General features: G+C 46.5%; 36 protein-coding genes and 2 riboswitches. Of the genes, 19 read left to right on the plus strand and 17 right to left on the minus strand.

What is annotated here, in order from left to right:
* Window positions 1–93 precede the first annotated feature (93 nt).
* Complete coding sequence (locus B3V51_RS03415) at window positions 94–477, plus strand: hypothetical protein (protein ID WP_093068134.1); 384 nt, start codon at window positions 94–96, stop codon at window positions 475–477.
* 113 nt (window positions 478–590) lie between these two features.
* On the opposite strand, the gene gcvP is transcribed toward B3V51_RS03415, so the two are convergent.
* The 4 genes from gcvP to gcvT all read right to left on the minus strand — a co-directional run bounded on the left by gcvP (window position 591) and on the right by gcvT (window position 6323).
* Entirely contained in the window at window positions 591–3488 is a 2898-nt protein-coding gene (gcvP, locus tag B3V51_RS03420) for an aminomethyl-transferring glycine dehydrogenase (RefSeq protein ID WP_284719519.1), read from the minus strand.
* Between the two features lie 85 nt (window positions 3489–3573).
* A complete protein-coding gene (locus B3V51_RS03425) occupies window positions 3574–4332 on the minus strand; it encodes a nitroreductase family protein (protein ID WP_212564370.1) in 759 nt (252 codons plus the stop codon).
* A gap of 311 nt (window positions 4333–4643) precedes the next feature.
* Entirely contained in the window at window positions 4644–5024 is a 381-nt protein-coding gene (gcvH, locus tag B3V51_RS03430; protein WP_071001880.1) for a glycine cleavage system protein GcvH, read from the minus strand.
* Window positions 5025–5141: 117 nt separating this feature from the next.
* On the minus strand, window positions 5142–6323 hold the full coding sequence (gcvT, locus tag B3V51_RS03435) for a glycine cleavage system aminomethyltransferase GcvT (protein WP_071001879.1): 1182 nt from the start codon (window positions 6321–6323) through the stop codon (window positions 5142–5144).
* A gap of 165 nt (window positions 6324–6488) precedes the next feature.
* A riboswitch (glycine riboswitch) is annotated at window positions 6489–6633 on the minus strand.
* Window positions 6634–6699: 66 nt separating this feature from the next.
* A riboswitch (glycine riboswitch) is annotated at window positions 6700–6838 on the minus strand.
* A 260-nt stretch (window positions 6839–7098) separates the two neighbouring features.
* On the opposite strand from gcvT, the gene B3V51_RS03440 reads away from it, so the two are divergent.
* The 4 genes from B3V51_RS03440 (at window position 7099) to B3V51_RS03455 (ending at window position 10802) form a co-directional block, all read left to right on the plus strand.
* Window positions 7099–7419 carry a YcgL domain-containing protein gene (locus B3V51_RS03440; RefSeq protein ID WP_071001878.1) on the plus strand — a complete coding sequence of 107 codons (321 nt, stop codon included), beginning with the start codon at window positions 7099–7101 and terminating at the stop codon, window positions 7417–7419.
* Window positions 7420–7731: 312 nt separating this feature from the next.
* The gene (locus B3V51_RS03445; protein WP_286707999.1) at window positions 7732–8364 is read left to right on the plus strand and encodes a hypothetical protein; all 633 of its coding nucleotides are present in this window, start codon (window positions 7732–7734) and stop codon (window positions 8362–8364) included.
* Window positions 8365–8672: 308 nt separating this feature from the next.
* Window positions 8673–9521, plus strand: a complete 849-nt coding sequence (locus tag B3V51_RS03450; RefSeq protein WP_071001877.1) for an AAA family ATPase — start codon at window positions 8673–8675, stop codon at window positions 9519–9521.
* A 57-nt stretch (window positions 9522–9578) separates the two neighbouring features.
* On the plus strand, window positions 9579–10802 hold the full coding sequence (locus tag B3V51_RS03455; protein WP_071001876.1) for a vWA domain-containing protein: 1224 nt from the start codon (window positions 9579–9581) through the stop codon (window positions 10800–10802).
* 156 nt (window positions 10803–10958) lie between these two features.
* On the opposite strand, the gene B3V51_RS03460 is transcribed toward B3V51_RS03455, so the two are convergent.
* The 6 genes from B3V51_RS03460 to B3V51_RS03485 form a co-directional block, all read right to left on the minus strand.
* A complete protein-coding gene (locus tag B3V51_RS03460) occupies window positions 10959–11768 on the minus strand; it encodes a phosphodiester glycosidase family protein (protein ID WP_071001875.1) in 810 nt (269 codons plus the stop codon).
* A 74-nt stretch (window positions 11769–11842) separates the two neighbouring features.
* Entirely contained in the window at window positions 11843–13666 is a 1824-nt protein-coding gene (locus B3V51_RS03465; RefSeq protein ID WP_093068160.1) for an FMN-binding glutamate synthase family protein, read from the minus strand.
* 121 nt (window positions 13667–13787) lie between these two features.
* Window positions 13788–14891 (minus strand): RNA 3'-terminal phosphate cyclase, encoded by a 1104-nt coding sequence (gene rtcA, locus B3V51_RS03470; RefSeq protein WP_093068163.1) that lies wholly within the window; start codon window positions 14889–14891, stop codon window positions 13788–13790.
* Between the two features lie 343 nt (window positions 14892–15234).
* Window positions 15235–15693 carry a DIP1984 family protein gene (locus B3V51_RS03475; RefSeq protein ID WP_071001872.1) on the minus strand — a complete coding sequence of 153 codons (459 nt, stop codon included), beginning with the start codon at window positions 15691–15693 and terminating at the stop codon, window positions 15235–15237.
* A gap of 11 nt (window positions 15694–15704) precedes the next feature.
* The gene (locus B3V51_RS03480) at window positions 15705–16433 is read right to left on the minus strand and encodes a hypothetical protein (RefSeq protein ID WP_071001871.1); all 729 of its coding nucleotides are present in this window, start codon (window positions 16431–16433) and stop codon (window positions 15705–15707) included.
* Between the two features lie 75 nt (window positions 16434–16508).
* Window positions 16509–17741 carry an RtcB family protein gene (locus B3V51_RS03485; RefSeq protein WP_071001870.1) on the minus strand — a complete coding sequence of 411 codons (1233 nt, stop codon included), beginning with the start codon at window positions 17739–17741 and terminating at the stop codon, window positions 16509–16511.
* Window positions 17742–18027: 286 nt separating this feature from the next.
* Between B3V51_RS03485 and B3V51_RS03490 the strand changes: the two genes are divergently transcribed.
* Genes B3V51_RS03490 through B3V51_RS03515 form a run of 6 tightly spaced genes read left to right on the plus strand, consistent with a single transcriptional unit; the run spans window position 18028 to window position 24264 of the window.
* Window positions 18028–18915, plus strand: coding sequence for an alpha/beta hydrolase family protein (locus B3V51_RS03490; RefSeq protein WP_286708000.1), 888 nt, complete (start codon window positions 18028–18030; stop codon window positions 18913–18915).
* A gap of 45 nt (window positions 18916–18960) precedes the next feature.
* A complete protein-coding gene (gene rtcR, locus B3V51_RS03495; RefSeq protein ID WP_071001868.1) occupies window positions 18961–20622 on the plus strand; it encodes an RNA repair transcriptional activator RtcR in 1662 nt (553 codons plus the stop codon).
* An 18-nt stretch (window positions 20623–20640) separates the two neighbouring features.
* The gene (locus B3V51_RS03500) at window positions 20641–21630 is read left to right on the plus strand and encodes a hypothetical protein (protein WP_093068166.1); all 990 of its coding nucleotides are present in this window, start codon (window positions 20641–20643) and stop codon (window positions 21628–21630) included.
* 29 nt (window positions 21631–21659) lie between these two features.
* Window positions 21660–22502 (plus strand): hypothetical protein, encoded by an 843-nt coding sequence (locus B3V51_RS03505; protein ID WP_286708001.1) that lies wholly within the window; start codon window positions 21660–21662, stop codon window positions 22500–22502.
* 37 nt (window positions 22503–22539) lie between these two features.
* Window positions 22540–23511 carry a Hint domain-containing protein gene (locus tag B3V51_RS03510; RefSeq protein ID WP_286708002.1) on the plus strand — a complete coding sequence of 324 codons (972 nt, stop codon included), beginning with the start codon at window positions 22540–22542 and terminating at the stop codon, window positions 23509–23511.
* Window positions 23512–23568: 57 nt separating this feature from the next.
* A complete protein-coding gene (locus tag B3V51_RS03515; RefSeq protein ID WP_286708003.1) occupies window positions 23569–24264 on the plus strand; it encodes a haloacid dehalogenase type II in 696 nt (231 codons plus the stop codon).
* Between the two features lie 96 nt (window positions 24265–24360).
* On the opposite strand, the gene B3V51_RS03520 is transcribed toward B3V51_RS03515, so the two are convergent.
* A complete protein-coding gene (locus tag B3V51_RS03520; RefSeq protein ID WP_286708004.1) occupies window positions 24361–25266 on the minus strand; it encodes a LysR family transcriptional regulator in 906 nt (301 codons plus the stop codon).
* 242 nt (window positions 25267–25508) lie between these two features.
* Here B3V51_RS03520 and B3V51_RS03525 point away from each other — a divergent pair, with 242 nt between their 5' ends.
* Both B3V51_RS03525 and dld read left to right on the plus strand, forming a co-directional pair.
* Entirely contained in the window at window positions 25509–27212 is a 1704-nt protein-coding gene (locus B3V51_RS03525; protein WP_252962533.1) for an L-lactate permease, read from the plus strand.
* A 26-nt stretch (window positions 27213–27238) separates the two neighbouring features.
* Window positions 27239–28981: a D-lactate dehydrogenase gene (gene dld / locus B3V51_RS03530; RefSeq protein WP_286708005.1), complete on the plus strand. Its 1743-nt coding sequence runs from the start codon at window positions 27239–27241 to the stop codon at window positions 28979–28981.
* Between the two features lie 44 nt (window positions 28982–29025).
* Here dld and B3V51_RS03535 read toward each other — a convergent pair whose 3' ends face one another.
* Complete coding sequence (locus tag B3V51_RS03535; protein WP_093068178.1) at window positions 29026–29856, minus strand: IclR family transcriptional regulator; 831 nt, start codon at window positions 29854–29856, stop codon at window positions 29026–29028.
* A gap of 205 nt (window positions 29857–30061) precedes the next feature.
* Between B3V51_RS03535 and B3V51_RS03540 the strand changes: the two genes are divergently transcribed.
* From B3V51_RS03540 to B3V51_RS03550, 3 genes are all read left to right on the plus strand, one after another.
* Complete coding sequence (locus B3V51_RS03540) at window positions 30062–31246, plus strand: acyl-CoA dehydrogenase (RefSeq protein ID WP_093068181.1); 1185 nt, start codon at window positions 30062–30064, stop codon at window positions 31244–31246.
* Window positions 31247–31463: 217 nt separating this feature from the next.
* A complete protein-coding gene (locus tag B3V51_RS03545; RefSeq protein WP_093068186.1) occupies window positions 31464–32681 on the plus strand; it encodes a CaiB/BaiF CoA transferase family protein in 1218 nt (405 codons plus the stop codon).
* A 102-nt stretch (window positions 32682–32783) separates the two neighbouring features.
* A complete protein-coding gene (locus B3V51_RS03550; protein WP_071001858.1) occupies window positions 32784–32999 on the plus strand; it encodes a hypothetical protein in 216 nt (71 codons plus the stop codon).
* A gap of 8 nt (window positions 33000–33007) precedes the next feature.
* Here B3V51_RS03550 and B3V51_RS03555 read toward each other — a convergent pair whose 3' ends face one another.
* Window positions 33008–33772, minus strand: a complete 765-nt coding sequence (locus B3V51_RS03555; protein WP_071001857.1) for an IclR family transcriptional regulator — start codon at window positions 33770–33772, stop codon at window positions 33008–33010.
* Between the two features lie 224 nt (window positions 33773–33996).
* On the opposite strand from B3V51_RS03555, the gene B3V51_RS03560 reads away from it, so the two are divergent.
* The 3 genes from B3V51_RS03560 (at window position 33997) to B3V51_RS03570 (ending at window position 38638) form a co-directional block, all read left to right on the plus strand.
* On the plus strand, window positions 33997–35460 hold the full coding sequence (locus B3V51_RS03560) for an NAD-dependent succinate-semialdehyde dehydrogenase (protein ID WP_071001856.1): 1464 nt from the start codon (window positions 33997–33999) through the stop codon (window positions 35458–35460).
* A 177-nt stretch (window positions 35461–35637) separates the two neighbouring features.
* Window positions 35638–36897 carry a 4-aminobutyrate--2-oxoglutarate transaminase gene (gene gabT / locus B3V51_RS03565; RefSeq protein WP_071001855.1) on the plus strand — a complete coding sequence of 420 codons (1260 nt, stop codon included), beginning with the start codon at window positions 35638–35640 and terminating at the stop codon, window positions 36895–36897.
* 301 nt (window positions 36898–37198) lie between these two features.
* Complete coding sequence (locus tag B3V51_RS03570; protein ID WP_286708006.1) at window positions 37199–38638, plus strand: APC family permease; 1440 nt, start codon at window positions 37199–37201, stop codon at window positions 38636–38638.
* Between the two features lie 88 nt (window positions 38639–38726).
* Here B3V51_RS03570 and B3V51_RS03575 read toward each other — a convergent pair whose 3' ends face one another.
* The 4 genes from B3V51_RS03575 to B3V51_RS03590 all read right to left on the minus strand — a co-directional run bounded on the left by B3V51_RS03575 (window position 38727) and on the right by B3V51_RS03590 (window position 42880).
* Window positions 38727–40100 carry an NAD-dependent succinate-semialdehyde dehydrogenase gene (locus B3V51_RS03575; protein ID WP_093068195.1) on the minus strand — a complete coding sequence of 458 codons (1374 nt, stop codon included), beginning with the start codon at window positions 40098–40100 and terminating at the stop codon, window positions 38727–38729.
* Window positions 40033–40410, minus strand: a complete 378-nt coding sequence (locus B3V51_RS03580) for an agmatine deiminase family protein (RefSeq protein WP_227674257.1) — start codon at window positions 40408–40410, stop codon at window positions 40033–40035. Before B3V51_RS03580 ends, B3V51_RS03575 begins: the two co-directional genes overlap by 68 nt.
* 67 nt (window positions 40411–40477) lie before the next feature.
* Window positions 40478–41854: a glycosyltransferase gene (locus B3V51_RS03585; protein ID WP_093068198.1), complete on the minus strand. Its 1377-nt coding sequence runs from the start codon at window positions 41852–41854 to the stop codon at window positions 40478–40480.
* Window positions 41855–42007: 153 nt separating this feature from the next.
* On the minus strand, window positions 42008–42880 hold the full coding sequence (locus tag B3V51_RS03590; RefSeq protein WP_071001852.1) for a TIGR03915 family putative DNA repair protein: 873 nt from the start codon (window positions 42878–42880) through the stop codon (window positions 42008–42010).
* Window positions 42881–43022: the final 142 nt, after the last annotated feature.

A 43022-nucleotide genomic window follows, 5' to 3' on the forward strand; every position in this document is an offset into this window, starting at 1 on the left:
AATTTAGACCAGTTCCACCTTGATATATAATGTATCTGTTTTATTTAGGATTGACTATATAGAGTAGATAGAGCACTAATTGTTAAGGTGGAGATGCCAGAAATGATAGTAGTAAGCGAACCTATACCAGCTAAGACACCTCTACAAATTGCTACTTGGTCCCCAACTAAATATGATGGTCGATTTACAGCGATGACAGCGGGATATTTGACAGTTATTAATAACTATCTTGCTTTAACTAGAGATAATGAAGAAGTAATGACACAGGACAATACTCTTTTATTAGTATTAGCGAATACTTTCTTTTCGTGGGAGGCGGATAAAGAGATTATGTTATTTGAAGGTAAGTCCTATAAGGTCGGCGATGCGCTTTATCTTGGTGGTGCGGCGTTTACTTATCCCAATGCTAATATTACAGATCAGATAAAAGTGAACTGGATAGACTGTGGCTTGAATAAAGGATGGTTGGGCGGTTAAGTCTCATTGATAGTGTCAAAATTTAACAATGCATGCATAAAACAAAACCGCCAAATCAGCGACTGATTTGGCGGTTTTTTATAAAATAAACGAGCAGTTATCGAAAATGATCATTACATATAGTTTTCGATACTTGGGCAAGAACACATAAGGTTCTTGTCACCGTACGCATCATCGACGCGTGCCACACTTGGCCAGAACTTGTTTGCACGGATGTAAGGCAGTGGGAACGCAGCAGTCTCACGGCTGTATGGATGCGTCCATTCTTCATTAGTAATCTTAGCAGCCGTATGCGGTGCATTGACCAATGGGTTGTCTTCTAGCGTCCAGTTGTCTTCGCCCGCTTTTGCTTTCATCGCTTCAGCTTTGATAGATTTCAGCGCACTGATAAAACGATCCAACTCCTCGACAGACTCAGACTCTGTGGGCTCAATCATCAGTGTGCCTGCGACTGGGAAGCTCATCGTTGGTGAGTGAAAACCGTAATCCATCAAGCGCTTAGCAATATCGCTTTCAGTGATGCCAGTCTCTTCTTTTAACGGACGAATATCGATGATACATTCGTGAGCCACGCGGCCGTTTTTACCTGTATATAATACAGGGTAGTGGTCTTTTAGCTGGGCGGCTACATAGTTAGCGTTTAGCAGGGCAAGCTCGGTTGCTTTTAGTAGGCCATCGCGGCCCATCATAGTGATATACATCCATGAGATAGGTAAGATGCTCGCTGAACCATAAGGCGCAGCCGATACCGCTGAGCAGTCTTTTTGCGCGTTATGCACAGGGCTTAGCGTATGGTTTGCCATGAATGGTGCCAAATGCGCCTTCATACCGATAGGACCCATACCTGGACCGCCGCCGCCATGCGGGATACAGAAGGTTTTGTGCAGGTTCATATGTAGTACATCAGCACCAACGTCTGCAGGCTGCATCATGCCTACCTGAGCATTCATGTTGGCGCCATCCATATAGACCTGACCACCGTGCTTGTGAGTCAAATCACAGATATGACGGATGCCTTCTTCAAACACGCCATGAGTCGATGGGTACGTGATCATTAAAGCGCCCAAACGCTCGCTGTGCTCTTCACACTTGGCGGTTAAATCCTCAATATCAACGTTGCCGTTTTCATCGGTTTTGACCACGACGACTTTCATACCCATCATCATGGCAGTAGCAGGGTTGGTACCGTGCGCTGACATTGGAATGAGGCACACATCGCGATCGGTTTCGCCCAATGACTCATGATAACGGCGAATCGCGAGCAGACCAGCATATTCACCAGAAGCGCCAGAGTTTGGCTGCATAGAGACATCATCAAAACCAGTGATGGCTTTTAATTGATCTTGTAAGCTATCGATCATCGCAATATAGCCTGTGACTTGGTCACGCGGTGCGAATGGATGCACATTGGCAAACTCAGGCCAAGTAATCGGTAGCATCTCACTGGTGGCATTCAACTTCATGGTGCAGCTGCCTAGTGAAATCATGCTGCGGTTCATCGCTAGATCTTTGTCTTCAAGCGACTTTAGGTAGCGTAGCATTTCATGCTCGGTATGATGCGAGTTGAATACTGGATGAGTCAAGATGTCATCCGTACGCAGGTGTGCGCTGTCAAGTGAGATGCGAGCGGTTTCAGGTAGATCGTGTGACTTGTTGACGAATAACTGAGTCAATACGCCAAAATCTTGCTGATCACTGGTTTCACTAAAGGCAACGCTCAATTTGGTGTCGCTTAGACGCCATAAGTTGTAGCCAACGTTGTCTGCATTTTTAAAGATTTGCGTAGCTAGCTTCTCTGAGCCGCAATCAACCACGACTGTATCGAAGAATTGATCGTGTACCACGCTTAAGCTGCTGTCATTCGCTGCTGTGATGGCATCAGCAAAGGCGGTGGCAAACGCATGGATACGAGTCGCAATACGCTTCACGCCACTTGGGCCATGATAGACGGCATACATACCAGCGAGATTGGCGAGCAATACCTGCGAAGTACAGATGTTTGAGTTGGCTTTTTCGCGGCGGATATGCTGCTCACGCGTCTGTAGCGCCATACGTAATGCGGTATTGCCTTGTGCGTCTTTAGATACGCCAATGATACGACCAGGTGCTGAGCGTTTTGCTTTATCAGAGAATGCAAAGTAAGCAGCATGTGGGCCACCAAAGCCCATTGGAATACCGAAACGCTGTGTGCTACCTAGTGCTACGTCCGCACCCATATCGGCTGGTGATTTTAATAACACCAAGCTCATGATATCACTGACGACACTGACGTAAGTCTTGTTTTCTTTTACGGCCGCGATGACGTCTGTTAAGTCTTTAACGTCGCCTTCTACGCCAACATACTGGAATAGCGCACCGAAATAGTCGCCTGATTTGGCCGTTTCAAAATCACCCACGACCACGTCCCAACCAAAGTATTTCGCACGAGTATTGATGACATCTAGCGTTTGTGGATAGACGCGCTCATCGACGAAGTACTGCGTTGACTTGCTTTTGCTTACACGCTTTGACATCGCCATGGCTTCTGCTGCTGCCGTTGCTTCATCAAGCAGTGACGCACCAGCTAATTCAAGACCAGTCAAATCGATACAAACTTGTTGGAAGTTCAGCAATGCCTCCAAACGACCTTGAGCGATTTCTGCTTGGTAAGGGGTATAAGCGGTATACCAGCCTGGATTTTCAAGGACGTTACGCTGAATGACGGCAGGCATACGAACCGGAGAGTAGCCTTGACCGATATAGCTCTTATTGACGGTGATGTCATCTGCCATCGTGCGTAGTTTGGCAAGTGCCGCATGCTCACTCATTGCCACTGGCAAATCCAATTCTTTGTGCAAACGTACCGGCTCAGGCACAGTGTCATTGATAAAGCTTTGCATATCTTTATAACCAACAGCGCTGAGTAGGTCAGCTTGCTTGGTTTCGTTCGAACCTAAGTGGCGATAGACAAATTCAGCTTCGTTGAACAATCCTTGAAAGGTATCAAACGATGGGTTTTGAGAGATAGTCATGACAATCCTTGGTTAAGGGAGTAATAAACAAAATAGCAATTAAGAAAACATTGTGAGCAGTTAAGGAAACACTGTGAGCGGTACGTTATACGTAATGCACAAACTGTTTTTGGTCAAAGCGGAATTGGGTGTTGTAAACGCCATTGTCAGCACGCTCGCCTGCGCCAATCATCATAACGATATGATGGTCGTCGCTAAGATTGAGCAACGCTTTCATGGCAGGCTCATCAAAGCCGCCCATAGGACAGCTATCAAAACCATGAGCACGTAGTGCCAACATTAGGTTTTCGGCAGCAAGCGCGGTGTTATTGGTTGCCCAGTTTTTGGTATCCTCAAAGGTATAGTAAGGCGATTTGAGAGGGCCTTTGACGCGTCTGACCACTTGCGTGGCGCCCCATTTGGCAGCGGATATCACATTGGCAGGACCGCGCAAAAAGTCCAGCGTGACGACTTTGTTGTAGTAGTCTTTCACTTTCTTAGGGACTGGCTGATCAGGGTATTCGCGCAATATTTGCTGAGCATGCTCATGCCAGATGTCGGTGCGAGCAACGATAGCGATTAAGCGCGCCGATGTTTTTGCCGCGTTTTGGTTCATACAGTTTTTGATGGCGCGTTTGCGATTATCAGCATCATCGATAACATAAAACTCCCACGGCTGTAGGTTGCTAGAGTTTGGTGCTAGCATGGCCAAACGCAGACAGTCTGCCAGTACGTCGTCAGGGATGGGCGTGTCAGTAAAACGGCGCACGGAACGGCGTGATTCTACGATATCGCGAAAGGCTTGTAGCTGCGGTGTATGGTTTGGTGTGGCGATGGGGTCTTTATTATCGGTGTTGGTATTCATATTAGGATCCATGCTGAGAATTGGGTTATCAGTTTGCGTCGTTATTGATAGCACGTATTCATTGGAATTCGAAGAGGTGATCAATACGAGTCAATGAGATAACGCTTGAGAGCAATAACATCGGACGATAATGGTTTTTGGTGGTCTATATATAAAGCTGCTTTGTTATCAAAGGCGTCATCTATGAATCAACCTTGCTGATAAGAAAGGGGTATCAAATAGGAGATGTAGATACCCGCTTTTGCCAGTATCTACAAGTTTGGCTGCTATTTTGGTTTGGCTACTGTCTTTCTGCTATACAGAGGTGGTTATTATAATTCGCTTTCGTACTCGTCAGCGGTCATCAGTGCTTCATAGTCAGCGATGTTGTCAGGCTTCACTTTAAAGAACCAGCCTTCACCATATGGGTCAGAGTTGATGATTTCAGGATCATCTTCTAGTGCTTCGTTGATAGCGATGACTTCGCCTGAGATAGGCGCGTATACGTCAGAGGCGGCTTTTACTGATTCAACAACTGAGATTTCGTCGTCAACAGCGATAATATCGCCCACTTCTGGTAGCTCAACAAACACCACATCACCCAATAGGTCTTGAGCATGGTCAGTGATACCAACAGTGATCGTACCGTCGTCTTCTAGGCGCAGCCACTCGTGACTTGCAATATATTTTAGCTCTGCTGGGATGTTGCTCATGGTCTCTCTCCTAAATGATAGAGGTTAATTAACAAAAATAATGGAGGCTGGGCGTGTCGTCGTTTTTATCATTATGTCTAAAACGACAATGCGCTCTAATAATAAGATTTATAAGACCTACGAGTCAAACTGTTGCTTGCCGTTACGGACAAAAGGCAGCTTTAATACGCGTACATCGACGAATTTACCTTTGCCGCGTAGATCGACCTGTACGTGATCATCTTCTGATAAGCTGGCAGGCACGCGAGCAATCGCAATGGAGTTTTTTAGGCTAGGGGAGAATGTACCGCTGGTGATAAGGCCAGTTTGCTCATTGTTAGTGCCCTGATTGATAGTCACTGTCATGCCTTCACGCAATACGCCGCGCGTGGTCAATAGCAGACCTACTTGCTTCATAGCGGTGTTGTCTTCTTTTGCCTGCTTGCGTTTGCTGACCAAAGCGTCACGACCGACAAAGGCGCGATCGTCTTTTAGTGCAAGCGTCCAGCCCATATTGCACTCATAAGGGCTAACATTCTCATCCATGTCATGGCCATATAGGTTCATGCCCGCTTCCATACGCAAGGTATCACGTGCGCCAAGACCGGCAGGTTTGATGCCATTTGTTTTTAGCTGCTCAAAAAAAGCAGGGGCATCATCGGCATGCATAATGACTTCGACGCCATCTTCACCAGTATAGCCAGTACGAGCCACAAACCAATCGGTGCCTTCGATATCGGTCAAGTCAGCGCCAACGAAAGGTTTTAGCCCAGCTAAGGTATCTGCCCAGTTTGGTTTGGCTTGAGCCAGTTTCTCAATAGCATTTGGCCCTTGAACGGCGAGCATGGCAAGCTCAGGACGCTCGGTAATCGCAATATCAAAGCCTTCAGCGACTTTATTAAACTGTGCTAAGTCTTTGTCACGAGTGGCTGCATTGGAGACGATACGGTACTCAGTTTCCTCTGCATTCATCAGATAGACGATCAAATCATCGATGACGCCGCCTTGCTCATTGAGCATGCCAGAGTACAGCGCTTTACCAGCGGTAGTGAGTTTGTTGACATCATTTGCGAGTAGTTTTTGGAGCCATGCTTTAGTATCTGCGCCTTTGATATCTGTGACAACCATATGTGAGACATCAAACATACCGGCATCTGTCCGTACCGCGTCGTGCTCTTCGATTTGTGAACCGTAATGAATTGGCAATTCCCAACCAGAAAAATCGACCAATTTGCCCTCACTATCAAGATGAGACTGGTAAAAAGGGGTGCGCTTAGGGGTTTGGGTGTTGCTAGAGTCTTGAGAGTGGGTATCAGTCATAACAAATCCTTATGTGTACATCAGTCGTACTCGATAGAGTAGAGTGGTGTGCAACGTAAAAGTAGCGAGAAGCAATATTGCAAGGCGCAATATTACATCAAAGGGTGACACAGAAAGCAAAGATAAAGACGTAGGCCAAACAGACGCTGAACGTCGGTTTAAGCTAAAGCCCTATCTGTCCTGTGACCTGAGATTTTCAACACGCCTCATTTGTGAGCAATTATATAAAGCTCCAATGAATGATTGCGTATTTTCTCCCCTTCGGTGGGTAAGACGTCGTCCGTTCTTACCACTCTCCAGATTTGTTATGTCTGACGTTTGATAAAGTAGTGCGCTATGAGCGTGATGCTAGCAAACACTACCAAACAACAGTGACATGTGTTTTTCAGTCCTTTTACCTGAGCGATTGGCAGGGTGGATGCGCCTTCGGTGGTCGTATGGCAGTTGTCAGTTTGTATCACCAATAGGGTTTGATACAAAATCTGTGCCGACAGACTCTCTCCTGAAAAACGCTTTTATTATGAAAGGTTCAAAGCGCTTTTACAAGTCATCACCGCCATTAAAACAAATAAATTTGGCAAAAATGTGTGCTCATTAGGACATTTGCTCACCAAAGACGCTTAGCAAGATAGTGTTTTTTATCTCTATCAGCCGTTTTGAGAATCAATAAAATGATGTATGGGCGCAAAAATTACCATAGCAACACGCAAAGCGACTACTGGTGTTTGCCTGAAATATGCTAACCTACGACCATAGTTTCTGATAGGTGGTTTTTATGCATTGCGATATTTATAAATTTCCCAAACATGACGACATGTATGTATATATTGCGCGCCCTGAATATCCTGATGATACCGATGAGATCAAAGATTGGCTTGGCGTACTGCCAAAGGACTTTCGTGCAGGGTTGGGCCGTAGCCAGTTTGTCATGCATCTTGATTTGGCGGCGACGCCCACTCTGGCGCGTGTTGATAAAGAAGAAGTACTGGCAAAGCTAGCGTCCCAAGGTTATTTTGTGCAGATGCCACCGCAAGATGTCATGCGCCGCCAAGCAGAGCTACGCGCTCGTGAAGCGCAGGACAATATCTACGACTAGATACATTTTACCACTAGATAACATTGACGATTGGTACGCTTATTGATAAGACGGTTGTGGCAAGATGATTGAGAGAATGGTCTTTACAATGCCATGGACAAAACACTCATGACACATTTGGTCACATGCATTTGGGTAGAAAGTCGTGATAAACTGACACCCCATGACATCCACATAAAAAAATACAGATAGAAACGCACATGATGTGTGCATCGATACTGTATTTGATCTTATTTTGGTACGACAGAACGCACCATACACTGCTAGGCACATAACGTGTCAACGGTGATAAACGCAGGTAGTGAAACACGTATGGATTGGTTAAAAAATATTTTGCACAGCTTACCATTAGAATCTATTAGTGACATTCTCGGTGAGATTGCTATTTGGTGGGGCCAAATGGTGAAAGATGTACCGCCCGCCGATTTGCCAATGTATGCGTATCTTGGTGGTTCCATTTTGGTATTGGTGTTATGGTTGCTAGTCGCTCGCATATTGCCAAAACCACTGGGCGGTATGAGTTGGATGATACTGTTTGCAGTGTTATTGGCACCCGGCACAGCGCTTGGTGACTCTAGTGAAATTGCACCAGCCAGTATCAGCGTCGTCTACGCTGTTATGAGGAAGGACTTTGCAGGCGCGATTGCCAATATGCTGCCAATATTGGTGGTACTGGTCATCGGTTTGTTTATCGGTTTTATGTGGCAGCTGATACGCGGCGCATTCGCATCGAGCTTGGACAAAGCCCGCAGCCGTACGGCAGAGGATACGCAAGCGACAATGCAACTGACGACCGGCAGTTATTTGGCAGAAGGTTCTACGTTGACTGAGCAGTCTGATGATACGGCCCTAGCCGCTAAGCCTGAGAGCAGTAATACTAAAAGTCATGTTGACTTAAAAAAACAGAATGGCTTGTCTAAGAATACTGATGCTGACAATCGCTAAAACGCTGAAGTCTGTTTGTACGGTGTAATAAATAAGCAGGCGAGCCAGTAAAGTAATCGAGTAATGATAAAAAAAGACACCCATGCGTGTCTTTTTTTATGCCAAATCGTCTGGCAACCTTATGAATTATTGAGAATTATGAGAGGCACCCAACCATTGCTCACAAAGGCGAACGCATGAGTATTTTGGCAATGCCTCAGGCTGTGCTAATCTAATTTATCTTTTATTCATTATCAAATTTTTAGTTCTACTTATTTATAACCATATATTCATAACAATTTATCTATAACAACAATCGAGACCTGATTATGAACAAGCAAACCTTTACCGGCACTCAAAATTATATCGCCACAGACGATTTACAACTGGCAGTGAATGCGGCCATGACATTACAAAAGCCGCTCCTTATCAAAGGTGAACCTGGTACGGGCAAAACCTTACTTGCCGAAGAGGTTGCTGAGAGTCTAGGGATGCCACTGATTACGTGGCACATCAAGTCGACGACTAAAGCCGAGCAGGGTTTATACGAGTACGATGCGGTATCGCGCCTACGTGACTCGCAGTTGGGTGATGACAAGGTTTATGAGATTGGCAATTACATCAAGCCGGGCAAGCTGTGGGATGCCTTCACTAGCACCGAGCGCAGCGTACTACTAATCGATGAGATCGATAAAGCCGATATCGAGTTCCCTAATGACTTGCTGCATGAGCTCGATAAGATGTCGTTTTATGTGTATGAGACGGGCGAGACCATTACCGCCGCGCAGCGTCCAGTAGTAATCATTACATCAAACAATGAAAAAGAGCTGCCCGATGCGTTTTTGCGTCGTTGCTTCTTCCATTACATCGACTTTCCAGAAGAGCAAACCATGCGCCAAATCATAGAGGTGCATTTCCCCGATATTCAGGAAAAATTGGTCAACGACGCGTTGGATATATTCTACAAGCTGCGCAATATCCAAGGCCTTAAAAAACCACCATCAACGTCTGAATTGGTCGATTGGTTGACGTTATTGCTCGCTGATGACATGGCGCAGGATGAGTTAGAAGAAAACTTACGCGGCGAAAAATCCATTCCGCCATTATACGGTGCATTGCTGAAAAACGAAGCCGATGTGAATTTACTACAGCGTTTTGCCAATATGATGCGTCGTTAAGCGCGTCTAAGTGTTCAGTGCTTTTTTTGTTTTACGTCAATCAGTGGTGCGTCTCTTATGTTCATAAAACTATTCTATACCTTGCGGACTTACGGCGTACCAGTCAGTACGCGTGAGCTGCTTGATCTTAATGCCGCGTTAGATAAGGGCCTGATGATGCAGCCGCATCCTGAAGATCCAGCACTGGCGACTTTTGCGAGCCGTGAGGATATGTATCGGCTGATTCGGCTGTGCATGGTCAAAGACGAGCGCCATTTTGATAAATTTGATCGGGCAATGGCAGACTATTTTGAAGGGGTGGATAGCCTTGATATGGATGCGCTGTTGGCTAAGCTGACCGATGTGCCTAAAGAATGGCTCGATCTAAAGCTCGATCCAAAAAACTTAACCGAAGAGCAAAGACGCCTGCTCAAAAAATACGGCTCGCTTGAGGAGCTGATGAAAGCGTTAGAGGAGCGGTTACAAGAGCAAAAAGAGCGTCACCAAGGTGGTAGTAAATGGGTGGGGACAGGTGGCACCTCGCCATTTGGTGCTTATGGCGACCATCCAGAAGGGGTGCGCGTCGGCGGTGAATCGCGTAAACGTAGCGCGGCGAAAGTCTGGGAGCAGCGTAAATATCGCAATCTTGATGATGATAATCAACTTGGTACCCGCCAAATCCAAATGGCACTACGCAACCTACGTCAGTTTGCGCGCACAGGCAGCGCTGACGAGCTCGATATTCATGAGACCATTAAACGTACTGCCAAAAAGGGCGTGCTTGACATACATATGCAAGCCGAGCGCCGCAACCGTGTCAAAGTATTAATGCTATTTGACGTAGGCGGTAGTATGGATATCCATGTTGAAGCACTTGAGAAATTGTTCTCTGCGGCAAAGAATGAATTTAAAACATTAGAGTTCTTTTATTTTCATAACTGCCTATATGACTATGTATGGAAAGACAATAATCGTCGCCATAGCGCACTGATGCCAACGTTTGAGCTACTCAATAAATATGGGCGCGAGTATCGCGTCATCTTCGTCGGTGATGCATCGATGTCGCCCTATGAGCTGATGACCGTGGGCGGTAGTGTCGAGTATATGAACAATGAAGCCGGTATTGTATGGCTAAGGCGTGTACTTGATCATTTTGATAAAGTGGCGTGGCTCAATCCTGAAACCCCAAGCTATTGGCAGTACACGCAAACCATCGTTGAGATCAAAAAGCTATTCGAAGATAAGATGTATCCGATGACCTTGCATGGTGTTGAGGAAATGACCCAGTACATGGCGCGGTAATATTAGTCTACATTGGACGAGTAATATGAAAAAAGCACTTAAGACGATGTGATCGTTTTAAGTGCTTTTTTATGTTAATTTAAATGCTTTTTTATGTTAAGTAGTGCCAATTTTGAGAAGGCATATTAGTGACAAATGCTATGGTGACGATAGATGCTAGCTTTTGTTTTCAACCAGTCCAATCATTACGCCCATCTCTTTTTTGTCTTGCTTATCGATACTGGGTGCATACAGTGCTGAGGCAATGCCGCCATCCAAAAACAGCGCATTTGGACAATCTAACTCGTCTTTGAATAGAGTCGCAAACTGATAAAACGTCACAGGCTCATCTGTATTGACGAATTGTATGCTGCCATCGTCACAAATGCCTGCACCATTACGCAGTTTGATGGAGGTACTATCAGGATTGAACTCGGGATGTATCTCATCATTGATGACTAGCATAGGACCAGATTGCGTCGCATACCAAGGCTGTGCGTTGCCATTGTTTATCTGTTCATCTAAAGCGTGGCTTTCGGTGATTTGTACGTGACCAGTTTTGTCCCACCACATAACGCCATTGGGTAATAAATGAAAATTGCCACCACCTTCTTTTAGATTGAGCGATTTGACTTCTTTGCCTTTGATGACGGTGTAACCAATTGGTGCATAGTTTTCGTTGTACATTCCTGCATTCATGGCAAAGTTTAGAGTTTCAGTCTTTGGTAAAGTAGATAGCAACGTATCAAAGGTTAGTAGTGATTGGTCATTAGAGGCTTGCCAAAACAGCTGCAGTGAATAACGATCGCTTGTTAATCCACTTGCATCCACGCGGCACACGCTATAAGTAAATGGCGAGTCTTTTGTCTGACATGACCAGTTGTCTGTGTCGCTATTGACAGTCTCAGTATTGGTCTGCTGGCAAGCGCTAAGGCCAAGCGCAAGCACTATCAATGATAACAATAAGGTCAAAATGGAGGTTGGCATCAATCACACGTCTTTTAACATAGTGGTATTTGTGGTTTGCTACTGATTCATATATAAATCTTGGGTACTCGCTTTTAGTCGCTACTGGGCGGATAGTCACGGAAGGTGTTATTCACATTGCCGATGAGCTGCCCGCCATCGGTTGTGATCGTATGATCGGTGCTGTAGGGGGAGCTGTATCCAGCGCGATGTTCGGTTGGTGCGCCAGTCTCTTTACCTTTATCACGAGAGTCTTTGTTATAAGCAATGAGCGCATCATTATTGGCTAAGAAACTATCAGGATTGGCCATCACCCACATTTGATTGAAAATATCCGCACGCGCGCTATTATCAAGTAATGCGCCCTTATCCGTAAAGTAGAAAAACTTAGACAGTAGCTTAATCTGCCCGTCATCTAGACGGCGGGCGATATGATAAGGTTGTAGCTGACTCGGATGCTGTAAGCCCACCGCGCCGACGATACTGGCCAATGATTTGAGTGTGTTTTTATGGAAGCTTGCCACACGCTCTGCTTTGCTAGGGACATCGAGCGCCTTTTGACGGTAAGGGTCTTGGGTAGCGACGCCCGTTGGGCACGTATTGGTATGGCAAGAGCGCGACTGAATACAACCAACCGCAAACATAAAGCCACGCGCCGAGTTACACCAATCGGCACCTAGCGCAATCATCCGTGCAATATCAAACCCTGAGACAATCTTGCCACTGACGCCAAGTCTGATCTTGTCACGAATGCCTGCACCGACCAAAGTATTGTGAACAAGCAAAAACCCTTCGACCATCGGCATGCCGACATTGTCCATAAACTCAACAGGCGCCGCACCTGTACCGCCTTCGGCACCATCAATAACAATAAAATCAGGATAGTTGTCCGTCTCGATCATGGCTTTGACAATCGCCATAAACTGCCAAGGCTGACCCACGCATAGCTTGAAGCCAACAGGCTTGCCACCAGATAATTCGCGTAGCTGCTGCCAAAAGGCGACAAGCTCACGCGGTGTACTAAACGCGGTGTGCGAAGCGGGCGAAATACAGTCTTGACCCGTCGGCACTTGGCGAGTATCGGCAATCTCTTGAGTGATTTTGCTCGATGGCAACACGCCGCCTTTACCCGGTTTGGCACCTTGCGACAGCTTGATCTCGATCATTTTGACTTGTGGATCGACAGCTTTTTCGGCGAAAGACTGTGGGTCAAAATTGCCTTCGGCATCACGGCAGCCAAAATACCCTGTACCTAACTCCCAAATCAGATCACCACCGAACTTACGATGATAAGGGCTGATCGCGCCTTCGCCCGTATCATGTGTAAATCCGCCTATTTTTGCGCCTTGATTGAGTGCCATAATGGCGTTTGCGGACAGACTGCCAAAACTCATCGCGGAGATGTTGAATACCGACATATCATGCGGCTGCTTACAACGCTCGCCGCCAACAGTGATACGAAAGTCTTTGTTTTCTAACGGCTGGCTAACGGCGGATTGCAAAAACCATTCTTTACCATGAGTATAAAGATTGTCTAGCGTACCAAACGCATTGGTATCGCTGACGTTCTTTGCCCGCTGATACACTAGCGCGCGCTGCTGGCGTGAAAATGGCACCTGCTCTTTGTCATCTTCAAGCAAATACTGACGAATCTCAGGACGAAAATCCTCTAGTACGTAGCGTATATGTCCTGCTATCGGGTAGTTTTTTAGCACTGAATGCTTGGACTGAATCAGATCATAAATACCGAGTCCTACGCCAAAACCTCCAATCACAATTAGCCAACCGTGCATCAGCAGCAATCCGGCTAATAATAGACAAATGGCTGCACCCAGTGTGCTATAGCGCAGCAGCAGCCCGACAAAATACGGCGAGCTGGTTTTGGGTTCAGGGTTCAGATTGGTACGGGATTCAGGCATAACGAGGCTCAACAGTCACTGTAAATATAGATAATACGTTCAAATTTGTCGCGTACATCATACACTGATGCTATCGCCAAGTCGGTATCATTGGGTAACAGTATACTAATGCTGGCAAATTTTAGCAGGTGATTCTGACTAATATTTGCTCATCCTCTATAGCATCAAACGTGATCGCAACGGGTAAAAACTGCTCAATGAGCCATGCTTGGGTTTTGCTATGCTCGCTAATAACCCGCGCGCTAAACGCACCGCCGCCTGCTAAGGCTAACGGTAATAGCAGCTGATCGGTCAAATATTCATCAATCAGCGCATCGGTGTCAAACAAATAACGCTTTACTAAGCCTGACAAACGACCACCTATCTTTTCTGCTGAGCTGCGTTTTTCTCCTAGTAATGTAAATATTTCAGAGTGATATTCTTTGTGATTTTGGATACTAATACTCTCGTGAGTGACTTTTGCATAGCAGGTATTGCCTTCACCAATGCCGTATAATTTATTACCGCGTGTTGTGATAAGCGCCTCATCCATACCCGCTTCAATCAACGCGGCTTTGGCGCTGGCAAGCTCACGCAGGCAGATATCGTATTCTAGATTGAGCACGCTTGCGACCAGCTCCGTGCTGACAAGCTTACCGCGTTCCGTGAGGTCTAATCGTGAAGCATTAGCACGGCGCACAAATGGCGCAACAGTTGCTTTAATCGCGCCGCCGCCGATAGGGGCAAAGCCCGCTTGCACGCACTCAATCTCGACCTGCATGCCGAGCTTGGCAAGTAGCGGCACAAAGGCGTGCTGCAAAAAGTCGGTGGTTGGCGCTAACGGATTGTGCGTGCCGCCTATGATGGTAACGGTGGACTTGTTGCTTGAGTCAGCATTGGCAAAGAGTAGGGCAGGCAGTAGCGTCTGTAACACCAGACTGGTACTGCCTGCCGAGCCGATATCGAAGGTATAATCGCCCGCTTGCACGGTGCTTGGCGTAAAGGTGAACGCCATACTACCTAAATGAGCGCCCGATACGCTAGCGTTTGATATCTGTTGTGACGCTTGTACACACATCAAATGCTGACGCATCAATCCGGGTTTGGCGCGTCCAGCACGAATATTGGTGATTTCAATCGGTGTGCCTGTGAGCATCGATAATGACAGTGCCGTACGAATGATTTGTCCACCGCCTTCGCCTGTGCTGCCGTCGATTTTTAGGGCTTTACGTGTTGATGCTGGCATGATAAATGTCTTTATGATTTGTAAGACTATTGATTGGTAGTGTCGTTAATGGGCATAATAAAATGCTTCCCAATACTTTTCGGGTCGCATTTAAAATAAGATTGAAACCGACTGTCAGTGTCTGGTGGTAAGGTCTAAATGGTGCATTGTGCCAAGTGCCATGTGCGGGGCATAAGTGGTAAAAAATGCGCCTGCCCACAACGCGTAGCAGCCACGACAGTATATTTTCAACCCCCTGCTGTGGGTCGCGGGGTCTGACACTCGCCCAGTCGATTTCAAAAGGGTGGTCTGTCCATTATCAGACAGACAAAGCTAAAAAAGGTTTAATGAGCTAGGTAAGCGCCTAGTCCACAAGGTCAATTTGCCAGTTGTTGGCTTGAATGACAATGTTAAGCTGACGTAGCTTCATGGCAATATCGTCCGCCTGCTTTTGCAATGCGCCGACCGAGACCATCACTTGCCATTTAATCTCACGCGGGCTATAGCGATCGACCTCGGTTTCGGTCGCGGCTATCGACTCGGTCAATAGCTTGTGGCGCATCTCAAGGGTGTCGCGCTCAACGAGCAGCGCCAGCATCGATTGATTGTTGTCCGTCAGCGCCACCGCGTTGGTACGCTGGATACGGGCGATAAGCGCGGACAGCTCGGTAATCAGCTGGCTTGCGTCCATCAATAGCTGATTGGGGTCTTCGCTTGGCGTATCGCCATCTTGGACTTTTACATTGCTGCGAATGCGTCCTTTGATTTGCGCCAGCTTTTTTTGCATATCACTGCGGATAAGTAGGGCTTCTGCGAGTTTCATTTTAGTTTTCCTTAAATTCTATTTTTCATTCTAATGAAATGTTTCATAAATGAAGAGGTTATTTCAAGGATAAACTCAACTTCTTCTTCGATAACTTGAGAGTCATGTTTGACGTAATCGTTTTGATACTTAGTAAAATAATCAATTAGCTTTACAAACATATTTACTAGTTCTCGGGAGCCATTATTCCTCTTAATAAATGTACCAATATCAGTAAGCTGATTTTCTAAAGACTTGGAATTTCCTAGTATTTCTTTTACTAATAGCTCTAACGATAGTCGAAGGTCATCTAACAAGTTTCTCTCAAATATATTTCCTTTATATTTTTCTAAAGCATAGTTATATTGTTCTAGGGATTTAGTATAGTCATCTAACCAAAATCTAGTTTCATCTACTAAAATTTCATTGACCGTGTCTATGTCAGTATTCAAACCTTTAAAGCGTGTCAACAGCTTGATCTTAAGATCTCTAACTTCAGGTAAGTCTTTAATTTCCGGATGCTCGCAAAGTTCTTTTATGATTTTAAATTGTTGTTTAGGGTTAAACGAGCTTAAGTTTTTCTTTAAGGCATACCTTTTATTAGGTGTGGATACTGTAAAGGGATAACTTGTATAAGGAATATCAGTGTTATAGTCAACTGCGTATGCTGCAAATAAACTAGCAATTTTAGAGCCTGATAAGCCTTTCTCGGTGCTACCTAGAATATCACCTGCTGTTTCAATAAATGTCTGGGGAATCATATTTAGCCTTATTTTTTGGATTAATTAATATAGGTTAAAGTAATATAATTAACTGATTTTTTTAAATATTTTGGTTTAACCCTTCACACAAACCACTTGCCGCAAGGTATGTACCACTTCCACCAAGTCACTTTGTGCGCTCATCACGTCTTCAATATTTTTGTACGCCGCTGGGATTTCGTCAATCACGTTTGCGTCTTTACGACATTCTACGCCTTTGGTTTGGGCGATTTGGTCATCAATAGTAAAGACTTTTTTCGCCTCAGTGCGTGACATCACGCGACCTGCGCCATGCGAGCAAGAGCAAAACGATTCTTCGTTGCCTTTACCTTTGACGATAAAGGATTTTGCGCCCATCGACCCTGGGATGATGCCGTATTCGCCGACGCGTGCGCGCACTGCGCCTTTACGCGTGACAAAGACTTCCTCGCCGTAGTGCTCTTCTTTTGCCACATAGTTGTGGTGACAGTTGACCGCTTTTACCGCAGCATCGAACGGTTTTGGCACGATGGTGCGTAGCGCTTGGATGGCTTTTTCCATCATGATTTCGCGGTTTTTAAAGGCAAAGCGCTGCGCCCAGCCAACCGCAAACCAATAATCGTCAAAATGTTCAGTCCCCTCAGCAAAATACGCCAAATCTTTATCAGGCAGGTTAATAAACCATTTGCGCATGTCCTCACGCGCCAGCTCAATAAAGTAGCGCCCGATGGCATTGCCCACGCCGCGTGAGCCTGAATGCAGCATAATCCACACCTGATTGGTCTCATCAAGGCACACCTCAACAAAGTGATTGCCTGTACCCAGAGTGCCCAAATGCTTTAGATTGTTGGTGTTTTTTAGTTTGGGATGCTTTTGGGTCAGATAATTAAAATCATCGACCAGCGTACCCCAGCCATTCATCACGGTATCATCAGGGTTCGCCCACGCGCCCACGTCACGGCGCGAGCCGCGACCGCGTGTCTTGCTGCGTCCATGCGGAATGGCTTTTTCCAGCTCGGTGCGCAGACCGTGCAGGTTGTCGGGCAAATCATCTGCGGACAGCGTGGTCTGCACCGCCATCATGCCGCAGCCGATATCCACGCCGACCGCTGCTGGGATAATCGCTTCTTTGGTCGGCAGCACCGTACCGATGGTCGCACCGATACCGACATGGACATCAGGCATCACCGCGAGCCACTTATAAATAAAGGGCATCTGTGAGGCTTTAATCAGCTGGTCGTGGGCTTTTGGGTCGACAGGCACGCCTTTGGTCCATAGGCGGATAGGGGTGCCACCGTCTTGAATGATATTGTGATTGATAGGCTGCATAGTGTCTCCTTAGTTTTTTATAAAAATGTTCTGTCTGTACTTTATATACTGCTAAGGGTGTGCCAGTTTTTGGGAAAGATAGTTTTTATTTTTATAAGCATTTGATATTGAATAATAAAAAACATTTTAAATTCTTTTTTTATAAAAAAATGGACTTTAATCAAGTAAATAAAGATATAATTTATTCTATAAATATAGCTTTTATTCTATAAAGGAATTGTGTGTAATGGTGAAGGTTCAATATAAAACAAAGCATAACGTTGTCTCTAACAAACGCTTATTCAGCATGGCGATTTTACTAGGCGTGAGCATCAGCAGTTGTTTTGCTGCGCCGTCTTTGGCATCGCTACGCGGCAATTATCAGACCTCGATACAAGTTGCGCCCACCATGCAAATGCCATTGCCCAAGCCGCCCGCAGCCCTATTTGACAGCGTGCGCTATGACAGTGACGGCATGTCGCTCGCCGCCTTTGTCACGCCCGATCCAAACGATGGCGACAAGCATCCTGCTATCGTTTGGATAACGGGCGGTGAGTCCAACACGCTGGCGGACTTTTGGCGCAAAGGCTCAAGGCAAAAAGACCAAACCGCCAGCCCATATCGTGATGCTGGCGTGATCATGATGTTTCCCACCTTGCGCGGTGGCAATGACAATGCGGGCAATATCGAAGTGAATTATGGTGAAGTCGATGATGTCATCGCGGCGGCAGAATATTTGGCGACCCTGCCATATGTCGATAGCAGCCGTATCTATTTGGGCGGGCACAGTACGGGCGGCACGCTCGCGCTATTGGTCAGTGAGGTGGCGAGCAGCACGCATCCTGAGTTGTTTAAAGAAGTGATTAGCTTTGGCGCTACGCAAGAGACGATGTTTTTGCAAGAGGTTGACTTTACTGGTGATGAGCAACGCGAAATGGATTTGCGTGCGCCTGCAAACTGGACGAATGATATTCGCATGCCGACGTGGATTATTGAGGGCAAGCGTGACGGTAACTATCGCGACCTAAAGCCGATGTGTGATAAGAACAAAAGCCCCATGCTGCACTGTGCGTTTATTGCACGGCACGAGCACTTTAGCGTGCTGTATCCGTTGAATCGTCACCTTGCGCAGCAGATTATGGCAGACGAGCCGTTGTCTATTGACAGTATGAAGTCGTGGGCAATCAAAAAGTAACATCAAAACCAATAAGCCAAGCGCATTATTATGAGTAAAAGCAACATGATTAAATGTCATAAAACCGCCGTTATCGGCTTTCTCGGTACGACCTTGGACAACGGCTTTAATGACAAACGTTGGCAGCGCTGGCGGCCGAGCGTCAGCCTGTGCCTGCATGATGACCTGCTGGTCGATGAGCTGCATATCCTCTATAGCAAGCGCGACAAGCGACTGTTCAACGTCATCGTTGATGATGTGGCGCAGGTCAGCGCCAATACCAAAGTCATTGGGCATCGGGTGACGCTGGCGAGTCCGTGGGATTTTGCCGATGTCTATGCTGAGCTGTATGACTTTGTCACAGGCTTCGCCTTTCGTGAAGACACAGACTATCTGCTGCATCTGACCACAGGGACGCATGTGGCGCAGATTTGCTGGTTTTTGCTGGTTGAGGCGGGGTTTTTGCCTGCCGATTTGATTCAGACCTCGCCGTGTCCCAAGCCTGACCAATACGACCCACAAGGGCGCTATCAAGTCATTGATTTGGACGTGTCGCGTTATGACAGTTTGCGCGCGCGTTTTGAGGCCGAAAAAGCCCAGCATTGGCAAACCTTACAAGCCAATCTTGTTACCCAAAACGCCGCCTATCAACAGCTGATTGCTGATATTGAAAAAGTCGCCACGCGCTCCAACGCGCCGATTTTATTGATGGGCGCGACAGGGGCGGGCAAGTCGCAACTGGCAACGCAAATCTATACGCTCAAGAAAAACAAAGCCAACAACAAACAGGCACTCGGCGCGTTCGTCGAAGTCAACTGCGCCACCTTGCGCGGCGATACGGCAATGAGCGTGCTGTTTGGTCATGTCAAAGGCGCGTTTACGGGCGCGGCGTCGAGCCGTGAGGGGCTACTCAAATCAGCGGACGGTGGCTTGCTGTTTTTGGATGAAATCGGCGAGCTGGGGCTGGACGAACAGGCGATGCTCTTGACTGCGCTTGAGGCGCAGCGCTTTTATCCGCTCGGTAGCGATACGCCCATTGATGTGTCGTTTCAGCTGATGGCAGGGACGAATAAGGATTTGCGCCAAGCGGTCGCGGACGGCGAATTTCGTGCCGACTTGTTTGCGCGTCTGAACACGTGGACGTTTTTTTTACCGTCGTTAAAAGACCGTATCGAGGACTTACCCGCCAATATTGATTACGAGCTGGCGCGTCTGGGCAGCGAGCAGCAGTACCAGTACCGCTTTGAGCCTGAGGCGCGTGCGTACTTTGAAGACTTTGCCATGAGTTCTGAGGCGACGTGGCAGGGCAACTTTCGTGATTTAAGCGCCAGTATGACGCGCTTAACGACATTGTGCGAGGGCAAAGTGATTCGTATGCCCGATGTTAAGGCAGAAATCACCCGCCTTAAGCATCTGTGGGCATTACCTAGTAGCGCGCAACATCAAGTGGACAAGGCGGATACGCCCAGCCTAACTGAGCAGCAAGCGCACGCAGATACGGTGCTGAGCCGCCATCTATCAAGCGACGACAAAGACGCGCTCGACCCGTTTGATGCGGTGCAGCTGGCGTATGTGATTGAGGTCTGCTATCAGCACAGCAGCCAAGCGGCGGCAGGGCGCTATCTGTATGCCAACTCCAGAAACCAGCTAAAAAGTAACAATGACAGCGACCGACTGCGGAAGTATCTGCTAAAGTTTGGGCTGAGGTTTGATGGATTAAAACGATAATATTAAAAAGGAGAGGATATGAATAACACAGGATTTGTCGCAGGAACGCTCGTTCATACGGATAAAGGGTTAGTGCCGATTCAGGATATCAAAGTGGGCGATCTTATTTTATCAAAGCCTGTACTCTCTAAGCCCGAAGGTGGGGTCGGTGATATCGAGTACAAACCCGTACTTAGCACCTTTAAATCACCCAATAAGAAACGCATCTTTAAAGTTGAGTATTTTAATGAGACCGCTGATGCGCGAGGAGAAGAGGGTAGCAATTATATCTTATGCACCAGCAATCACCCATTTTGGGTAAAAAGAAATCCTGAAGATTTAGAGGGTGAGTGGTTATCGGCGGAGCGCTTGCCAGCTGGATATCTAACCTCTGCTCATGGCGATACGATTGCGCTTGATGATTACTCGTTCATCCCTGTGCGTACCTTGCCGAACTTCCCTGAAGGCTGTGCCTATCTACAAAGTATACAAGATAAAGACTTTTGGGAGGAAGATGGTCTGGTTCAGTTTGTGAAGTTTTCAGATAGTGGCTATCAGTATGTGAGCTTGGCGGATACAAAAGAAGCATTTGAGCATGAGATTAAAACATTGAACTGGAAAACCTCTGATGCTAAGTTGCTTATCAATCAAAAAGCCCCCTTCTTAGTTGACTCGGAATTATATAAAACTTTGAACATTCGCTTAGCACAAGATACGGCTCCTCATTCTCATTCAGTAGAAAGCTATATAGAATTTGTCAACGCACCTTTAATGTTTAATGGCAAGGTAGTAAAAGACAATAAGATTTCTGATGAATCTCTATACAAAAAAGCAGTAAGTAATCTTAGAAAATATGGCAATGCAACGGGTTTAACAGAGGAAAGTATCCATGAGCAAATGGAGAACTACTATGACGCTTGCCCGAACCCCTACGAGGACTATGTTTATAATATAGAAGTCGCTGATACACATACCTATTTTATAGGAGAGCAGGCTATATGGGTACATGACGCCAGTTTAAATAGCTAACCATATCAATAATAAAAAAAGGAAAACTCATGAATAACACAGGATTTGTCGCAGGCACGCTCGTACATACGGATAAAGGGTTAGTACCGATTCATGATATTAAAGTTGGCGACCTCATTTTATCAAAGCCTGTGCTCTCTAAGCCTGAAGATGGTAGCGGTGACATAGAGTATAAGCCTGTGGTCAAGACCTTTGTGCATGAAGACAAAGAGATGTGGATCGTGCGCCTAGAAAAAAATAATACTTCGCCTTATAGATTAAAACCAGGTGATGAAAACTTTGATATTCAAAACTATCTGCTTGTCGATGAAAAAATTCAAGCAGCTAGTCCCATTAGTCATTTTCTAGCGACGCACAATCACCCTGTTTGGGTAGTCGGTGCTATGGAGAATCCACAGGAAGATATTGAGTTCTATGATCAGCCTCACTTTAAACGTGTGGATGAACTACAGCAGTATGAAATTGTTGTGAATACCGATGGCGTAATGTATACCGTTGAGCGTGTACAACCTACCTATCAAGTCGCTAATGATAATCTAGAATTCAATCCAAATTATTACTGGTATCAAGAGCACTATCATGAAGATTACTACGATGATTATGTGCAAGATGCCGAATCGCATATGCTCGACTACAGCGAAGTAGAATATAAGGGTATGGGATATGTTGATGACATTAGCTTTTATCAGGAGAAAGGCTATTTGGGCCAACATATTGAAGATAATGGAGGCACCATGCGGATGTTCAATCAATTGACCAACGCGCAAGGTGAACACATTTTATATCAGGCAACCGTCTATAACTTTGAAGTGGCAGACAACCATACCTACTTCATTGGTCGCGCAGGACTATGGGTACATGACGCCAGTTGAAATAACCAACCTCATCAATGACAAAAAAGGAAAATTAATGAATAACACAGGCTTCGTCGCAGGAACGCTCGTTCATACGGATAAAGGGCTAGTACCGATTCAGGATATCAAAGTTGGCGATATGGTGCTATCTAAGCCCGAAGGTGGGGTTGGTGATATTGAGTACAAACCCGTACTCAGCACCTTTAAATCACCCAATAAGAAAAGAGTCTTTAAAGTTGAGTACTTTAATGAAACCGCTGATGCGCGAGGTGAAAAGAGTAGCAATTATATCTTATGTACCAGCAATCACCCATTCTGGGTAACTCGCCAGCCTGAAGATTTAGAGGGTGAATGGTTATCGGCAGAGCGTTTGCCAGCTGGATATCTAACCTCAGCACATGGTGATACGATTGCGCTTGATGATTATTCGTTTATCCCTGTACGCACCTTACCGAACTTCCCTGAAGGTACAGCTTATACTCAAAGTATTGAGGAACATGACTTATGGGAGACAGACGGTCTGGTTCAGTTTGTGAGATTTACGGATGATGGCTACCAGTTTGTCAGTTTAGCCAATACAGAAGAAGCGTTCAAAGAAGAGATCAAAACCGTCAATATGCAAACTTCCGATGCCAAGTTGCTTATTAATGAAAAGGCACCCTTTATTATAGACCCTGATCTTTATAAAACTTTAAATACTAGACTAGATCAAGACATGGGTGGTTTATATACACACTCCTCTGAAAGCTTTATTGAGTTTGCAAACTCACCTTTAGTGTATGAGGGTAAAATAGTAAGAGAAAATAAGATAATTAACTTAGGTAGACATAAGATAGTTCTTAATAACATTGAAAGATATGGTAATGCAACAGGATTGTTAGAGGGTAGTATTCACGAGCAGATGCGACGCTATAACGATATATGCCCTAACCCTTATGAGGACCACGTCTACAACATAGAAGTGGCGGACCATCATACATATTTTGTCGGGCATGATGCGGTGTGTGTAAACGCTACAAACACGTAGGCATCATCCATGCTAACCTAACCCAAAACCACAATAACAATAATAATAGGAAAACGCATGCCCACCGACACCCGCCCGATTCTCGTCTTTGATGTCAATGAAACCTTGCTCGATATCAGCACCCTTACGCCTTTATTTAGCCGCCTTTTTAATGATGGCAGCATACTGCGCGAATGGTTCGCCCAGCTGGTGCTGTACTCGCAGACCTTGACCTTATCAGGACTGTATACGCCGTTTGGTGAGATTGGGGTTAGCGCGCTGCGGATGGTTGCTGATATTCATGGCGTTGAGATTGCCGATGCTGATATTGACGAGCTAAAGACGCGCATGGGCAAGATGCCAGCGTATGCCGATGTCGTGCCTGCGCTGACGCTGCTTAAGGAGGCAGGCTTTCGACTGGTGACCTTGACCAATTCAGAATCCAGCGAGTCACCGACACCGCTAGACAAGGCGGGGCTGAGCGACTTTTTTGAGCGCTCATTTCATGTTGAGGCGGTGCGTCAGTTTAAACCCGCACCCGCGACTTACAATCTGGTCGCCGAGGCACTGTCCGTGTCCACATCCGAGCTGTGTTTGGTCGCTTGCCATCTGTGGGACACGATAGGCGCGCAGGCAGCAGGCTGTCAGGGCGCGTTTTTATTGCGTCCGCACAATGCGTTATTGCCCGCCAACCACGTACCAACGCCCGATTATATGGCGGATGACTTACGCACATTAGCGCAGCAAATCATTGCGCAAAACACCGACTCATAACGCCCAAAAAGAAACATCAAACAAGCCACCCAAACAGGTGGCTTTTTTATGTCTGATAAAACAGTTGGGTGTGAGGCGGCTTATAAAACTAGTGCTTTAGCAGTAGTAGGCTTCTTTGTCTTTTAGCGCGTCTTGCAAATAAGCAACCAATAATTTGAGCTTTTGATCGGGCTGTTTTGATTTGGGATACACCGCAAACATCCCCATACGCTTGCGGGTAAAATCTTGCAAAATTTGGGTTAAAGTCTGGCGCTGAAAGGCTTTATACACTAGTGCTTGCGGCAAAAAAGCAATGCCCAAATCACTCAGCGCAGCATGTTTGATCGCGCTTAAATGATTGCTATGGAAGCGGCCACTGACGGGCAGCAGCAGCTCAGCACCATCCTCATATAACGGCCACAAGTCGCTACTGGTATTGTCAAATTTATAGATGAGGCAATCATGATTTTGCAGTTGGGCGGGGGTTTGCGGCGTACCATATTTGTTGAGGTAATTTTGGGTGGCGCAAATCACCCATTGACTGTCTATCAGGCGTTTGACAATCAAGGAGGAGTCTTCAAGCTCCGCCGTTCGGATGGCCAAATCAAAGCCATCTTCGACCAAATCAATCAAACGGTTGGTGATGTATAGCTCTACGGTTATCTCAGGATATTTTTTACAAAATTCAGCGATAGCCGTGCTGAGTAGTAAGTCAGAAGAGACCACAGGGGCGGTGACGCGGATATGGCCTTTCATGTTTTCGCCATAGCCGATGACAGTATTTTCCGCTTCTTGAATGGCAAGCTGAGCCAATTTGGCTTTGTGATACAGCGTTCGGCCGGCATCGGTCAAGCTGAGTTTTCGGGTGGTTCGGTAGAGCAATTGTGCATTTAAGTTGGCTTCTAGGCGCGCGATACGTTTGCTCACTACAGAATTGGTCAGCGCCAGTTTGTCAGCAACTTTGGAAAAAGAGCCTTCATCGACCACCAAAACAAACAAAACCATGTCATCAGCTTTAATCATACCGATTCTCTAATCAGGGTAATATATTTCGTATTATAGCAAAAAAGGAAAATAACCTTGTCTGATCATGCCGTTTATCTTTGCACTTGTAAAGCGTAGAATTAGAGTGTGTGAATTCTACCCTAAGCACAATGAGGCTGTTGATCTGAGCGATTGAGTGTCTGTATGTAAGGACTGTGTTTAAGGGCGGCGTTTAAGAGTGGTGTTCAAGGATGCACAGACGATAACAGGGAGAGGAAATTTTGAATCAGACTGTCTATGGGCTACTTGCCCTATTGCCAATCATACTCAGTGGCATATTTCTTATTGGTCTACAATGGTCGGCCAAAAAAACCATGCCGATCATTTTGGCGGTGACTGCCGCGCTCGCACTTTTTATTTGGGACATGACGTTTAACCGCGTGTCGTCCTCTATTCTTCAAGGGACTGTGATTACGATATCGGTATTGTGGATCGTATTTGGTGCCCTGTTCTTATTAAATACTCTAAAACACACGGGCGCTATTGCAGTGATTCGCGCAGGTTTTATCAACGTATCGCCTGACCGCCGAGTGCAAGCCATCATCATTGCATGGTGTTTTGGTACGTTTTTGGAAGGTGCATCGGGCTTTGGCACACCGGCTGCAATTGCGGCACCGCTGCTGGTCGCGATAGGGTTCCCTGCATTGGGTGCGGTGCTTATGGGGATGATGATCCAAAGCACGCCCGTATCGTTCGGGGCGGTCGGTACGCCGATTGTCATTGGGGTGAATAAGGGTCTAGATACCGTGGCCATCAGTGCGCTGCTGGCGCAAGAAGGCATGCAATGGGAAGAATTTTTACAACTGATTACCACCCAAGTGGCGATCATTCACGGTGTGATTGGGACGTTTATGCCGCTGCTGATGGTGATGATGCTCACCCGCTTTTTTGGTAAAAATAAAAGCTGGAAAGAAGGCTTAGCCATTTGGCCCTTTGCCATCTTTGCAGGGTTGGCCTTCACTGTACCTTACACTTTAACGGGTATTTTCTTGGGTCCTGAATTTCCATCGTTGATTGGTGGACTGGTCAGTGTGGCGATTGTCATTCAGGCGGCTAAAAAAGGATTTTTGGTACCAAAGACCACGTGGGACTTTGAAGCCAAAAGCAGCTGGCCAAGCGATTGGATGGGTAAACTGGTGGTCAGCAAAGAAGATGTGGCCACCCCAGCAGGCAAGACCATGTCTACGCTGATGGCATGGTTTCCTTACTTGCTAGTGGCGCTGTTACTGGTGTGTTCGAGAATGTTTGCTGACTTTAAGGACTTGCTCAGCAGCGCCACGCTAGACTTTAATACGATTTTGGGCGAGGCCGATATCAGTGCAGGTTTTAGTCCTTTATACTTGCCCGGCGGCCTGTTGTTAATCAGCGCCTTAATTGCAGCTTTTGTGCAAACTAAAAATCCAACGCGTGCGCTGGGTGATGCTTTGAGCGAATCAAGCAAAACCGTCTTAAGCGCTGGGTTTGTGCTTATTTTTACCATCCCTATGGTTCGGATTTTTATCAACTCTGGGGTCAATCTATCCGATGTCGCGAGTATGCCAGTTGCCAGTGCTGAGTTGTTTGCAGGCACGTTTGGCAGCGCCTTTCCGCTGATCAGCTCAACCATCGGTGCCCTAGGTGCGTTTATCGCAGGCTCGAATACCGTGTCAAACATGATGTTTAGTCAGTTCCAGTATGAAGCGGCCATGAGCTTGCACATCTCGCCCTCACTCATCATCGCAGCACAAGCGGTTGGCGCCGCGGCGGGTAACATGATTGCCATTCACAATGTGGTGGCCGCATCAGCAACCGTTGGGCTGCTTGGGATGGAGGGCGCGACGCTGAGACGCACCATCTTACCAACCATCTATTATGTGTTGTTCAGTGGCATCATCGTTATGGCAGCCATTTATCTCTTTGGCGTTCAAGGACCGCTAACCTTATGAATGCACAGTAAAAAAAAGAGCAAGTAATGAACCGTTATCGATCGACCGCCTCCTATACAAGCCAGCTACCATCAGATCAGGTGTTGGTTAAATTGACCAAAATACTGGGCGCTGCCAATATACAGGCAGATCCAGCAAAAAATGAGCACTACCGCATGGGCTGGCGCTCAGGCGGCGGTAGCGCGCTGGCAGTGTTGTTTCCGCAAACGCTGCTTGAGATTTGGCAATGTCTGGAAGTGTGTGTTGAGGGCAACTGTATTATCATTATGCAGGCGGCCAAAACAGGTCTGACAGAAGGCTCAACGCCCAGCGGTGATGACTACGATAGACCCGTGGTGGTCATCAATACGCTGGCGATAAATAAGCTGTATTTGATCAATGATAATGAGCAAATTATCAGCCTACCGGGTACGACTTTGCATCAATTGCAGAACGAGTTAAAAGCGGTTAATCGAGCGCCGCACTCGGTGATTGGCTCATCGACTTTGGGCGCGTCAATCGTCGGCGGTGTTTCCAATAATTCAGGCGGCGCGCTGGTCAAACGAGGCCCTGCTTACACAGAGCTGTCGCTGTTTGCTCAGATTAATGAACACGGTCAGCTGGTACTGGTGAATCATTTAGAGGTCGATTTGGGTGATACGCCTGAAGAAATCCTCACCAATTTACAAAAGGGCTATTTTGACAAGTCACAGTTATCTCAAAGCAACAAACTGGCCTCAGACAAAGAGTATGTCGCCCGAATACAGGATGTCAATGCCGACACGCCGAGCCGCTTTAATGCGGATAAGCGCAGGCTGTATGAAGCCAGTGGCTGTGCAGGCAAGATTGCGGTATTTGCGGTGCGTCTGGACACATATCCGACAGCGAAAGCGGAGCAGACCTTTTATATCGGTAGCAACAGCGTGCGCGAGCTTGCCGAGCTAAGACGGCAAGTGTTGTCAACGTTTAAAAATATGCCTGAAGTGGGCGAATATATGCACCGCGATATATTTGATGTGTCTGCCAAGTACGGCAAAGACACCTTTTTGAGCATCAAGCATCTGGGCACCAATGCTTTGCCCAAGCTGTTTTCTATCAAAGGCAGTATTGATGCCAAACTGAGTAAATGGTCATGGGTGCCCAATCATTTGACCGATAAAGTCATGCAAATGATCGCCCAAGTATTGCCGCAGCATTTGCCCAAGCGCATGCTTGAGTACCGCAACCAGTATGAGCATCACCTGATTATCAAAATGAGCGATGATGGCATCTATGAGGCGCAGTCTTTTTTAGAGTCGTTTTTTGCAGATTCAGAAACGGGCAGTTATTTTACCTGCACGCAAGCTGAGTCAGACAGCGCCTTTTTGCATCGCTTTGCTGCTGCAGGGGCCGCCATACGTTATGAAGTCATGCATGAAGAGACCGCCGGAGAGATACTGGCGCTCGATATTGCTATCCCGCGTAACACGCTTGATTGGCTGGAAAATTTGCCTGAGAGCATCACTCAGCACTTAGAAAAAAAGCTGTATTACGGTCACTTTTTTTGTTATGTGTTTCATCAAGATTATATTTTAAAAAAGGGCAGTGATGCCAAGCAGGTCAAAAAGATGATGCTTGAGCTATTAAACAAGCGCGGTGCCAAATACCCTGCTGAGCATAATGTCGGCCACTTATATGAAGCCGAACCTGACTTGCAGCAATTTTATGAGCGCCTAGATCCTACCAATACTTTTAACCCTGGTATCGGTCAAATGCCAAAAACCAAACGCAACTGCGCGTGCTGTTTATAGCCATTTATAATGGTGATGAAACTTGAAGTGACAGTCGCTTACTTTTACGCATCACCACCGCCAATCCGCTCCGCCAATGCCTGCAATTTTGGCACTATGATTGCCGCATAGTCGTCCGCTTCCCAGTTGGCACTTGGTACACTGGCATTAAGCGAATAGGCGTATTGCCCAGTCGCGACATCATAGACGCCAACCGCGACTGCCAAGATATCAGTAGAGAACTCCCCATCAGAGACGGTATAGCCGTACTGCTCATAGTGCTGGGCTGCTTGAGTGAGCGCTGACTGTGCGTGAATGTAATCTTCATCAGATAAATTCTCTTTCAAATTGCTAATAATCATTGCCTTTCTCGCTTGAGAGCTTACTGCATAAAAAGCCCGTCCAATGGCAGTACGTGCCACCGGCACCGCTGAGCCAACCTGCAAGTTGACCGATAGGCGTGCAGGACTACGACAGCAGGCGTGATAGCGCATCTCTCCTTCAACTTCGGTCGCTAGATTTACCGATACCTCATTTTCGCTAGCGAACTGCCGTAATAGTGGCTCAGCATAGGCCACCATGTCATGACGACCCCATGCGGTCGCGCTTAGGCGTACTGCACTGCTGCCCAGTTGATACTGTCCGTGCTCATTAGTACGCAAAAACCCAAGCGTGGTCAAGGTATGAATCAGGCGACTAATGGTCGCTTTTGGCAGTTTGGTCATCTGACATAGTTGCTGATGGGTAAGGCGCTCATGGTGTTCAAAGGCAGCCAGTATAACCAATCCACGACCTAGTGCCGTCACAAACTGTCGATCGTTCTCTTCCTTGCTTTGACCCATCAGGTGATCCATTCGTCCGAGTAGTGAGGTAGCTGCCGATGTAGATGTTGTCATTTTATCTCCATTTCTCTTAATGATTATCTCTTTTGATGCCTATTTTTTAATAAAGGTTTACAGGATGGCAAAAGTTTGTTTAAATAGTTTTATATTATGAAACAAAGTTTCGCACAGCGGAATAACAAAGTCAATAACTTGTTAAACCAAATGAGGTATCAACCACTATTCGTCAGTCAGGATGACTGATATCAAGGAGAGACACATGGCAACATCGACTAGCCCACGCTTTGATTGGGAAGATCCTTTCTTATTACGCGACCAGCTTACTGAAGAAGAGCGCATGGTCACCGACAGCGCCCGTCAATTTTTTCAAAAGGAATTGATGCCCGGTATTATCAATGCCAACCGTAATGAGCATTTTGATCGTAATATCATGCGTCAAATGGGTGAGATGGGTCTGCTTGGCGTGACCATCGAGGGCTACGGCTGCGCAGGTCTATCGAGTGTGGCTTATGGTCTGATTGCCAAGGAAGTGGAAGCGGTCGACTCAGGCTACCGCTCAGCGATGAGTGTGCAGTCAAGCCTTGTGATGCATCCGATCTGGGCGTATGGCACTGAAAAGCAAAGAGAAAAGTATTTGCCAAAACTTGCCACAGGTGAGTACGTCGGCTGCTTTGGTTTAACTGAGCCTGATTCGGGATCTGATCCTGCCTCAATGTCGACACGTGCGCGCGCCGTTGATGGTGGTTATGAGCTGACGGGTAATAAAATGTGGATTACCAACAGTCCTATCGCGGATGTGTTTGTGGTCTGGGCAAAAGATGATGCAGGCGAGATTCGTGGTTTTGTCTTAGAAAAAGGCATGAAAGGCCTATCTGCGCCGAAAATCGAAGGCAAGTTCTCACTACGCGCCTCGGTCACCGGTGAGATCGTCATGGACAAAGTGTTCGTTCCTGAAGCCAATGCTTTCCCAGATATCCGCGGTCTAAAAGGGCCGTTTGGCTGCTTGAATAAAGCGCGTTATGGTATCGCTTGGGGCAGTATGGGCGCGGCAGAGTTTTGCTGGAAAGCGGCGCGTCAATACACGCTAGATCGCAAGCAGTTTGGTCGTCCGCTTGCCGCCACCCAACTGGTGCAGTTAAAGCTTGCCAATATGCAAACCGAAATCAGCTTAGGTCTACAGGCCGCGCTACGTGTCGGTCGTTTGATGGATGAAGACAACGCTGCACCTGAGATGATCTCCATGATTAAGCGTAACAACTGCGGTAAAGCGCTCGATATCGCTCGTATTGCCCGCGATATGCATGGTGGTAATGGCATCTCTGATGAGTTCCACATCATCCGTCACGTGATGAACTTGGAAGCCGTCAATACTTACGAGGGCACGCATGATATTCATGCGCTTATCTTAGGCCGTGCACAGACAGGCATTCAGGCGTTCTTTTAAGTATTTTTAGCTAAGAAAATTTAACAAAGTGGTACTTCATGACGTACGTTGCTGCTTGGCTTTTTATCAAAAAGAGTATCGACAGTGGCGTACGTTTTTCAGTTGTTACTCACCATTTATTTAACAGTGTGTCATTAAACAACGCAAAAAACTAAATGATGAATAGCAATTTTCTAATCAGAAAATCGAAGAATACGCCACAGGGTAAGGGGGTTTCATGGCAGATATAACTGATATGATGGATATACCAAAAGGTGCATTGCATGGTATCAAGGTCCTCGATTTATCAAGAGTGTTGGCAGGTCCTTCTTGTACGCAAGTGCTCGCCGATCTGGGCGCAGACGTCATCAAAGTTGAGCGTCCACATATCGGTGATGAGACGCGCCACTGGGCACCGCCAACCTTCAGCGATGACACCTCCGCTTATTACGCTACCATCAATCGTAACAAAAAATCACTCACGGTAGACATCACCACGCCAGCAGGGCAGACCATAATCAAACAGCTCATCGCTGACAGTGATATTTTGGTAGAGAATTTCAAAGTCGGTGGTCTCAAAAAATACGGTTTAGATTACGACAGCCTCAAGCAAGACAATCCGCGCCTGATTTATGCGTCTTTGACAGGGTTTGGGCAGACAGGACCAGATGCCAAGCGTCCCGGTTATGATTATATTATTCAAGGGTTGTCAGGGTTGATGAGTATCACAGGACCAAGTGATGGCGAACCACACAAAGTTGGCGTCGCAGTGATTGATTTATTTGCAGGTTTACAGCTGACGATTGGTATCCAAGCGGCGCTATTGGCGCGTCAACATACTGGCGTCGGTCAACATGTCGATGTCGCACTCTTAGACAGTGCGCTGTCTATGCTGGCCAATGTCGGCATGAATCATTTGGCTTCAGATAAGATTCCACCAAGACTGGGCAATCAGCATCCCAACATTGTGCCTTATCAAGTATTTGCGGCTAAAGGGGAGGCGCACTTTATTTTAGCGTGCGGTAATGATCATCAATTTGCCAAACTGTGCAACGTATTGTCAGTTGATTGGCATCTTGATACGCGTTTTGCGACCAATCCTAATCGCGTTGCCAATCGTGGGCTGCTTTGTGCTGAGCTGACTAAAATATTTGCCAAACAGCCTCGGGCTTACTGGCTTGCAGCTTTGGATCAGGTCGGCGTACCTTGCGGTGCGATTCACAACGTCGCCGAAGCTTTGGCGATGCCGCAAGCACAAGCGCGAGAAATGATCGTGAGTTTCGCTCAGCAAGGCAGCCCCGTTCGCGCCCTTGGCAATCCCATCAAATTATCGGCATCCCCTGTCAGCTATCGCACACCGCCACCGCGTTTGAGCGAGCATACCGATAGTACGCTTGCTGATTTAGGCTACGACAGCGAGATAATCGCCAAGCTAAAGGCGGACGGCATTGTTTAGTTCAATGCTTGCCACAGTATCTTTACAGTGATAAATACTAAAAAATGGAATTTTTAAACAAAACAAGCTAAACCAAGTAGTGTAAAACAAGGAATGTTAAGCATGAAAATATATAGCCATGAAAACCTAAGTCTGTATAGACCGTTGCCCTATTTTTCTTATGGCAAGATGTTTGAGCCGCTGGAGATACCAGAGCGTATGGTGGAATTGTTAAAAGAACCAGCAGCATTGGGTTTAGAGGTTACCGCTGTCACCGATATCGGTATCGCGCCCATATTAGCCGTTCATGATAATGAATCTTGCAACTACGTCACATAAGCAATCAATTATGAGTCAGCTATAAAGCCCAAATGCCGCTCAATCTGTTCGGCCAATTCAATCAATACCGCACTGACCTCAGCCCGTTTGGACTCATACTCTCCTTGCAGAAAACTCACTGCCATGCCAGCGACCGCCGTGCCGGATGCATTACGAATATACGTGCCCAAGCAGTACATCCCATCACGCAACTGCCCATTATCGAGCGACACTCGACTTTCCTGAATCACCGCAAGCTCAGTGGATAAATCCGCAAAGTTTTTGACGCCATGTTGGGTCATGGGTGTGGGGAACTTTTCTTTATACAGTGACTTTATGCTATCCATCGACAATGTGGATAGCATGGCTTTGCCTGTCGCCGAAAATACCGCAGGCACGCGCACGCCTGCACGAAAGGTAAAACCAAGCGGGGCAGGTGATTCATGGCAGGCCAAAAACACCACTTCTCCCAAATCCAGTTTTGACAACGTCACCGTGTGTTGCAGTAGCACCGGATACTGCACGATCAAATCCTTAAACAATCGTACAACGCCTTGCTGCTGCTCGTACTTTCCCGCCCAATACATTAGATATGAGCCCAAATAAAAGCGGCTTTCAGGATCTTTATAAATGACGTGCTTGGACAGTAGGCTCTGCAAAATATTATGCGTAGAGCTGCGAGGAAGCCCCAATTCTTTGGCAATATGAGCGGCTGTCAGCGGCTGGGCGCTATCGGTAATCAAGTCCAAAATCTGAAAGGTTTTGTCTAAGGCAGGTACGGCAGTCGAGCTCATAAGTAACCTATAAAAGTAAAATAAAATGAAAAAGCACAAGATAATTATCAAAATAATGCGATTAAGGGTTGCAAATCACGACATATCGTTCTTATAATGATGTCTCGTATATAGAATACGTGTTCAGTATATTGAACAAAAAAACAATTATCAATCATTATCTCATGACTACTATTATATCCACTCTTATAAACATACCTATATGACAAGGAAGGAGCGTTAACATGTCAAATACGCTACAGTTATCCAATCCAGACCTACTCAAACAATCTTGTTTTATCAAAGACGGCTGGTATGCTGCCAGTGACGAGGCGGTACTTGAAGTCAATAACCCATTCAACGACGAGCTTATCGGTACCGTGCCTAGCCTCACGACCGATGATGTCAATGACGCCGTTGCCTATGCTCATGAAGCGCAAGTTGCTTGGGCGGCAAAAACGGCTAAAGAGCGTGCAGAGCTGTTGCAAAAGTGGGCGGATCTCATTGATGCCAATAAAGAAGATCTTGCGATCATCATGACCGCTGAGCAAGGCAAGCCGCTTACTGAGTCACGCGGCGAAATCGGTTATGCCAATAGCTTTATTCGCTGGTTCGCCGAAGAAGGCAAGCGCGTTTACGGTGATGTCATTCCTGCCAATAGTACGCAATTACGTCACGTCGTGCTCAAGCAGCCCGTCGGTGTTTGTGCCGCCATCACCCCTTGGAACTTTCCAGCGGCGATGATCACGCGCAAAGTCGCTCCAGCGATGGCAGCAGGCTGTACAATTATCGTCAAACCAGCCACCGAAACGCCATTCTCAGCATTAGCATTGGGCGCTTTGGCAGAGCAAGCGGGTATTCCTGCAGGCGTGCTCCAGATTGTAACGGGCAAATCATCAACCATTGGTGAAATCCTAACAGGCGATGCACGTATTCATAAGCTGTCGTTCACAGGCTCTACAGAAGTCGGTCGTACGCTAATGGCACAATGCGCGCCGACTATTAAAAAGCTATCACTCGAGCTGGGTGGCAACGCGCCATTTATCGTTTTTGATGATGCTGATCTTGAGAAAGCGGCGGCAGGCCTTATCGCTTCCAAATATCGCAATGCGGGTCAGACCTGTGTGTGCGCCAACCGTGTCTACGTGCAAGACAGCATCAAAGATAAGTTCCTAGACGTCTTTGTCAAAAAAGTCGCTGAACTAAAAGTAGGTAACGGCTTAGAAGAAGGCGTCGATATTGGACCGCTTATCAACAAAAAAGCGTTAGATAAAGTTCAAGCCCTGCTAAAAGACGCCTTAGATAAGGGTGCCAAATTGGTCACGGGCGGTAGTGTCAATGACGCCTCAGAGCTGACGTATAACCCAACCGTTATTACCGATATCAGCAGTGATATGGATATCGCCTCTGAAGAAATCTTTGGACCAATTGCGACCATATTTACCTTCAAAGACGAAGCAGAAGTGATTCGTGCTGCCAACGATACCATTTATGGCTTGGCCGCTTACTTCTATAGTAGTGACTATGCACGCTCATGGCGCGTCACTGAAGGGTTAGAGTACGGCATGATCGGCCATAACACGGGTTTGATTTCTACAGAAGTTGCCCCATTTGGCGGCGTAAAACAGTCTGGTTTTGGTCGTGAAGGTTCAAAATATGGTATCGAAGACTATATTACGACTAAATACTGGTGTTCTGACATCAGCTAATAAATAACTCGGCTAGCATTTAGCAGAACATTCGTTTAACAAAAAACTTAACGAAACATTTTAGATGTCGAATGGTGTTTTATCTTAAACAAACATCCCTCGATATCTAAAAGGTATCAACTGAACCGCCAATCACTAGATGGCATTTATGTTACGAACACAGAAAAGGACATTCCCATGACTACCAATCAGTCATTACTTGAGCGCCGCAAAGCTGTTTTACCAACAGGACTTGGGGTTGCCTTTCCTATCTTTGCAGAAAAAGCAAAGAACTCAGAGATTTGGGACATTGAAGGCAAGCGTTATATCGACTTTGTCGGTGGTATCTCAGTATTGAACACCGGTCATAGCCATCCAAAAATCACCCAGCGTGTGCATGAGCAGCTCGACAAATTTACGCACACTGCGGCGCAAATGATCAACTATGAGTGCTATGTGGATTTGGCAGAAAAGCTGTGTGAAAAAGCACCGATCAGCGGTGATAAAAAAGCGTTCTTTTTGACTACTGGCGCAGAAGCGGTCGAAAACTGCATCAAGATTGCACGTGCTAAAACGGGGCGTCCAGGTGTGATCTCTTTTGTTGGTGGCTGGCATGGTCGCACCATGATGTGCATGAGCCTGACTGGTAAAGTACTGCCATACAAAAAGAACTTCGGCCCAATGCCAGGACCTGTGTTCCATGCATTGTTCCCTGCAGAAGAGTTGAATGTGACCGAAGAACAAGCGCTACATAGCCTTGATATGATCTTCCAAGCAGACATCGATCCGAGTGAAGTGGCAGCGATGATTGTTGAGCCAGTCCAAGGCGAGGGCGGTTTCCATCAGGTAACGCCATCATTTGCCAAAGCACTACGCGAGATCTGTGATGAGCATGGCATCGTGCTTATTTTTGACGAAGTACAGTGTGGTTTTGCTCGTACAGGTACGTTGTTCGCCACTGAACAGTTAGGCGTCGAGCCTGATTTGATGACTGCCGCGAAAAGCTTGGCGGGTGGTTATCCTATCTCTGCGGTCATCGGCCGTGCTGATATCATGGATGCGCCGCAAGTCGGCGGCTTAGGTGGCACTTACTCTGGTAACCCGCTCGCCTGTGTGGCTGCGCTTGCTGTCATGGAAGTGATCGAAGAAGAAAACTTACTGGAGCGTAGTATCGAGATTGGCGATACCATCGCGTCGTTCTTAAAAGGCTTGAACCTAAGCAGCATCGGTCATATCCGTCATAAAGGCGCGATGCTAGCGTTTGAATTGATTGATAGCGAAGGCAAACCTGATGCAGCAGCAGCAGCCAACCTAAAAGCAAAAGCATTTGAGCAAGGCTTGCTACTAGCGTCTTGTGGTATGTATGGCAATGCTATTCGTGTGATGGTGCCATTAACAGTTGAAGACGAGGTGCTACAAGAAGGTCTTGATATCATTAAAGATATCCTTGCAGCTTAATAGTTATCGAGTGTCATAAAATTTAGCGATGGATCGCTTCTAATCAAACATTGATTTTGATTGAAAAGTTATAGTGAAGATAACGGCAAGGTTGCCCTTATGACACTCACATGGAGTGTGATTTTAAACGGCGCCTTGCAAGTCAAGGCGCCGTTTTTGCTATGTGAATATCAAACAACGAGCAATCGGCTTTCTTTGGCGGAAACGATATACAGTAAATATGATGGGTATTACTCCATTAAATAGAAATAGTGTAACCATAAAAGGTTCACACGGATGACACACAGACAAGGAGTAGGTTATGTCTGAATTAAAGAAAACGTTAGGTGTGTTCGATATCATTGCGCTGGCATTCGGTGCGATGGTTGGTTGGGGCTGGGTCGTGCTGGCGGGTGGTTGGATTATCTCGGCAGGCATCTGGGGCGCAATCAGTGCATTCTTAATTGGCGGTCTTGTGGTGGTTTTGATTGGCGTGACCTATGCTGAATTGGCGGCATCTATGCCTATCACAGGAGGCGAGCACACGTATACACACCGTGCACTGGGGGTAAATATATCCTTTATCTGCTCATGGAGTATTTTATTTGGTTATTTTTCCGTCGTTGCTTTTGAGGCGGTGGCACTGCCAACCGTTGTCGAATATGTCATTCCCAATTATAGTCAAGGCTATCTTTGGAATGTCGCAGGCTGGGATGTTTATGCCACGTGGGTAGCTGTCGGTATGCTTGGCTCCATCATTGTCACCTGGCTCAATATACGCGGTATGGAAGTCAGTGCGTGGTTCCAAAAGTTGGCCGTCGTCGGTATTTTCTGCGTCGGTATCTTACTACTCGTTGGTGCGTTATTATTCAATCCTGAAACCTCCAACTCAGTACAAGCACCAAACTTTATCGGTGGTATGGGCGGTATCATGACGGTGATGGTGATGGTACCGTTTTTATTCGTGGGCTTCGATGTGATTCCACAAGCCGCAGAAGAAATCAACCTAACGCGTCCAAATATCGGCAAATTTTTGATTGTCTCTATTATCATTGCCGTGCTTTGGTACGTGGCTGTCGCTTGGAGTGTGGGCAAAACCCTGCCGCTATTGCAAGCACAAGATTCAACATTGGCGACTGCTGATGCGATGACCAACGCTTGGAATGGTAAATGGGCAGGTACGCTGCTGGTTATCGGCGGTGTACTGGGTATTTTATCAAGCTGGAACGCGTTTCTTATTGGTGGCAGTCGCTTATTGTACGCCATGGGTAAAACGCACATGTTGCCACAGTTCTTGTGCAAGCTACACCCTAAATACAACACCCCGGTCAATGCGATCTTGTTGATCGGTGGCCTTGCAACACTAGCGCCATTATTTGGTCGCAAAATGCTCGTGTGGATTGTTGATGCGGGCGGCTTTGGTATCGTTATCGCTTATACTTGTGTTGCATTGTCATTTTTAGTGCTACGCTACCGTGAGCCTAATATGATACGTCCATTTAGAGTACCAGCAGGTAAATTGGTTGGTGTCATCACAATCGTACTCAGCCTTGGTATGTTGGCGCTTTATCTGCCAGGTATGCCGTCGGCATTGGTTCCTATCGAGTGGTGGATTTTCCTTGGCTGGACGGTTCTTGGCGGCGCAATGTATGGCTATGCGTCAATGAAAAACCCTGGTAAGAGTAAAGAGATTATGGATCATGAGCTGCATGAGCTCAAAATCATTAATCAACAATGGTTAAAAGAAAATCCATATAAATAATAGTCTCATTTTAGACAGTTAACTACCTTAAAAAGCCTAACGTCAAACGTTAGGCTTTTTTAGTGCATACAATCAAGTGCTTATACGATTAAGACTTATCACGGATAAGCTTATAGTTTAAGAACTCAGTGATACCAAGCGTACCAAGCTCGCGACCAAATCCTGAACGTTTAACGCCGCCAAATGGGGTATTGGCTTCGGTACCAGACGGCGCGTTGATAGTGACCATGCCCACTTCTAATTTATCAGCAATATCAGCAGCTAGGGCAGCATCTTGCGTTTGGATAGAAGCACCAAGACCAAAAGGCACATCATTAGCAATCTTGATAGCGTGATCGACATCACGAGCCTTGTAGACGACAGCGACAGGACCAAACAACTCTTCACGGTAGACATCCATTGATTCAGTGACATCTGTTAGTACCGCAGGTTTGAACCATGCACCAGGCTTATCTTTGACCAGTCCACCTTCTACTAGGACCGTCGCGCCTGCTTCAACGGCACTATCTAACTGCGCTTGCAGATTGACCGCGGCAGCCTTTGAAGACATTGGGCCGATAAAGGTTTTTTCATCAAGAGGATTGGCCAATGTCATACCACGTACAGCATCAGTAAAGCCCTCAACGAACTTGTCATAGACAGACTCAAGCACGATTAGGCGTTTGGCGGCGTTACAGGCTTGGCCGGCATTACCAAAACGACCAGAGATCGCGCCTTTTATCGCTTGTTTGATATCGGCATCTGCTGCAACGATAAAGGCATCGGAGCCGCCAAGCTCCAACACGACTTTTTTGAGTGCGCCGCCTGCTTCTTTGGCAACGGCTTGTCCAGCGCGCTCAGAGCCAGTGAGTGAGATACCTTGTACACGCTTGTCATGAATAATAGTCGCTGCCTGCTCGTTGGTGGCAAAGATATTGTTATAAACACCTTCAGGTACGCCGACCTCTTTGAACATATCAGCGATAACTTCTGCAGTCTTAGGGCATTGAGGCGCGTGCTTTAAGATAATAGTATTACCTGCCATAAAGTTTGGCGCGACAAAACGTGCCACTTGATAATGCGGATAATTCCACGGCATGATACCGAGTAGAACGCCAACAGGACGTTTTTCTACCGAAGCTGATCCTGAGTCAACGTCAATGGTATTCGGCGCGAGTAGCTGCTCAGCATTGTCTGCATAGTAACGATAGATCTCAGCGACCAGACCGATTTCACCCTTGGCTTGTGCAACGGGTTTACCCATCTCACCCGTCACGATACGAGCCAGCTCGTCTTGACGTTCCAGATAGCTATCGGCAATTTTATGCAGTAGTGCACTGCGCTCGCTTAGTGAAACCTGACGCCAGTCTTGATAGGCGTTGTCAGCCTGCTCGATGACTTGCTGGATGTCTTGTTCAGTGGCGGTAGGGTAAGTGGCTTCTAGTTCGCCAGTGGCTGGATTGTTGATTTGATAATCGCTCATACTTTTTCCTTATTTTTAGCGTGTTTTTGGGTTTAAAATCCATTTTTGTGTTTATGCTTATATTTTCAGTTACTGCTATGCTTTCATTTGCTAATAAGTGCGATTTATTATGGTTCATTGTAATACAATGAATATTACCGCCGCCATAGACAATCTCTTTTATGCGTACTCCCACTACTTGATGCTGCGGAGAGATTTTTTCAAAGTGCACATACACCAATGACTTATTAGGCTCGTGTTCTGTAACTTTAAACTGAATACTCATCTTAATACAGATTGAAAATGCCACTTCCATTGCTGGAAATGGCATTTTTTTGCTTAATACATCTCATCATGACTGAGATTGGCTCCTGCACAGATAGAGGTAGGCAGTCAGCTTATGACTTTTGATCAGCGTCAGGTGCTTCTGATTTGATATCTACTTTTGTTGTTTCTTCTACTTTTATTTCATCTTCTATTTCTGGCGATTCCGCTTTACTTGCTTTTTCTTTGATCAATTTGACTTTTGGGCGTTTGGGGATGGGTTCGACATGTTTGACCGCCGCACCAAAGGCAGGTTTATAGGTCTTTTTAAGGCTTCTTTTGGTTCTTCGTACGGCGAGCGCATCGGCCTCAGCCTGTTCTTCTGCCAGCGCAGTATCGTACAATCCTTGGTATACCGCGATTGTCTTTTCGATCATCTCACGCATGGTGAATTTGTTGGTCATCTCAGGTCGCGTCACACTTTCTAATTGATTGCGCACCGCTTTACATAACGAGTTGGCATTGTGTTCTTTTACCAAACCTTGCGGATAGAGCGGTTGTAAGATTTCGCTAAAGGCGGCTTTATCCCAGCCAATGACAGGTGTGCCCAAATGAATCGCTTGCAGGGCATTAATGCCGATCGATTCTGGTTCATTGGCAAGTGCCATAACGATATTGGCCGCTGAGAGCCATTCACGCATGTCATTACGCTTGCTACCCACATAAGTAATGCGCTCAGCCAACCCCAGACTGTGAGTACGTTGACGAAAGTCTTCATGAGCGACATCACCATCTTTATCATCATCGTCCATAATGATGACATGAATATTGGGAAATTGCTCTTGTAGATTGCCCAAGATATCAATCAGCCATTCTTGACCATACTCATTGCCAATGACCGTTGGAAATACGAGCCACTTCTTATGCTCAAGCTCAGGATATTCCGCAAAGGTATGACGCAACCAATAGACCGATGGATTGTGCCGATAAGGATAGCGCCGAGTATCAATGCCGCGGTAGATACGCGTGATGACTTTGGGATCGGCTTCCTCGCGGCGCAGTCTTCTTGTTAGATATTGGGTGACGCTATCAGAGACCGTTATAATTGTATCGACATTGAGCAATGCTTGAGAGTATTTATTGATAGGATAAAACCCATACATGGTCGAGACCAGCTTTGGGAAACGCTTGACCCGCGCTCGGCGCAATGCTAAATGCAATATCCATGCAGGGGTGCGCGAATGTACATGAATGACATCAGGCTCATACTTCTCAATCAAATGCCGTAGTGCTGAAACTTGCAGCAATGACAGCCACGATTTTTTGTTCATGTGGACTTGATGATAGTGATTGCCATCACGCTTGAGCCGTCTGACCAAGTCATTGCTCTCATCAGCGCTAGAAACAATGATCGAGGTATGCCCGTTTTTGACCAGTGCGCGCCCAAGATGAAAAATACCGCGCTCGGATTCATCATGCTTCAAAGACGACAGTAGGCGCATCACTTTCATAATAACATAGGTCACAGGTTAGGAGGATCAAGCTGCTATTGTCAGTTAAAAGCGCATAAAACTCAACCATCAAGATAAAAAGATGGCGTCAGATATGTGGCTTTCCAGCAGATATGAGCATAATTTTCTTGGCTCAAAACTACTCAAATGTATTTAGCGGCGTTTTTGTAGATGCTCAGCGTTGGGCAATACTTGTTTTTCGCTTAAGTATTTCCAATATCGCTGCGGTAGATATTGCCTGTGTAGCTTGGGATTTTTGCGCTCCTTGATATTGACGTTGGTAAAGTAGCCTTGCCAAAACTTTTGATAACGCTGCTCATCAGGGCTATGAATGCTGGCAGGATTGCGTAGTACCGCATCATCAAGGTCGGTGATGGTTTGTAGCGGCGCGGGACGAGTAGGCGTGCTATTACTTTTATCATAATAAATGCCGTAGCCGCGTGTCAGATCATAAATCGCCCAGTGCTGATCTTGATAACGCTGACGAAAATGCTCCCCAATCAGTGGCAATACATTAAAATCAGGCTCGACCCGTGCAAAATAAATATCATCGGTCGTGTGCTCAAAACGTACAAAGGCCTCCATGCGATGTTTTTCACGGCCGACGGATTTGACCGTCTGTACCAGCTCTAACACATCCAAGTGACCAAGATCTTGCATGATATTTCGGCTAGGGTAGTCAATGGCATACTTAACCACACGGAATAAAGTCGTGCCGATATCGTCCTTTTCTGATAAAAACCCCCACAAGATATTGCGCATACCTGAGCGACCAAGCAAGCTATTTAGTTTAACCAATACGCGCTCTGCGTTGTCTGCATCCGTTGCGACGCTAATCGCTTGCGCAATCAAGGAGGGTATATAACAGTCTTGAGCGGTGAGTTTGAGTGAGGCGTCTTCTTGCAATCGATTGGCATAGACATAAAACACCGCGCTGAGCCAGCCCTCAAAGCTTGGCTCATACAGCACAATGCTGGGCGTTAACTGACCGATAGTATAATTGTCGTTTTGCACAAGTGCTGACATGGTTTATCCTGAAACGATGTGAAATGTATTTTGGCTCGCCATAAAATGTATGTAAGTATTGTCAAATGCTACTGGGGGATATTTTTCTTGCGTGCTGTTCGCATCGCGTGACAGAGGCTGCAAAAAAGAGTCCTGTCCCCTG

The sequence above is a fragment of the Psychrobacter sp. UBA2514 genome, from assembly GCF_002341255.1.
Taxonomy (GTDB): Bacteria; Pseudomonadota; Gammaproteobacteria; order Pseudomonadales; family Moraxellaceae; genus Psychrobacter; species Psychrobacter pacificensis.

Bases quoted from the DNA above. Each gene is read 5' to 3' on its own strand.
- gcvT (WP_071001879.1), bottom strand. From the start codon at position 6,323: ATGACTGATACCCACTCTCAAGACTCTAGCAACACCCAAACCCCTAAG.
- B3V51_RS03445 (WP_286707999.1), top strand. From the start codon at position 7,732: ATGGATTGGTTAAAAAATATTTTGCACAGCTTACCATTAGAATCTATT.
- B3V51_RS03505 (WP_286708001.1), top strand. From the start codon at position 21,660: ATGAATAACACAGGATTTGTCGCAGGCACGCTCGTACATACGGATAAA.
- rtcA (WP_093068163.1), bottom strand. From the start codon at position 14,891: ATGCCAGCATCAACACGTAAAGCCCTAAAAATCGACGGCAGCACAGGC.
- B3V51_RS03415 (WP_093068134.1), top strand. From the start codon at position 94: ATGCCAGAAATGATAGTAGTAAGCGAACCTATACCAGCTAAGACACCT.
- gcvH (WP_071001880.1), bottom strand. From the start codon at position 5,024: ATGAGCAACATCCCAGCAGAGCTAAAATATATTGCAAGTCACGAGTGG.
- B3V51_RS03575 (WP_093068195.1), bottom strand. From the start codon at position 40,100: ATGAGCGATTATCAAATCAACAATCCAGCCACTGGCGAACTAGAAGCC.
- B3V51_RS03555 (WP_071001857.1), bottom strand. From the start codon at position 33,772: ATGAGCTCGACTGCCGTACCTGCCTTAGACAAAACCTTTCAGATTTTG.
- B3V51_RS03580 (WP_227674257.1), bottom strand. From the start codon at position 40,410: ATGCCATTTCCAGCAATGGAAGTGGCATTTTCAATCTGTATTAAGATG.
- B3V51_RS03500 (WP_093068166.1), top strand. From the start codon at position 20,641: ATGAATAACACAGGATTTGTCGCAGGAACGCTCGTTCATACGGATAAA.
- B3V51_RS03425 (WP_212564370.1), bottom strand. From the start codon at position 4,332: ATGAATACCAACACCGATAATAAAGACCCCATCGCCACACCAAACCAT.
- B3V51_RS03585 (WP_093068198.1), bottom strand. From the start codon at position 41,854: ATGAAAGTGATGCGCCTACTGTCGTCTTTGAAGCATGATGAATCCGAG.
- gabT (WP_071001855.1), top strand. From the start codon at position 35,638: ATGACTACCAATCAGTCATTACTTGAGCGCCGCAAAGCTGTTTTACCA.
- B3V51_RS03465 (WP_093068160.1), bottom strand. From the start codon at position 13,666: ATGCCTGAATCCCGTACCAATCTGAACCCTGAACCCAAAACCAGCTCG.
- B3V51_RS03535 (WP_093068178.1), bottom strand. From the start codon at position 29,856: ATGACAACATCTACATCGGCAGCTACCTCACTACTCGGACGAATGGAT.
- B3V51_RS03590 (WP_071001852.1), bottom strand. From the start codon at position 42,880: ATGTCAGCACTTGTGCAAAACGACAATTATACTATCGGTCAGTTAACG.
- B3V51_RS03510 (WP_286708002.1), top strand. From the start codon at position 22,540: ATGAATAACACAGGCTTCGTCGCAGGAACGCTCGTTCATACGGATAAA.
- B3V51_RS03485 (WP_071001870.1), bottom strand. From the start codon at position 17,741: ATGCAGCCTATCAATCACAATATCATTCAAGACGGTGGCACCCCTATC.
- B3V51_RS03455 (WP_071001876.1), top strand. From the start codon at position 9,579: ATGTTCATAAAACTATTCTATACCTTGCGGACTTACGGCGTACCAGTC.
- B3V51_RS03515 (WP_286708003.1), top strand. From the start codon at position 23,569: ATGCCCACCGACACCCGCCCGATTCTCGTCTTTGATGTCAATGAAACC.
- B3V51_RS03550 (WP_071001858.1), top strand. From the start codon at position 32,784: ATGAAAATATATAGCCATGAAAACCTAAGTCTGTATAGACCGTTGCCC.
- B3V51_RS03460 (WP_071001875.1), bottom strand. From the start codon at position 11,768: ATGCCAACCTCCATTTTGACCTTATTGTTATCATTGATAGTGCTTGCG.
- B3V51_RS03570 (WP_286708006.1), top strand. From the start codon at position 37,199: ATGTCTGAATTAAAGAAAACGTTAGGTGTGTTCGATATCATTGCGCTG.
- B3V51_RS03540 (WP_093068181.1), top strand. From the start codon at position 30,062: ATGGCAACATCGACTAGCCCACGCTTTGATTGGGAAGATCCTTTCTTA.
- B3V51_RS03560 (WP_071001856.1), top strand. From the start codon at position 33,997: ATGTCAAATACGCTACAGTTATCCAATCCAGACCTACTCAAACAATCT.
- B3V51_RS03520 (WP_286708004.1), bottom strand. From the start codon at position 25,266: ATGATTAAAGCTGATGACATGGTTTTGTTTGTTTTGGTGGTCGATGAA.
- B3V51_RS03450 (WP_071001877.1), top strand. From the start codon at position 8,673: ATGAACAAGCAAACCTTTACCGGCACTCAAAATTATATCGCCACAGAC.
- B3V51_RS03440 (WP_071001878.1), top strand. From the start codon at position 7,099: ATGCATTGCGATATTTATAAATTTCCCAAACATGACGACATGTATGTA.
- B3V51_RS03480 (WP_071001871.1), bottom strand. From the start codon at position 16,433: ATGATTCCCCAGACATTTATTGAAACAGCAGGTGATATTCTAGGTAGC.
- dld (WP_286708005.1), top strand. From the start codon at position 27,239: ATGAACCGTTATCGATCGACCGCCTCCTATACAAGCCAGCTACCATCA.
- rtcR (WP_071001868.1), top strand. From the start codon at position 18,961: ATGATTAAATGTCATAAAACCGCCGTTATCGGCTTTCTCGGTACGACC.
- gcvP (WP_284719519.1), bottom strand. From the start codon at position 3,488: ATGACTATCTCTCAAAACCCATCGTTTGATACCTTTCAAGGATTGTTC.
- B3V51_RS03545 (WP_093068186.1), top strand. From the start codon at position 31,464: ATGGCAGATATAACTGATATGATGGATATACCAAAAGGTGCATTGCAT.
- B3V51_RS03490 (WP_286708000.1), top strand. From the start codon at position 18,028: ATGGCGATTTTACTAGGCGTGAGCATCAGCAGTTGTTTTGCTGCGCCG.
- B3V51_RS03475 (WP_071001872.1), bottom strand. From the start codon at position 15,693: ATGAAACTCGCAGAAGCCCTACTTATCCGCAGTGATATGCAAAAAAAG.